The organism is Thiocystis violacea, assembly GCF_016583575.1.
Classification (GTDB): Bacteria; Pseudomonadota; Gammaproteobacteria; order Chromatiales; family Chromatiaceae; genus Thiocystis; species Thiocystis violacea.
Map to the genome: position 1 here is coordinate 1 of NZ_NRRG01000028.1, position 56,809 is coordinate 56,809.

Here is a 56,809-nt window from a genome sequence, read left to right on the forward strand (position 1 = left end):
CCCCAGATTGACCCGCGTCACCATTTCATGCCGCGCGCTGGCTGAAAGGCGCGATCCGGCCCAAGGCATCGCCCAGGCTCGCCCGTGCCTTTGCCATGTCGTAGTCGGCCTGGAGCCCGATCCAAAACCCATCACTCATTCCGAAGAACCGCGACAGGCGCAGCCCGGTATCCGCCGTAATGGACCTTCTGCCGGCCAGGATCTCGCCCACCCGTTGCTGGGGCACTCCAATCGACTTGGCGAGCCTGTAGGGCGTGATCGCTAGCGGCTCCAAAAACTCATGGGCCAGGATCTCGCCCGGTGGCACGGGCGACAGGTCGCCATCGGCGACGTCGGAGAAGTCACATTCGTGCAAGGATTCAACGGCAATATTCATGGCTGTTTGCCCCTCAGTGATAGTCAACGATCTCGACACCCCAGGCGTGCCCGTCGCGCCATTCAAAACAGACCCGCCATTGGTCATTGATGCGGATGCTGTGTTGGCCTTCCCGATTACCCGCCAGCAACTCCAGCCGATTCCCCGGCGGAACCTTCAGATCATCCAGGGACGCCGCGCGATTGAGCATCGCCAGCTTGCGTTGGGACTGTCGGCTTAGATCCGGCCCCCACGCCTTCACCCGCTTTCCAGCGAACAGGGCGGCGGTGGCTTTGTCGGTGAAGGTCTTGATCATGATAAGACACTAACGACGCGCGTTAGTTCCGTCAAGCGTTAGTATTGTCCCCATGATTCATGCGGCCCCCCGCTTTATCGGCAGCACGTTCGCCCCCTCGACCGCGAACAAAATCGGGGATGTGCCGGAACATGCTCGCGGAGTGCCTGGCGCTGGTGCCCTTGCCCTGACCTTCGAGCATGGCGCCGTACACCCCGTACAGCGCCCCCTGCGAGGCTGGGGAAGGTGCGCCCACTCTCCAGACGGGCCACGGTGGATTGCGATGTGCCCATGCGTTCGGTCAGCTCGGACTGGCTTGGGCCCACGCGGGCGCGCGCCGCGATCAGCTCGCGGGCGATGGGATACTCGGGTCGGCGCCGCCCGCCGCGATGAGGGCAAAGACCGGCGCGGTCGGCTCGGGCGCGGTCGGCGCCAGGACGAGGGCGAGGATCTGGTCGGGGACTGATGCCCCGACGGGTCAAGCGCGTGCGGCCGGGTCAGGACGCGATCAGCGATCCTCCAGTTCGTCGATCCGGTCCCGATAAGCGTCGGCGATGCAGCCGCGCTGGTCGCTGGATTTCCAGCAATCGTTGCGGCCCTTGACCCAACCCCGCTGCTCGGCCTTGAGTTCCTTCTGATCGCGCACTGGGATGTCATCCATCACCTGGGCATAGAGATGGGTCAGCTCGCGGTCGAGCCGGGCCAATTCCGCGTCCTTGCAGATCATCTGCTCAGCCTCGTGGGTGGCCTGGCCGCAGTCGAAACTCGGCCTGGCGGCAAACGCCGGCAGGCTGAGCGCGGCGCTGGCGAGGAGGATGGCGAAGGCGTGCACGCGCATACAAGGTCTCCTGTTGGGTGAGAAGGGATGGGCGCTGGCGATCAGTCGGCGTAGCCGGGGCCGATGAGCGTGTAACGCCCGTCATGGATGCCGCCACGGCGGTCGAAGTCGCAGGTGAAAGACAGGTCGCGCGAATCGCTGTCTTCGAAGGAGACACGACCGTTGCCGGTCAGGGTGCGGCCGCTCAGGTAGGGATGCTTCAGCCGCAGATCGCTGACATCGCCATAGTCGCGCTCAAGATGGAAACGCAGTTCGTGCGCGCATTCCTTTTTCAGGTAGTCCATGTCGTCGAGCGCGTAGCCCTCGCCCCGATCATAGGCGTCGCGCTTGTCCTGGTGCCCCTTGTCCTGGCTGACCGCGGCCGCGATGACGGCCAGTCCGATGATGCCGGCGCCGATCATGGCCGCCTTGCTGTCGGAGTCCGAATGTCCGCCCTCGGGGCTGACGTTCCAGCTCACCACCTCACGATTCTCGATGCGGCAGTTGAAACGATGGTCCTTGTTCTGACGGTCCTTGACCAGGCCGTTGACCTTGTAGGAGTGACGGCCGGTCTCCGTGGCGCTCGCCCCATGCGGGTTGTGATAGCGGGCGTCATTGAAGATCTGCGACTGACAGTCGCTGATCGCGGAGGATTGATCGTAGGCCAGTGCGCCACCGGGCGCCGCGAGGGCCAGGGTCAGCAGTGCGGCGACGGGGGTGTGGATGTGCTTGGTCTGATGCATGGTTGTCTCGCTCCTCTGTTGTTGAAGCCTGGATTTGGAAGGCGCTTGGTTGGGTCGATCGCGGTCGCTGATCGCATCGCTAGCAAAGGGACAGGTCTGATCGGGGTGGCGCATCAGGGGCGGGCGTCCTCGCGGGCGGAACCAGACGCCGTCTCGGTCAACCGGGACGCGCGCCGACCACGCGCCGCAATTCGATCCACCGCCTCGCGCCTGGTTTCGGCGAGGATCGCGCTCTAGTTCCGCTCCTTGAAGGTCTCGTTGAAAGCCTGCTGGATCATTTCCGGAACGCCGTAAGCCGGCCGCGTCCGTCTTCGAGGCACGGCGCCTGGCCGCGACCGGCCTGGCGACCGCGCCGAGCGGCGAATGGCGTCAGTCGGAGACCTGACAGATCCCATTGGCACCGTGCTTGCCGGTGTAGCTGAGGGTGACCGAGTCGTCCGGGTTGATGGCGATGGAGAGCGTAATCCCCGCGCCCGTGGCTTCGTAATACTCCTTATTGACCTTCTTGAGCTTCGCCTCCTTGCCGTTTAGATACACAGGCCCTCCCTTGTCGGCATGCACCTCAATGCCACCGGGACAGGTGCCATTGAAAAATGGGACGCCGCCGGACGTCTTGCCACCGCCGCGCACGGGTGCGGTCGACTCGTCTTCCACGCGCTCCAAACCGTCGAACCGGCCTTGCGGAGTCACGAAGCACTTCCAGGCCCCGGATTCGCTGCCGACGGTCATGAACACCACAGTGGCGGCCTCCGAGACTTTCATGTCGTAGATCGCTACCTCGGATTTCGGCTCGCCGGTCTCCTGCGCCATTTTCGTCACGCACAGCTTGGCGGCGGGAGAGGCTTTGTCGATCTGGGCCTGGGCAGAGAAGGGGGCGGCGAGCGGCAGGGCGGCGAGCAGGACGATGGCAAGAATCGGTTTCATGGGTGTTCTCCAAATGATGAGGGATGACGCTTGAGGCCCTTTCAGGCCCCGCTGAACTGCACGTTCTCGAACACCAGCGTCGGCGTCCGCAGCGCGAAATAGGGGAAGGGGTCGTTGCCCACTTCCACCAGGCTGGCGAAGAGCGTCTTAAGGTTGCCGGTGACGATCATGCCGACCACCGGCTCGGCGATCTCGCCGCCGCGGATGATGTGCCCGTTGAGTCCCTGGGAGAATTCACCAGTGGTCGGATCGGCGTTGCCGCCGGCCCAGGCGGTGACCAGGACGCCGTCGCCGACCGCGCGGATGATCTCCGCGAGCGCGCGCTCGCCGGGCTGGACGATCTGGTTCGAGGGGGCGCCGGTCGTGACCGGCAGCCCGGTCTTGGCCGCATAGTAGGTGTCGGCGTAGACGGTCTTGGGGACGCCGCGCTCGATCAGGATTAGGGGACGGGCGGCGATGCCTTCGCGATCATAGGGGTGGGACTCTAGGCCGCGCGGGCGCAGCGGATCGTCGATGATGGTGAGCTTGTCGCTGAAGGCTTGGGTCTCCATCAGCTTGGGCCAGAAGGATTGACCCTGCGAGATGTTGCCCGCCGTGGCCGGGGCGAGCAGGTCGCTGACCAGTCGCATCGCGGCCCGTGGCTCGACCACCAGGGTACCCTTCATGGTCGGTCCCTGGCGGCTGCCCAGGCGCGCCCGTGCCCGCGCCAGGGTCTGCTCGCCGATGCGTGCCGTGCTCGGCAGATCGTCCAGATGCAGACAGGCGGCCCCGTCTTCGCCCTCGGCGCGGCGTTCGCTGCCGCCCTTACGTTCACCTGGCCCGGTGTCCCGCAAGGAGACCTGCTGGAAGAAGCCGACGCTGGTCTTGCCATAGGCACCGCTGAAGCCGTTGGAGCTGGCGTCGGCGACGAGCTTCTGACCGTCCTCGACCGAGCTGATGGTCGAGATCAGCGTCGGCTCCCCACGGACGACCGCCTCCAACTCGCGGCACCAGGCGAGACGTTGCTCGCGGGTCAGCCCCGCGATCCGCGGATCGACCAGTTGCAACCCATCGGCCGAGGCGGTCGGAAAGAGTGCCGGCGGGGTGATGCGCCGCTGTGGGTCGGCCTGCAACTGGCGGGTGAGCGGCACCGCCTCGGCAATGAAGTCGCGCAGCCGCGCCTCGCGCAGGTCGGTGGTCGAATAGACGCCATAACGTCCGTCGACATAGAGCTTCAGTTCTAGCCCCCGTTTGGTGGAGTCCGAGACGGTCTCCGGTTTGCCGTCGCGAAAGGCATAGCTCAGGCCGCGGTCCTGGACGGCCGTCGCCCAGGCGTCATTGGCCCCTGCCGCGCGGGCCATCTCCACCGCCTGTTGGGCGAGCTTCAGCAGCGTGTCGGTCGCTGTCGTGTCGTGATTAGGCATTTTCACCTCCCACCGTCATGCGCGAGACCAGGGCCGAGGGCATGCCGATCGAGACCGGGACGCTTTGTCCGTTCTTGCCGCAGACCCAGCCGCCGGGGTCGAGCTTGAAGTCGTCCGCCACCATGGTGATGCGCTTGAGCACCTCCGGGCCGTTGCCGATGAGGTTCACGTCCTTGATCGGCGCGGTGATCTTGCCGTTCTCCACCAGCCAGCCGTTCTTGACATAGAAGGTGAAGTCGCCGGGGCCGATGGCGACCTGACCGCCGGTGAAGGTCTCGGCGATGATGCCGTGCTGGATGGAGGCGACAATCTCGTCGCGGCTGTGCGGGCCGTTCTCCATGAAGGTGGTCGTCATGCGCGCCATGATCGGAAAGCGGTAGGACTCGCGCCGCCCGGAGCCGACATGCTCTTGGAACCCATAGTGGCGGGCCGAGATGCTGTCGTGCAGATAGGACTTGAGAATCCCCTTGTCGACGAGGACAGCGCGACCGGTGGCGTTGCCTTCGTCGTCCATGTTCAGCGTGCCCAGCTCGTGCGGCAGGTTGCCCTGATCGACCACGGTGACGAAGGGCGCGGCCACCGGCTTGCCGATCATGTCCGAATAGATGCTGGTGCCGTTGCGGTTGAAGTCGGCCTCCATGCCGTGGCCGATCGCCTCGTGCAGCAGCACGCTGCTGGCCCCGGCGGCGAGCACCACCGGCATCTCGCCGGCCGGCGGGCGCCGGGCGTCGAACAGCACCAGGGTGCGCGCCACCACCTCGTCAACCTGTTCCTTGAGGCGGGCATCGGTGTAGAAGCCGATCCCGTCACGCGCGCCGAGCGAAACCTGATTGCTCTGGGTCTGGTCGCCGCGCTTGGCGGTCACCATCAGGCCGAGCAGCGCGCTTGGGCGGCGGTCGGTGAGCAGTCGGCCGTCGAGGGTCGCGATCAGCACCCGCTCGTCGGTGTCGGTCAACTGCACCGTCACCTTGTCGATCGCGGGATCGGCGGCGCGCAGCATCGCCTCGACCTTCTGGATCAGCGGCAGCTTCTCGTCCAGCCCGACCTCGGACCAGGGCCGCTTGACAGGATAGAGATCGCCCTGCCGCCTGGGATCGAAATGGGCCGGCAGGGTCGCGCGCCCACCGCTGGCGATGGTCGCGGCGGTACGGGCGGCCTGAAGCATGGACTCGGGCGTCAGATCCTCGGTGAAGGCGAAGCCGGTCTGATCCCCGACCACCACCCGCAGCCCCACGCCTTGGGCGATGTCGCTCGTTGCCTGGCTGGCCAGCCCGTCCTGCATCCGGATGAGGTTGGTGCGCTTGTGCTGGAAATAGAGTTCGGCGAAGTCCGCCCCGCTGGCGGTCAGCTCCGTCATGACGCGGCGGATCGCGGCCTCGTCGATGCCGAACCAGTCGAGGAAGGGATTGGCCGGCGCGGGGGCGGTCAGGTCCGTCGCTTGCGGCTGGGCGCGGAGAAAGGTCGGTAGGGTCAGACTCGCGAGACCGGCGGTGCCGGTGGCGAGGAAATGGCGTCGGTTCATGCGGAAGATCTCCCAGGCGCGATGCCTTGAGCAAGAGGGCCGGATGGCGTCAGAGCGCGCCTTCGCTACCGGTATACATGACGTCGCTGACCCGTCCGGACCGATTCGTGTGACAGCGCCAGGGGGCGGTGGCGGTGGCCACGGTCGCCTCCACGGTGCTTCCAGCCTCCGACTCGGCGACGTCGAAGACCGCGACATCCGACGTCGAGAGCCCCGTCTGCTTGGCGATCGCCGCGCGGCAGGCGCGTGCCGGAACACCCGTGAAATCGCCGCCGGTCACGGCGGCGGTCTCCATGGGTCTGGTCGAGTCGGCGTCGACGCAGCCGGCCAGGGAGGCCGCGGCCAGCAGCGCGAGCGGAAGGACCTTGTTCATCGTGCGTCTCCTTGGATCAACCGCGCTCGGTGCGGTCGGCAACCGGCGCGGTCGGCAACTTGGGATTGGATGGGACTCGCCAGCATCGACGATCGGAGGCGCTGGCACGGTGGGGGTTCTCGTTCGGTGACCGGGGTTGACGGCTGGTGGGCGAGAGCGATCAGGCGCTGCTCATGATGACGAAGTCCTTGCCGGAACGCCGGTCTGGGTGCAGCGGGTTGTCCGTGACGACCAGCACCAGGCCGGGATGCAGGCTACGCTCGACGGCCCCTTGGAAGGCGCTGTCGGCCGTGAGCCGGGTAATCAGGGCGTCCGGCGAGCCACGTCCCGCTCCGAGATCCGCCCCCGCCGTCTCCTGGTGGCTGATGGCGTGCCAGGACAGACCCTTGGCCCCGGCATGGCTCCCGTTCAGGACGAAGACGTGCGAGCCGAGCTTGCCACCCGAGCCGGCGAGCCGTCCCTCGGCGACGACCTCGCCGTTCTCGATCAGCTCCAGCTTGCGATCCGCCGAGGAGGCGATGACCGTGGACACTGGATACTCGGCTGCCGCGTCCCAGTCGGATGGATGGCGCTTGCCGGACAGACCCGCGACGGCCCGCTCGAATTCGTGCTCGGCGTAGCCAGCGAGGACCAGGCCCGGATGGGTCAGCTCCCAGGGGTCCGAATGGCTGCCGGCGATGATGACCGGGGTGCCGACGTGGGTGACGCTCCAGAGCTTCTCGGAGAAGCCCATCGGCAGACGCACGCAGCCGTGCGAGGCCGGATAGCCGGGCAGCTTGCCGGCGTGCAGCGCGATGCCGTCCCAGGTCAGCCGGTTCATGTTGGGCATGGGGGCGTTGTTGTAGGTGGAGGAGCGGTGGTCCTTGTCCTTCTCCAGCACGACGAAGACGCCGTTCGGCGTCTCGTGGCCCGGCTTGCCGGTCGAGCAGGTGGAGACGGCGATCCGCACCCCGTTGCGATAGACGTGCGTCATCTGCTCGGGCAGCGAGACGACGACGGCCACGGAGCCTTGCGGCGAGCGCTCCGGATGCCAGGTGAACTCGCCGGGCTTGAGGGCATGGATCTCCTTGACGACCTCGGCGCGCGAGCCTCGGTGCACTAGGATGAAGGGCGCCGCCCCTAGGGCGGCGAGTCGAAGGAGAGCGGTACGGCGATCGATCGGCGGCATCGTCGGGAAATCCTGTCAGTCGTTTCAAGGGCATGAGACCCGAGGGGGCGATGGCGAAGGCGCGCCGTGCTGGTCGTACCAGAAGGCGCGCCGCGTCGGGCTCTCGCGGACCACGCTTACTCGCAATCCAGCATGGTCACATCGACGATGGAGCGGTAGTGCCCGTTCTCGGTGCGGATCGTGACGCAATGCGAGCCCTTGACCCAGTTCGTATAGGAGCTGCCGCCACCCTTGCTGCCCGACGCGTATTCGTAACCACGGTTATCCATCTCCATCTCGCCGCTGCTCGCCTTGGCGCCCACCAGATCCTGGAGCGCGGCGGCCCCGGAGCCGCCGTGCCCCCCGTGCTGGCCAGGCTTCCTGTAGGTCTCTTCGGTATCGCCCCGCTCCTTGCCCGCCTCGTTGGCGGCGACTCCGATCGCCACGGCCGCCGCCGCGCCGATCGCGAGCTTCTCGGCGCTGCTCAGGCTCTCGGGCCTGGGGCCGTCGTACTCGGCCATGGTCACATGACGGTTCTTGACCTCGCAGCCCCAGGGGTACTTATCGCCGTCGACCTTGGCCTTGCCCTTGACGCTGAAGTGCTTCTCTCCGTCGAGTTGAGTCGCATGGGCCTCGCGCAGATCGGTCAGGTTGTATTCGCCGCTGATGCGGTTCTCGCAATCACGGATCGCATCCTCGCTACCGTAGGCGAACGCGGCGCCAGGCGCCGCGAGCGCTAGACTCAGCAGGATGGTCGAGGGACGGTGCAAGGGATGAGTCGGACGCATGGCGATGGCCTCGGTGTTGGATGGCAGGGTTGGGTTGAATTCAGTCAGGGCTGATAGGACGACTCGCGCAGATAGCGTCCGGCGACCCAGCCCTTGGGGCGGTTGTCGTCCGGTCGCGCGACCCGGCACCAGCGGTGGCCCTGGACGAGCTTACAGCCCAGGTTGCGCACCACATCGCCCTCGTCCAACTCGTCGACCACGCGGTCGTTGGGCGAGGCGCTGGCGTGCATGTTCAGGGTGTCCCTGCGGGCGAGGCCGGTCACCTCCCAGTAGTCCGGACCACCGGCGAGCCCATCGGCGAAATCAACGCCGGGACGGGGCTCACCGGTATCTACTGCCCCCTCGATGCGGATGTCGAGCCGATAGCTCGCGGATTCGTCGCGTCGGGCGGCGGCGCGCATCAGATAGACGCGAATACGGTAGTTGCCGTTACTCGGCAGATCGCCCTCGAACCGATCCCCGGAGGTACTGCCGATGAAGATCGCCTCCTCGCGGCCCGGAGGCAGGACGTTGAAATAGAGCTGTGGGTGTTCGGCGTGCAGGACCACCGTCATCCGCTGACCGCGCTTGGCACCGAGGACATAGTCGATGTCTTCGCGGCCCGTCAGATGCCCTTTGACGGTCGTTCCTTCGCTACCCGGCTTGAAATGCACAGGCTGCTCGCGAATCCCATCGTCCGCGTGGAGCGAGGATACAAAGGTGGAAAGAACCAGGAGCCAGAGGCCGAACGTCTTCATGCGACTCTCCATTTCATCATTCCTCGTCAGGCTCGATTGATTCGCCCGCGAGCGCGCACGGACACGAATATCGCGTTATTCTTTGATGATACTGACAAAACACGACTTGGAAATCAGGAATTCCCTGTCAGGAAATTCCTGACGGGGGTTCCTGATGTGTATGACGGATTCCATTCCGGACAGGGTTTGATGCCTGGCTCTTGGCGTCACCGTCGCGCGGCGCTTGTCGGTGCCTTCGCCCTGACGCCGATCCTGCTCGCCTGGACCCTTCCAGACCCTTTGCGCGCCGACACCCTCCTGGACCTTCCGTTCGCTGATCTCCTGCAAACGGAGGTCGTCGCCGCAGGCAAGCGCGAGGCCGAGATCCGGGACATCCCCGCCAGCATCAGCGTCGTGACCCGCGAGGAGATCGCCCGCTACGGCTATGCCACCCTGGAGGACGCGCTGCGCAACGTGCCGGGCTTCTTCATCCTCGACAACGCGGAAGACCGCTTCATCGGCAGCCGGGGGACGGTCGGCGGCGGCGTGCAGTTCCTGGTCAACGGCATCCCTCAACATCCCTCGCGCCAGAAGGGGCTATCGGTGCCCGAGATCGCGCGGCTGAACATCCCCATCGAATCCATCGACCGCCTCGAAGTGATCCGTGGCCCCATGTCCGTGATGTACGGCAACAACGCCTTCCAGGGCGTCGTCAACATCGTCACCAACGCGCTCGACACGGACGGCGCGCGGGTCTCGGCCAGCGTCGGCAGCCGCGACAGCGGACAGCTCTTCGCGCGTTTGGGAGGGCGCTCGCGGGATGGCTTCCTGGTCATGAACGCCGGCGGCTGGCGCACCGACGGACTGGACGGCGCCTACGCGGACATGATGAGTTCCGCTCAGCTCGCGACCCTGACGCCTGACATGCATCGCGACCTGGACGGCGACCTCTGGCAGCGGCGCGGGAGCCTGGATCTGTCCGCGGGCTGGCACGGCTGGAGCACCGATCTCAGGTACAGCCAACTGGACTACGGGATCTACGGCTTCACGCCGGCCTTCGACGAGGGCAGTGGGCTGCGTCTCGAAACCCTGCAAACCGCGCTCGGCTACAAGCACCGCTTCGGCGACACCCTGGGTCTGCGCTTCACCGGCATCCACGGCCAGGAGACCTACGACGCCTATCGGCTGGATTTCCTCTACGACGGCATCGATGGGAGCCAGCTCCAGCGCTCGCGCCGCTGGGAGCTGGAGCTGAACCTGCACTGGCAGCCGAACGAGCGGCTTGGCGCGCTCCTCGGTTATCGCTGGCGCTTGCTCGATCAGCTCGAAAACCGGCCAAGGGTGCGATCCTTCGTGGTCGCCGACCGTGAGATCGACTCCCCGCGGCAGCAGGATCTCTTCGGCGAGATCGACTATGACCTCGGACAGCGGCTCCGCCTGGTCGCTGGCGCGCGGCTGACCTGGCTGCCGGAGCGCTACCGTTTCAGGGTGTACGATCATCTGGACGACACCTGGACCCAGACCGACCTGCCGGTCGACGACCGCGCTCAACTGACCGGACGGGTCGCGGCACTCTGGAGTCTGTCCGCCAGTCAGGTCCTCAAGCTCGTCTGGGGCAACGCCGCCCAGGACGTCGACACCGTCCGCACCAGCGATCCCGAGCGGATCGAGACCCTTGAGCTGGTCTATGCGCTGACCGACCCGCGCTGGACGCTGAGCGCGAGCCTGTTCCGGAACCGGACCTCCAAGATCGCGCGCACCATTCAGACATTCGACCCGGAGACCGGCGACTATGTGGTCGGCTACGACAACTCCGGCCTGTGGCTGACGCGCGGGCTGGAGCTGAGCGCCGAGGCACGGCCGCTTCCGGAGCTGACGCTGAGCCTGAGCGCCACTTGGCAAGGGACCGAGGACCAGCGCTCCGAGCTGGAGCCAGGCTATTCGCCGCCGCTCCTGGCCAAGCTCAAGGCCGACTACCGTCGTGGCGACTTCACCTACGCCCTGTACGCCCACTATGTCGACAGCATGGAATCCGACTGGGACTTCGTCGCCGGCCCGGTCGAGGGTGTGGTCGAGCGTCTGGGCGAACCCGTGCCCGCCTATTGGAATCTGGGTCTCAACCTGCGCTGGGATCCGCCTGGTCCAGGGGTCTATACCGCGCTCAACGTCTCCAATCTGCTCGATGCCGAGATCCGTTATCCAGCCAGCGAGCTGACCGATTTTGCCCGCGGCCTCATCGGTCCCCGGCGGATCCTGACCGCGACCATCGGCTACGCCTTCTGAGTATCGATGTCGAGCCCGCGGTGGAGCCCTTCATGGCGACGTTGGCCGGGCGGGGCGCTGCTCTGGCTCCCGCTCGCCCTGTCGGCGCTGGTATGGTCGGCGCCGCCGTCGGTTGAATCGCTCAAGGTGGCCTATCTCTACAATGTCACCCGTTTCATCGACTGGCCCGATCCGCCGACCGATGCCCCCTTCACCATCGCGGTGATCGGCGATCCCATCATGGCCGAGGCCCTGCGGGTGTTGCCGCGCGAGGGGCGCCGGGCCGAGGATCGGCCGATCGCGATCCGTGTCATCGATCAGGCGGTGCTCGGCTCATCCGGGGTGCTCAATGATGTCCAGATCCTCTTCATCGGCGCCATCGCCCAGGACCAGTTCGAGCGAATCCTCGGGTCGGTCAGCGGTCGACCGATCCTGCTGGTCGGGGACAGCCCGGGATTGGCGCGGCGCGGCGTCGCCATCAATTTCTTCCTGAAGCCGGATATCCTCGGCGAGGGGCAGCGGCTGCGCTTCGAGATCAGTCCCGCCGCGCTGGCTGGTCGCGGGCTCCAGATCTCCTCGCAACTCTACGATGTCGCGCGGTTGGTGCCATGATCCCCCGACGCCTTCGCTCCATCCGCACCCGCCTCTTGGTCGCGCTGATGTCGATGACCCTCCTCACCCTCTCCATGGCCACGATCCTCTCGGCGGCCATGGACCTCAAGCTGTTCCGGGATCACCTGCTGCGCGACTTGCGGGTGCTGGCGGCGGTGGTGGGAGACAACTGCACATCGGCCCTGGTGTTCAATAGTCCCGAGACGGCGGAGCGCTATCTGGCGACGCTCGCGCGCGAGTATCAGATTCGGGAGGCCGTTCTGGAGAACGCGGCTGGACAGACATTCGTCGACTGGCGCCCCGAGCCGGAGACGACACGGGGGGCCGAGCCATGGACGGCGTCCGCCAGGGGTCGGCTCCCCGGATCGACCCTCTCCGAGGTCGAGATCGTGCAACCGCTTCTATTCGATGGCCGCCTCATCGGCCGACTGGTCCTGCATGTGCGGCTCGATGAGTTGCTCCGTCAGTTCTGGCTCTATGTCCTCTTTGGGGGACTCCTCGCCCTCTTGACGCTTGGCGTGACCTTCGTGGTGGCGGTGCGACTGCAAGGGCGCATCGCCCGCCCCATCCTGCGCCTGACGGCGCGGACACGGGAGATCTCCCGGCAACGCGAGATCGCGCCCAGCGCCGCCGCGCTGGACTCGACGGACGAGTTGGCCACCCTGGTGCATGACTTCGAGGCCATGCTCCAGCGGATCGAAGAGCGCGAGGAGGCGTTGCGGCAGCACGTCGAGGCCCTGGATGGCGCCAACGCCAAGCTGCGCGCCCTGGCGATGGACCTGGCGCGGCTGGAGGCGACGGAAAAGCGGCGTCTGGCCGGCGAGTTGCACGACAGTCCGATGCAGAAGCTGGCGCTGGCCCAGTTACAGATCGCCTCCGGCGCTCAGCGCGACGGGGCGGACGAGGAATCGCGGCAGCAGCTTGACGCCGGACTGGACCTGATGCGCGAGGCGATCGAGGAACTGCGTACGCTGCAGTTCGAGCTGAGTCCGCCGATCCTGCACCAGAAGGGGCTGGCCGCCGCGCTCGATTGGCTGGCCACGAGCACCCAGGCGCGTTGGGGCATCCGGCTGTGCGGCACGATCGACCCGAACGTCCCCGAGCCCGGATGGGAGGCGTCCGCGATCCTCTTTCAATGCGCGCGCGAACTGGTGTACAACCTCATCAAGCATTCCGGCGCGACGCAGGGCGCCATTCGCGCGCGGGTCGACAGCGGGGAGCTCGTCATCCTCATCGAGGACAATGGCCGTGGCGTCGGGCGCGATGTCCTCCCGGCTCCCGCTGGGGATCGCACGGGCTACGGGCTCTACAGCGTGCGCGAGCGGCTGGAGCTCCTCGGCGGCACGCTCGAATTGACGGACAGGCATCCGGGCACGCTGGCGGCGATGCGCCTGCCGCTGAGCGCGCTCTCGGGCATGACGGGCGCGGCGACCGAAACCGACCGCGCGGGATACCCAGCATGACGGTGACGCTGATTGTCTGCGACGACCATGCGCTGGTTCGGGAGGGCCTGGCCCTCTTGTTGAGCCAGCAGGCGGACTGGCAGGTGCTGGCCCAGGTCGGCCAGGGTGCCGAGGCGGTGCGTCTCGCGACCGAGCTGCGACCGGACGTCGTCGTCATGGACGTGGCGATGCCAGTGATGAGCGGCATCGATGCGGCCAGCGCCATCCGCGCGTTCTCACCGCGAACGCGGATCGTCGCCCTGTCCATGTACAGCGACGCGCATTATCTCCGACGCATGCGCGAAGCCGGGGCCTTGGCCTATGTACTCAAGAACGAGGCGAGCGCCGATCTGGTCGAAGCCATCCAGACCGTGCTGCGCGGCGGCACCTATGTCAGTCCCTCCTTGGCCTCGTTCCCGCCGGAACGGCACGGCCCAGTCAACCGCGACCCCAGTCTGCTCAGCGAGCGCGAGCTTGCGGTGCTGCGACTGATGGCGGAAGGGAAGCGCACCAAGGAGATTGGGACGGCGCTTGGGATCAGTGCCAAGACGGTCGAAACCTACCGTGCCCGCCTCATGCAAAAGCTCGAGATCGACAACCTGGCCGGACTCGTCCGATTCGCGCTTGAAGCCGGCTTATTGCCGCTTCACTGAACCTAGAAAGAGCCTCCAGCCGCCAGCGATCAGCCTCCAGCCTCCAGCCGTGGTATGGCCGAGGTTTTCGCTTCTTGCGGGTTTCACCCAATGGGCTGCACTGGCCAAGACGGAAGAGACGTGCGCCATCCGCCCGCTGAGCGACTCCGCTGTCCGCGGCTTCTTGCGTTGGGTGCCTCGCTATTTGGTGAAATAGGTCAGCGCCGCCCGGAGGTTCGCTGTGACGGTTTTGCTCAGCGAGGTCTTGCGCATCAAGTCCTCGGCCTCCGCGATGAGGGCGTCGACGGCTCCGGGCTCAGGCTTGAGGCGGTGCTGTCGCTCATGCCGCCAGGCGTCCCGTTTCGGCGGGTCGCTCTTGCCCGGATAGGCGGCCATGGCGAGATTGGGGAGATACTCGGCGGCATGGAAATAATCGAGCCGTTGGCGCTTGGTGTGCGCTTCGAGAAACGACCAGTGGCTCGGTACACCGTCGGCGATGCCCAGATGGAGCGCCTCGGGATACTGGGCTTTGACCCGCCCGATCTCCCGCTCCAGGCGCTCCTTGCAGGTCGCCTTGCCGTATTCCGGGGCTTCAGCGATGTAGAGGCTGTGCAGCCGCTCACCGTCGGGGGCATACAAGGAGACGTGGCCGACCATCGCTTCGCGCCAACCGCTCTCCCGCATCGGCAGCATGGCCCCGTCGAGGCTGATCGCCACCGTGGCCACGGCCGCGTCGAGCGTCGGCGTGGCACGCCCGATCCAGGCCGCTTCCAGCGGACAATAGATCCGACCGCCTTTGGAGGTTTGATAGACGTTGCGCTCGATCTCTCCATAGGGAGTCTGATACTTCTTGCGCGAGGCGCAGCGCTTGGTCCACTTCTCCTTGCCCATCACGATCGGGGTGCCGTCGGTGTCGAAGCGCTTCAAGGTCTCGGCGCTGGCGAGCATCCCCAAGTGATTGCATGCGTAAGGTGTCGGTCCGATCGGGGATAGGGTCGAGCCGAGCCAGCAGGGCAGGGGTACCCGCGAGTCCGATCCGGTACCCGCGACGGGCCAGCGTCCCGGCATCCAGCCGCACGAGTAGCGGCGCCGGGCGATTGGGATCGAGCCGGCGTCGGAGGTCGCCTTGGCCTCTGATTGTGAGACGTTATTATTCCGTGATATAACGAATAAGACGTTCAGGGTGACGATGCCGAAGTCGACGTGATGGACCTCCCGGCGATGCGGCCAGTCGTCGCCTCAAGGACTTCGATCGATTTTATGAGCGGCTGAACCGACGTCCCTATTCAGCCAACCACAACCGCTTACCCTGGAGTCTCCATCATGAAGGTCAGTACCCGTAACCAACTGCGCGGCGTCGTTTCGGCGATCACCCCCGGCGCGGTCAACGCCGAGGTGACGCTCGATATCAACGGTGCCCCATTGGTCGCCATCATCACCAATGAAAGCGTCCAGTCGCTGGGGCTGGCGGTCGGCATGGAAGCCTTCGCGCTCATCAAGGCGTCCTTCGTCATCCTGGCGACGGAGGACGGCGGGCTCAAGACCTCCGCGCGCAACCGTCTGTGCGGGGCGATCGAGCGCATCACCGAGGGTGCGGTCAACACCGAGGTCGTCCTGGCGCTCGACGGCGGGACGCGACTCACCGCCGTGATCACCTGCGAGAGTGCCACCGACCTGGGGTTCGTCGAGGGTGGTCGCGCCTGCGCGCTGATCAAGGCCCCACACGTCATTCTGGCCGTCAAGGACTGAGGACGCCCGTCCGGGGCTGGTCGTGCCCATCGTTGTTTCCCGGAAAATACAGCGCTTGACCATCCATCCCCCTTCTCATCCCTTTGGAGATCCACCATGCAGACCCCGCGTATCCTCCTGGCCCTGCTGGCGCTGGCTGTCGTGAGCGCCAGCGCGCGCGCCGAGACCGTTCAGGTCGCGGTCGCGGCCAATTTCACCGCCCCCATGAAGCTCATCGCCGAGGCATTCGCCAAGGACAGTGGCCATACAGCGAATGCCTCCTTTGGCTCCTCGGGCAAGTTCTACGCGCAGATCAAGAACGGCGCCCCCTTCGAGGTCTTGCTGTCCGCGGACGCGGAGACACCCGCCAAGCTGGAGGCCGAGGGTCTGACCCAGTCGGGAACAGGTTTCACCTACGCCATCGGCACCCTGGTGCTCTGGAGCGCGGATCCAGCCTTGATAGAGGATGGCGCCAAGGTGCTGGGGCGCAACAAGTTCCGTAAGCTCGCCATCGCCAATCCCAAGACCGCGCCCTATGGCGCCGCCGCCATGGCGGTTCTCAAGGGGCTCGCCGTCGATCAGATGATGATGCCCAAGCTGGTTCAGGGGGAGAACATCGCCCAGACCTATCAGTTCGTCAGCACCGGCAACGCGGAACTCGGCTTCGTCGCGCTGTCGCAGGTCACGAAGGATGGGAAGATTGGCGAAGGCTCGGCCTGGGTCGTGCCCGCCGGGATGCATGATCCGATCCGTCAGGATGCCGTGATCCTCAAGAACGGCGAGGGCAAAGCCGCTGCCGCGGCGTTCATGGAGTACCTGAAGGGTGATAAGGCGAAAGACATCATCCGCTCCTTCGGCTACCAAATCCCCTAGGGAGGCGCGCCATGGGCTTCTCCGACGCCGACCTCCAGGCCATCTGGCTAACCCTGCGCCTGGCCAGTCTGGTCACGGTGCTGCTGCTGCTGATTGGCACCCCCATCGCCTGGTGGCTGGCGCGCACCCACTCGCGCTGGAAGGGGCCGGTCGGCGCCGTGGTCGCCTTGCCGCTGGTGCTGCCGCCGACGGTGCTGGGCTTCTACCTGCTGCTCGCGATGGGTCCGAACGGACCCGTCGGCCAGTTCACCCAGTCGCTTGGCATCGGACTGCTGCCCTTCACCTTCTGGGGGCTGGTGGTCGCCTCGGTCTTCTATTCCATGCCCTTCGTGGTGCAGCCGATCCAGAACGCCATCGAGGCCCTGGGGGAGCGTCCGCTGGAGGTCGCCGCCACCCTGCGCGCCGGTCCCTGGGACCGCTTCTTCAGCGTGGTGCTGCCGCTGGCCAAACCGGGCTTTTTCACCGCCGCCATCCTGGGTTTCGCCCACACCGTCGGCGAGTTCGGCGTCGTGCTCATGATCGGCGGCAACATCCCCGGCGCAACCCGCGTGGTCTCGGTGCAGATCTATGACTATGTCGAGGCGATGGAATACGGCCAGGCGCACTGGCTAGCCGCGAGCATGGTGATCTTCTCCTTCCTGGTGCTGCTCGCGCTCTATACCCTCAACCCCAACCAACGCAAGTTCTGACCGCCGCCATGTCCATCGACCAGATCCAGGCCCGTTTCCATCTCGACTACCCGGAGTTCTCGCTCGACGTGGATCTGGCGCTGCCCGGCCGGGGCGTCACCGCGCTCTTCGGTCACTCCGGCTCCGGCAAGACCAGCCTGCTGCGTCTGGTCGCCGGGCTGATGCGCGTGCCGGACGGCTCTCTGAGCGTCAACGGCGAGGTCTGGCAGGACGGCCGAACCTTCCTGCCGACCCACAAGCGCCCGCTCGGCTATGTCTTTCAGGAGGCCAGCCTCTTCCCGCATCTGAGCGCGCGCGGCAATCTGGCCTACGGCATGAAGCGCGTCGGCCACGCCATGGACCGGCAGGCGCTGGACCAGGCGGTCAAGCTGCTCGGCATCGCCCACCTGCTCGACCGCCGCCCGCACCAGCTCTCGGGCGGGGAGCGGCAGCGCGTGGCGATCGCCCGCGCCCTGGCGCTGCATCCGCGGCTATTGCTGATGGACGAGCCGCTCGCCGCGCTCGATCTCAAGCGCAAGCAGGAGATCCTGCCCTATCTGGAACGGCTGCACGACGCGCTCGACATCCCGGTGCTCTATGTCAGCCACGCGCCCGACGAGGTGGCGCGCCTGGCCGATACGGTGGTCCTGCTGGAGCAGGGCCGGGTGCGTGCACAGGGCTCGGTGACCGAGCTGTTCAGCCGGCTGGATCTGTCGCTCGCCCAGGACCAGGAGGCCAGCGCCATCATCGAAGGGGTCGTCCTGAGTCATGACGACGACTACGCCCTGACGCGGATCGAGATCCCGGGCGGCACCCTGACCGTGCAGCGCTTGCAGCGCGGCCTCCATGAATTGGTGCGGGTACGGATTCATGCGCGCGATGTCAGTCTCGCGCTGGAGGAGCCTGGGGTGTCCAGCATCCTCAACATCCTGCCCGCGCGCATCCTGGAACTGCGCGAGATCGAGCAGGCGCAGGTGCTGGTCAAGCTCTGCACCGGCGCGGGGGAGAAGACACCGCTGCTCGCGCGCATCACCCGCCACTCGCGCGACCGCCTGCGGCTGCATGAGGGTCAGAGCGTTTACGCGCAGGTGAAGGCGGTTGCCTTGATGGATTGAGGGGGAGGGGACCGGCGCTCGCCGAGCGATGACGCCGGTCTGGTGCGGACCGGGATGGCTTTAGGCTGGAACGCCCAAGATGACCGCTGATGCCTTGAAGACGGCCGTGGCCGCGCTGCCTTGCTTGAGACCCAAATCGACCTCGGCGTTGTGGGTGATGCTGGCGTGGACCTCGGTCCCGCCGGTCAGCGCGATGGTGATCTCGGCGCTCACTGGGCCGGAGGTCACCGCCTTGACCGTCCCCGCGAGACAGTTGCGCGCGCTCAGGCGGATGCCCGAATCATCGGTCATGACCAGGACCGAGGACGCCTTGACCAGCGCGACGACCTCCTTGCCCGCCGCCAGACCCAGCGACTGCGCGCTCTCGTTGGTCACCATGGCGACCAGCTTTTCCCCGCCGGACAGCCGCAGATCCACTTCGCTGTTAACGGCCCCGGCCTTCACCGCCTCGACCTGACCACGAAAGATGTTGCGTGCGCTGATATTCATGTCGGACCTCATGACTTGCTTTGATTAACGTGGGAATCCGTCTCCATCGATCGGAGACGAGGCGCGCAATCTAGAGCAAAGCGGTTGGTATTGACCACCATAGCGCACGGGAGAGTGGCTCGTCTCCAAGCGATCTGGCTATAATCGACGTTATATTGTTTTTCATATAACGTCTCTCATGCCACCTGATCGTACCGAACCACCCAAGCTGCTCAGCCGTCTGTCGATCGACACCGCGCTGGGCAGCTTTCTCGGCGACACCCGGATTCGACTGCTGGAGGCCATCGCCCAGCATGGCTCCATCTCCCGCGCGGCCAAGGCGGTCCCCATGTCCTACAAGGCCGCCTGGGATGCCGTCGATGCCATGAACAACCTCGCCGAGACGCCGCTGGTGGAGAGTTCGGTGGGCGGGCGTCACGGCGGCGGGACGCACCTGACGGCCTACGGCACCCGGCTCATCGCCATGTTTCGCGCCGTCGAGCAGGAGTATCAGGGGGCGATGGAGCGTCTGTCGCGGGACGCGGATCTGAGCGACGCGGCCGATCTCCAGCACTGCCGCGTCCTGCTGCGCCGCATGGCCATGAAGACCAGCACCCGCAACCAGTTCATCGCCACCGTCTCCGGCCTGAGCCACAGCCAGGTGAGCACCGAGGTGCGGCTGCGGGTCGACGAGGGTCTGGAACTGACCGCCCTCATCACCCGCGAGAGCGCGGAGAATCTGGCCCTCGCGGTCGGCCGTGAGGTCCATGCCTTCATCAAGGCGTCCTCCGTGCTGCTCTCGACCGAGCCGGAGCTGCGCACCTCCGCGCGCAACCATCTGTGGGGCGCCATCAAGCGCATCCACGAGGGCGCGGTCAACGCGGACGTCACCCTGTCCATCCCCGGCGGGCGGACCGTCACCGCCCTGGTCACCCGCGACAGCGCCGCTAGCCTGGGACTGGAGGTCGGCGGGGCGGTCTGCGCCGTCTTCAAGGCATCCAGCGTCATCCTCGCCACCCTCGGCTGACTCCGAGTTGGCCGCGCTCCCCTGGTCTCACGGATCGGCGCGCGGAGGCAACTTTCCGCTTGTTACGTTATATACAAAAGATAATAGCGCCCTGTGATCTTCGCGCCAATCCCACCCCCATGGTCTGTCCGCCCTCCCTGATCTCGATCGGGATTGACTGAAGAAACAGGGAGTTAATCGCACGTCGGAAGGCGATTCATCGATGGCATCGAATCTGCTTTAGCCATCCAGGTCGCGGATCGGCGCCCCGGTCTGGGTTCGCGATGCGTTATGCGAAAAAAAGTATAGCGCGCGGCTGGACGATCCATCCGCTTCACTCAACCAAGGCTGTAGAGAGACACCGACCTTGCATCACCAGCAACGACTCGACCTGACAATCGCACTGACCCTCCTGGGCCTGTCCCTGGGCGCGCAAGCCGAATCCAACCCCCCGGTCTATGAGCTGGGAACCATCAACGTGACCGCCAGCGCGCCCGACCTGGGGGCGATGGGCACGGATCAGGTCGCCTCCGGCGTGACCGTCTCGGCCAATTCGCGCAACGAGAAGACCGTTTTCGTGAGCGGCTTCGATTCGCGTCAGGGACCGCTCTTCATCGACGTCAAGGGCCTCAGCTCGGTCGCCGATGGCCCCAACGCCTTGGGCGGGGCGATCAATCTCATCTCGCGCAAGCCGACCAGGGCGCTTGAGGGCGATGTCAGTCTCGGCGTCGGCGACGGCCAGGAGCGCACCGCCTCGGCCAATGCCGACGACGCGCTGGCCGACGGCTACCCGGCGGCCGGCCGCACCTGGATGCTGAACGCCCGTTATGAATTCTGAGTCCGGCCCCCGATCCATCTTCCACGAGCAACCGATGATGTCACTTTTGAAACAACCTCTCTTCGTGATCGCCCTGGTGGGTCTCTCCCTGGCCGCACTGAGCCGGGAGGACGCGCCGCCCCCGAAGGCGTGCCCGGTCGAGACCCAAGCCTCCGCGCCGGCCAAGGCGTCCGCACCGCCGAGTTCCCTCCAGGCCCTGCTAGCCCCAAAACGCTCCGCCGTCTCCGAGAGCCTTTCCATCACCGGCGCCGTCGTCCATCCCAAGACGCTCAGCGTCGCCGACCTGGAGCGCTTTCCCCCGCACCGCATCGCCGAGGTCGAGATGATCTGCGAGTTCGGCGCCAACCTGGGCAAGCGCGAGAACCTGCGCGGCGTGCTACTACGCGACCTCCTCCTCGACGCGCAGCTCAAGGGGCTCACGCCCAAGCACTTTCGCAAGATGGCGATCATCGCCCACGCGACCGACGGCTATCTCGCCGTCTTCTCCTGGGCCGAGCTGTTCAACTCCACCGTGGGCGCTCAGGTCATCGTCTATTTCAGCAAGGACGGCCGGCCGCTCGACGACACCGAGGGCCGCATCGCGCTCATCTCGACCACCGACAGCCGCACCGGCCCGCGCCATGTGCGCTGGCTGAACGCGGTCGAGGTCAGGTCGCTGGGCGACTGAGGAGACGCGAATGACTCTTACCTATTGGCTGCAACTGGCCGATCAGTCAGGCGGCGTCCTCTATCTGATGGTGGCGCTCCTGACGGTGACACTGACGGTCATCGCCGAGCGATCCTGGGTGCTGCGCAGTATCACCCGCCACGGCGAGACGCTGACCCACGCCCTGGTCCCGGTCGCGACCGGGGATCGCTCCGGGCTCGCATGGGTCCGAGAGACCCAGGCCCGGCATCTGCACGGCGTCCTGCTGGAGACCACACTGGCCCTGCCGCCATCGACCGAAGGGGTGCTGGGCCGCCGGCTCGACGAGGTGATCCTGCGCCATGTTCCGCTGCTCGACCGGCGGCTCTGGGTGCTGGATACCACCGTCACCCTGACCCCTTGCTCGGTCTGCTTGGGACCATCATCGGGATGTTCCATGCCTTTCACGTCCTGGCCGAACCGGGCGCATCGCCCCACGCGGTCACCGGCGGGGTGGCCGAGGCACTGGTGGCGACCGCCGCCGGGCTGCTGATCGCCGTCATCGGGCTGGTGTTTTTCAACGGACTCAATGAGCGGGTTCGGCTCGCGCTCCATCAGCTCGAAACGCTCAAGGTGATGCTGGTCAACCGCTTCGGACAGCCGGAAACGCCGTGCCCGGCCGCGCCGACCGACGACGCTGGAGCGCACTGATGCGCTATCTCCAGCCGCGCCGCAAGGCCCGCATCGAGATCGTGCCCATGATCGACATCATGTTCTTTCTGCTGGTGTTCTTCATCATGGTCACGCTCAACATGATCCCCGCCAGCGGCCTCGACAGCCGTCTGCCGGGCAGCTCCAGCGCCGAGCGGTTGGAGCCCCCGCAAATCGTCATCAGCCTGGACGCGGCGGGTCTGATCCGGGTCGATCAACGGGATCTGACCCTCGGGCAACTGGCGGAGCGGCTGCGCGCCCAGGGCCGCGAGACGCGCGTGGTCATCGCCGGGGCCGAAGCGGCGGCGCTCGGCGATCTGGTCGCCGTCATGGACGCCTGCCGTCACGCCGGCATCACCCGCATCGGCATTGCCACCCGGGAGCCCGGGGCGTGAACCGGGCCGAGGCATTGCTGCCGTCGCTGCCGCTGTGGCTGGCCGTCTCCCTGGCGCTCGCCGCCGAGGGCGCGCTGCTGGCGGGGCTGGCGGCTTGGCCAGCGCCGCGCGACCCCGAGTTTCCGAGCACCCCGATCGAGGTCAGTCTGGTCTCCGTCCCCGTGCTGGCCGACTCCGCCGCGGCCGGAGCGGCGGGCGGACTTTCTTCCGCGGCGACTCCGGAGCCAAGACCCGAGCCGGAGCCGATCGCCCCCGCGCCGCCCGTTGCGTCCCCCGAGCCCACGACAACGCCCGTCGCACTGGCCCCGCCGAAACCAAAGCCAGCGGCCAAGCCAAGGGTCAAACCGAAGCCGAAACCCAAGCAGGCGCTCAAACCCAAGCCCGCGCCCTCGCGTCCCGCATCGCCGCCGAAGCCATCACGGAGTCTCGCCAAGGCCGATCAAGGGTTCAGGAGCCACGTCAAACCGGCCAGCGGGGAAAAGGGCGAGGGTGGAAAGGGCACGGGCCAGACCAGCGACAAGAACCGAACCGCCGGCAAGGGCGCCTCAAGCAACGGCCCCAGCTCGCCGGCGGCCTATCTCAACAACCCCTCGCCCGGCTATCCGGACGCGGCGCGGCGCCTGCGACAGGAGGGCACCGTGCATCTGCGGGTGCTGGTGAACGCCAGCGGACGCGCCGGCGAGGTCGCCATCGCCAACTCCTCGGGCGTCGCCAGTCTCGACCAGGCCGCCCTCCGGGCGGTGCGACGCTGGCGTTTCAAGCCCGCGCGCCAGAACGGCCAGGCGATCACCGCCTGGGTGCGCGTCCCGATCCGATTCACGCTCAACCAATGACCCATGCCCCGCCTGGCCTTGCCAAGCGTTTTCTCGATCACCAAGCCATGAAGGAAGTTGTCTCATGCGGAACCCGCTTCACCCCGCTCTCCCGTCCCGCCGCACCCTGCTCGCAACGGCGCTGCTCCTCGCCGCTACCGCCGCCCAATCCGCCGAGCTGGTCGACATGACCGGCCGCCATGTCCAGATCCCCGACCAGGTGGACCGGGTCTTCGCCGCCACCCCGCCGATCGTCCCGCTGGTCTATGCGATCGACCCCGGCAAGCTCGTGACCCTGAGCTTCCCCTTCAAGCCGGAGGATGCGGCCTACGTGTCCCCGGCAGTGATGACGCTGCCGATCGTCGGGCGCTACACCGGGGAAGGCCCGCCGCCGAATCCGGAGCTTCTGGCCAAGGCCGCGCCCCAACTCAGCATCGCCTGGGACATGCCCTTCATCGACGCCAAGCGGGTGGAGGAGACCTTCCAGTCGCTCGGCACGCCCGGTCTCTTCGTCCACCTCGCGCGCCTCGCCGACTATCCCGCCGCGCTGGAACTGGCCGGCCGGGCCATCGGCGAGGAGGCGCGGGCGACCCAACTCGCCAACGCCATCCGCGACGCCATGACCCGTGTCGATCGGGCGGTGGGCGCGATTCCGGCGGCGGAGCGCAAGCGGGTCTATTTCGCCGAGGGACCGGAGGGTCTGCTCACCGAATGCGCCGATTCCTTCCATGCCGAGGTCATCACGCTGGCCGGTGGCGAGAACGTCATGGACTGCAAGACCCAGGCGATGTGCGGGCGCGAAAAGATGACCCTGGAGCAGCTCAAGACGCTCGATCCCGACGTCATCCTGGCCGACGACGCCAAGTTCCTCGCCCGCGTCAAGACCGATCCGGCCTGGGGCGCGCTGCGCGCGGTGCGCGAGGGACAGGTCCATCTGGCCCCCAGCACGCCCTTCAACTGGCTCGGCCGCCCGCCGTCCTTCATGCGCGCCCTGGCGATCCAGTGGTTCGCCAATCGGCTCTACCCGGAGCGCTTTCCCTGGGACGCCGACGCCGAGATCACCTCCTTCTATGCGCTCTTCCTGGGGGTGAAGCCCGAGGTGGTGGACGTGCGCGACATCCTGGGGCCCGGAGTGTCGCGTTAGCGCTCGTGATACCCGGCGGGTCGATCCCTCGCCGCCGGGACTCGCGCAATGGCGACAACCTGTTCAGCCCGGGTTCGTCCCGCTCCGGGCCGCCGCTACGCCACGCAGTGCGCCCACAGGGCGCGCGCGGGCTACGCACGGCCCTACGACGAATGACTTGACGGCGTGTCGGAGGCGCTTGCAGATCGCCTACGCGGCTTCGGGACACAGCCCCTTCGCCACTACGGCGATCCGCCCGCGCTCTACGCCTACCCGGGACTACCGGCCTCGCGCTTCGCGCTTCCATGGCCGGCAGCGAGGGCTGAGCACTTTTTGCCGCCCATCGTTATATGAATTCAGAGCAAACGATCATGAGCCATACCCACCGCACCGCCACCGGGCTGTGCCTCAATCTCTGTCTGCTGACCCCGGCGCTCGCCCTCGCGGCCGGGACGACCACCGAGCTGCCGACGGTAACCGTCACGACCGATGAACCGGCGCTTCCCGACCTCGGGGCCACCGCCACCGTCACGCACCTTGATGCCCGTGCCGTGCGCGCGGCGGTCGGGCCGGCGGCCTCATCGCCGTTCAAGGCCATCGCCGACACGCCCTCGGTCAATTTTCAGAGCGCCGATCCGCATGGACTGACCGAGGTCGGTTTCCACGAGACCCTCAAGATTCGCGGCGTCGGTCAAACCGGCCCGGCCTCCTCGCGCAACATCGACGATCTGCCCATCACCATCAATCCCGGCGGCAGCAAGGGGATCATCGACCTGGAGAACGTCGCTGGGATCAGCGTCTATCGCGGCGCGACCCCGGTCGGCCAATCGCTGGGCTTCAGCAACCTGCCGGGCAAGATCAATCTGACGACCTTGCGACCGCAAGCGACCACCGCCACACAGGCCCGGCTAGAGGGCGGTAGTGATGATTTCAGGCGGGTCTTTCTGCGTCAGGATACCGGCCAGCATGGGATCTTCTCCGGTTTCCTGTCCGGAAGCCTGAACGAAGGCGACAACTGGAAGGGCGAGGGCGAGTTCAAATGCCAGAATCTCTTTGGCGGGATGGCGCTGGACGGCGGCGAGGTCTGGCAGGCCGAACTCTATGCCGGTTACAACCAGGATGAGCGCCATACCTATCGCTTTTTCGATTACAAGACCGCGACCGACTTCGCCAACCATGACCGCGACTGGTCGAGCGATCCGAAGCGTGTCGACTACTACGACTACAACCGCCAGGACTTCCACGATCGCTACGTCTACGCCAATCTGCGCGCGCGCCTGGCCGAGGGTGTGCAACTCTCGATCAAGCCCTACTACCTGAGCGAATCCGGCGACTACTGGTTTAGCTCGATTAACGCCACGGACGCGACCAAGAGCCGGGTGGTCGACTGGATGATCGACCACGACAACCTCGGCGTGCTGACCCGCGTGGACTGGCAACTGACCCCCACGCAGAGCCTCCAGCCGGGGTTCTGGATCCAGAGCCAGGAGCCGCCCGGCCCGCCGTCCACCCAGAAAAAATACAAGGTCACGGCCTCGGGGCTGGTCTTCGACGGCTGGCAGATGCTCTCCGACAACGATCCGCACCGGCTGCTGTCGCCCTATCTGACCTACCTGGGCACCTTCGATGCGCTCAACGTCGAGGCCGGGCTGCGTTTCGTCGATCTGCGCCTGGGCGCGCTCACCGCCTACAACGCCAGCGGCAAGGCCGCCGCGCTGACGGACGCCGACGCCGCGCGCGCGGCCGGCGGGGTCGACGCCATGGCTTCGGCCGACGCCAAGACCTTCAACGAGTGGCTGCCCTATCTGGGGCTGACCTGGACCTTCGATCCCACCACCAGCGTCTTCGCGCGCCTGGGCCGCAGCTACGGGCTGGATGTCAATCTCTTCCCCTACTACTACGTGCAGAAGGCGTCGTTCGTGAAGAAGGGCGTGAGCTTCCAGTCGCTGTGGGACCGGCTAGAGCTGGAAACGGCCGACAACATCGATCTTGGAGTCCGCCACGCGCGGGACAACTGGGATGTCGGCCTCACGACCTTTTACGCCCAGCACGACAACAAGCAATCGACGATCTACGACCCAGCCATCGGCGTCCGCTATCCCTGGAACGTGGCCGACGCCGATCGATACGGCATCGAGCTGGAGGGCTCTTGGCGCATCACCCCGGCCTGGAGCCTGACCGGCAACTACACCTGGAACCGCTTCCGCTATCTGGACGACCTCGCGCTGTCCTCGACCGCCACCATCGCCACCGAGGGTAAGCAGGTGGTGGATGCCCCCGAGCACATGCTCAAGCTCGGCGCGCGCTATGAGCGGGAGGCATGGGGCGTCGGTCTCGACGCGCGCTATATCGGCGAGCGCTACGGCGACGTGCTCAACGAGGAGCGTGTCGACGCGGTGACCCTGGTCGATGCCACCGCGCGCTACCGCCTGACGTCCGCGCTCAGCCTGACGCTGAATGTGCTGAATCTGTTTGACCAGGAATACATCGGCCCGATCAGCGCGGCGGACGACGCCATCGCCGCCTATACCGCCGCCCTCAACGGGGTGACCGGCAATGGCTCGACTTACCAGTACGGTGCACCGCGCACGCTCTATGTCGGGCTGTCGGCCCAGTTCTGAGTCGTCGACTCAAGGAGATCAAGCCTCATGCGATTCGCCCCGTTCTGGCCGTTCTGTCTGGCCCTTCTCTGTGGCCATCCGACCTTTGCCGCCACAGCCACGGATGCGCCTCCGAGCGCGACGGCGGAGATCCGCGTCGCCGTCGTTGGCGGCCTGGCGCGCTGCGGCGTCTGGCCGGAGCTGGCCCGGCGCGCCGAGACGGCGACCGGGCTGCGCGTGACGACCATCGCCGTCGCCCCCAAGGGGGACATCCTGCCCCGATTCAACAGCGGCGAGGCCGATCTCCTGCTGATCCACGGCGGCGACGAGACCTTCGCGCTGCTGGCCCAGGGGATGGCGGCACCGCTGCGCGCCTGGGCGCAAAACGAGCACGTCATCGCCGGTCCGCCGGACGATCCGGCCGGGGTGCGCGCGGCCCGGGACGGGGCCGAGGCACTGCGTCGGATCGCCGCCGTGGACGCGCCGCTGATGGGGTTTCGCGATCCCGGCAGCTTCGGCATCGTCCAGCGGTTGTGGCGGGCCAGTGGCGTCAGCCCAGGTTCCCGACAGCAACTCCCGGACGACTCCGCTCCACCCCAACGCATCCTGGAAACCGCCGCCAGACAGCACGCCTATGTGGTGGTCGGTCACATCCCGCTGGTCTTCGGACGCATGCCGAATCCGGCCGGCTATCAGGTCCTGCTCTCCGGCGATCCGGCCATGCGTCGGGTCTATGTCGCCGTCGAGCCCGGCCCCCGTCATCCGGCCGATCCAGCCCGCCGGGCCGTGGCGCGCACGCTGGCCGACTATCTGCTGAGTCCCGCCGGCCAGACCGATCTGGCCGCCGCCAATCGGGCGATCGCGACCGAACAGCGGCCAGGCCCCTGGATCTTGCCCCTGTCGCCGCCGGCCACGCCCAACCCGGCGTCCGGCTGACGCGCGCGCGCCACGAGCCGCCGTCATCCATCCTCAAATGCATCCAGAGACATCGAAACCTCATGCAACGCCACACACCCCTGCTCATGCTGTTGTGTCCGGCCCTCGCGATTGGGCAGAGCGACCTCGCCGCGTCGGACGCCGAGCTGCCCACCGTCGAGGTCAGGGCCTCGCCGGTCCCCTCGGTCGCGCCCCTGGCCGGACAGGATTACTCGGCCTCGCGCGTGACGCCCGAGGGCCTGGCTACCTTCGGCGGTCCGGCCCAGACCAATCCCTACCGGGCGCTTGACCTCATGCCCTCGGTCAATCTGTCCGGGACCGACGCCTATGGCCTGAGCGTCGACCAGAATTTCATGCGCATCCGTGGCGTCTCGGCCTACAGCTACAGCAACCTGGCGGTGACGGTGAACGGCACGCCCTCGTCGGTGAGCGCCGGACGGGGCGGCGTGGGCAATCTCTTCGACCTGGAGAATCTGGACGGACTCACCCTCTGGCGCGGTCCGCAGCCGGCCAATGTCGGATTCGGCATGGGCAATCTCGCCGGCAGCCTGGATCTGAGGATCAAGGCACCGACCGAAGAGCCCGGTGCGCGGGTCCGCGCCGCGATCGGTGGCGATGACTTCCACAAGCTCTTCGCCCGACTCGACAGCGGCACCTTCAACGGCGGGTCGCGCCTCTTTCTCTCCGGCTCGACCGCCGAAGCCGACAAATGGCGCGGGCCGGGCGACCAGTCGCGCGACACCGTCAATGCCGGTTTCAACCAGACGCTGGGTGAGCATGGCAACCTGGAGGTCTATGCCGCGCACAATCGCTTCCACCGCGACGAGTATCGGCCCCTGACCTATGCCCAGAGTCAGGATCTGGGCACCTACCGGGACTTCGACTTCAACGCCGAGCTGACCGGGGTCGCGACCAATGACGTCAATTATTACGCCTACAACACCCAGCACTTCGATGAAAACAATGTCCTCGCCCGCCTGGCCTGGGATCTGAGCGAGGACATCCAGTTACGCTTCAACCCCTACTGGCTCTCCAGCGAGGGTCAGCGTTCCACCGGTAAATCCAACACGGTCACCGTCGTCGACATCGATCAGGAGCAATACGGGGCCACCGCCGAGCTGGTCGCCAAGCTCGCGACCAGTCAGACGCTGACCCTGGGGTACTGGAGTCAGCGCATCTCCACCATGCCGCCACCGCTCAGCCAGAAGACCTATACGCTCGACAAAGGGGGCCGGCTGGTCTTTTCGAAATGGAGCATCCTCGCCGACATGGGCGACCGCGCCTACGAGAGTCCTTATCTGCAACTGGCGGGGGAAGCGGGCCGCTGGCATTACAGCCTGGGATTGCGCTATCTGAGTTTCCGCATCCCCGGCATCACCAGCTATGACGGGACGGGTCTCCCCGATGTCAGCCACGACGCCGCGCTGGCGCTGGATCCGGCCGTCAATGCCAAGCTCAGTACCCAGTCGGTGACGCTCGACGAATGGCTCCCGACCTTCACCTCGCGCTGGAGCCTGACCCCGTCGCTCGACATCAAGACCGCCTATGGACGGACCGTCGGCAACCCCTGGATGGGGCCGCTCTACAGCGTCTACATGAGCAATCAGAAGGCGTTCCAGAAGGCCGGCATTCCGCTGCAAAGCCTGTGGGACGCGCTGCGGCTGGAGACCTCGGACGCCGTCGAAGCCGGCCTGGAATGGCGTCAAGGGTCGCTGAATCTGTCCCCGACGCTCTTCTACAGCCGGCTGCGCGACAAACAGGTCACGGCCTACGACCCGCTGGTGGGGGTGTCCTATCTCCAGAGCGGCGTCGAGGCCACCGCCTATGGCGCGGAGCTGTCGGCGAACTGGGGTCTGGACCGCCACTGGACCCTGCTCGGCAGCCTGTCCTGGAATGTCAATCAGCTCGACGACGACATCCGCACCGCCAGCCAGTCGGTGCTCGCCACCGCTGGCAATCAGGTTCCGGACGCGCCCGAATGGATGGTGAAACTGGGGGCCGAGTACCGCGCCGGCCACTGGAGTGTGACGCCCCTGGTCCGCTATGTCGGGAGCCGCTTCGGCGATGCGCTCAATGAGGAAAAGGTTGACGCCTATACCACGGTCGACCTCACTGCGACCTATCGAATGGGCACGGTCGCCGGCATCCAGTCACTGGAGGTCGGGCTGTCGCTACTCAACCTCTTCGACGCCGATTACATCGGGACCATCGACGTCGGCCAGGACGACACGCGTCCCGGCAGCATCGATTACTACCCTGGCACGCCGCGCACCCTGGCGCTATCGGTGTCGGCCAATTTCTAGCTCCAGGAGTTCGTCCATGCGCTTCATCACCCTCATCCTCACACTCTTTCTGTCCCTCTCGGTGTCCGCCGAGCCGCTGCTGATCGCCGCCGGGGCGGGGTACAAGAAACCTCTGATGGAGATTTACGACGCCTTCGGCCAATCCTCCGGAACCAAGATCGAGGCGATCTTCGGCAACATGCAACAGGTGCTGGCCCAGACGCGCGACAGCGGCCGGGTCGATCTGGTGGTCGGCGAGCAGGCGTTTCTCGCCAAGACCGGGTTGTTCGGGCGCGAGGTCCGTCTCGGCACCGGCCGGCTGGTGCTGGCCTATGGCACGCGGCGTCTGAGCGGGTACCAGGCGTTGACCGATCCCGCCGTCGCGCGCATCGCGCTGCCCGATCCCAAGAAGGCGATCTACGGTCAGGCGGCGATCCAGTTCCTGGAGCGCAGCGGACTGATACCAGCGGTCAAGGACAGGCTGATGACCCTGGCGACGGTCCCGCAGGTCTCCGCCTATCTGGCGGCCGGGACGGTGGACGCGGGCTTCATCAACATCACCGATGCGCTGGGGCTCAAGGACAAGCTCGCCGGCTACGACGCGATCCCCGTCGACCTCTATGATCCGCCGGTCATCGTCCTGGCCTTTCCGAAAGACCGGCCCGAATCGGCGTCGGCTCAGGCGTTCGCGGCCTTCCTGGGCACCGCCGAGTCCAGGGCGATCCTGACCCGGTACGGTCTCTGATGAACCTGCTCGACTGCGCGCCGAGCGCCCTGCTGCTGAGTCTCCAGGTGGCCGGCGTGGTGCTGGTCCTCTTCCTGGTGGCCGGCATCGCCCTGGGCTACGCGCTCAGTCAGCCGATCCCGCTGCGCGGGCTGCTGGATGCACTGGTCTCGCTGCCGCTGGTGTTTCCGCCGATCGCCATCGGCTTCTTTCTGCTGATGCTGTTCGGGCGGCAGGGCGCGCTCGGCGGCCCGCTGCACGCGCGGCTGGGCTGGGATCTGGTGTTCTCCTTCCCGGCGCTGGTGCTGGCAGCCTTCATCGCCGGGCTGCCGCTGGTGGTCAAGCCGATCCAGTCGGCCATCGAGGGGCAGGCGCGCGCGCTGATCGAGGTCTCCTACACGCTCGGCAAGGGCCGTTGGGAGACACTGTTTCTGGTCGTGATCCCGGTGATCCGGCGCCACATCGCCGCCGGGCTCACCCTGGGCGTTGGGCGCTCCTTCGGCGAGGTCGGCATCACCCTGATGCTCGGCGGCAATATCCTGGGCTCGACCGAGACCCTGTCGCTGGCCATCTACAACCGGGTGCTGGACGGCGATTTCGATTGCGCCGCGCGGCTCTCGGTGCTGCTTGGGGCACTGTCGCTGGGGCTTTTCATGCTGCTGCGGCGGTTGGGACGGCTCTGATGACCTATCGCGAAACCAGCCTCGAAGCCAGCCTCAACTTCAGCCGCCCCGGTTTTCGTCTGCGCCTGGACCTCCGCGTTCCGCCGACCGGCGTCACCGCCCTGATCGGCCCGTCCGGCTGCGGGAAGAGCACCCTGCTGCGGCTCCTAGCCGGGCTGGAGGCCCCCGCGGCTGGCCACATCCGGCATGGTGATCGGGTCTTGTTCGACCGCGCCCGCCGGATCGATCTGGCCCCACGGCATCGGCGCGTCGGGCTGCTGTTTCAGGAGTACGCGCTCTTTCCGCATCTGAGCGTGGCCGGCAACATCGCCTACGGGTTGCCGCGCGGGTCCGGGCGCGCGGACGCGGTCGCGCGCTGGTTGGCCCGGCTTCAGCTCGACGGACTGGCCGAGCGCCGCCCGGACACGCTCTCGGGCGGGCAGCGTCAGCGCGTCGCCCTGGCCCGTGCCCTGGCGTCCGAGCCGGGCGTGCTGCTGCTCGACGAGCCCTTTTCGGCGGTCGACTTCAGTCTGCGCCAAGCGCTGCGGCTGCTGTTCCAGGAAGTGGTCGCGGATCGCCAGGTGCCGACCATCCTGGTGACGCACGATCTGGAAGACGTCCGTCAGGTCGCCGACCGGGTTGGCGTGCTTATCGATGGGGAGTTGCGTCAACTCGGACCCACGACAGAGGTCTTCGCCCGGCCGGCGGATGCCGAGGTGGCGCGGGTGCTCGGCTGGCACAACCTGCTGCCGGTGGCGTCCTGGGATGGCCGGACCGCGCGGGGTGACTGGGGGACGCTGCGGCTCGGGCCGGGTGAGCCGGCCGCGCCCGCGGACTTCATCGCCATTCAGCCGGACGGTCCGCGTCTCGACTCAGAGCATGGGCTGCCGGTCGAGATCCAGCGGGTGATCGACATGGGCGGCTATCACGCCCTGTCTTGCCGGTTGTCCGATCATTCGCCATTGCGGATCCATCTGCCCAAATCCGCTCCCTGTCCCGCGCCGGGGACTCGGACCCGGCTCGATGTTCAGGCCGATACGGTCATTCCCTTGCCGGCCAGATCGACCGTTCCACCCTTTGCGCTTCCGATCGACACCGTCACCCTGGCCAGGATGTACCCATGATCCACCCGACACCGCCGATTCTCGCCGACCACGAGCCTGATGCGCCGGTGCGGTTTGCCTTTACCCATCCCGCCGGATCTAACGGCATGGAGGTCTTTCGATGCCATCCTCAGACTGTCTCTATGGCCGCCGTCCCAGGCCATCCGGGCTGAAGTCATCCCATGATTGTCTCCCGGACTGGCTGTCCGGGTTGCCTCCCGAGTGGCGCGATCATGTCGTTGTCCCCAGCGTCTTCCGTCTCTTCCGGGAATACGAGATTCCGGCACGGCGCCTGGTCGGCTACGACAGCCATCGCCAGCCCTGCTACTGCGTCTACGATTACCGCTTGATCGATCCGCGTTCGGACGACGATGAGGAGTTCTATCCGGCCCTGGCCTATGGGGAGTCGGTCACGGCCTGGCGACTCAAGGACGCGCGCTGGTTGGTTCATCGCTGCGTCGAGGCTCTCGGCGAGGAAGGGGATCGTGACAGCGGTTTCAGTTTCGAAACGCGGATGCCCCGCTGACCCAGTGCAATCGAGACAGTTTCCGTCCGCTGGGCTGGAAACATGGATCCGGCGCTTGGCCTGCGTGCTGGAGTGCTGGAGTGCTGGAGTGCTGGGCGTGGTCATGGCCAGTCCGCTAGACATGGCCGTCCTGGCCCTGTGAAATGACGCCCCCTCATAGGCCCGAATGCGCTCGGGTCCAAGCCTCGTTTCGGATATCGACCATCGATCGTGGAGACCGCCATGCAACGCAGACAACTTGGCCGCTCGGACATCCAGGTGAGTGCCCTGTGCCTCGGCACCATGACCTTCGGCCAGCAGAACACGGAGTCCGAGGCCCATGCCCAACTCGATCGCGCCCTGGCCGCCGGGATCGATTTCATCGATACGGCGGAGATGTATCCGGTTCCGCCCTTCGCCGAGACCCAGGGTCTTACCGAGACCTATATCGGCAACTGGCTCAAGTCCCGAGGCGGTCGCGCCGGGCTCGTGCTGGCGACCAAGGTGGCGGGTCCGGGGGATTGGCTGGCGCACATCCGGGGCGGCCGGAATCGGCTCGACCGCCCGAACATCGAGGCGGCGCTCGATGCCAGTCTGAAACGTCTTCGGACCGATTGGATCGATCTCTATCAACTGCACTGGCCCGATCGACATACCAATTTCTTCGGCAAGCTCGGCTTCGATCCGGCCGACGACGCGGACAGCGTTCCCTTGCTGGAAACCCTTGGGGTTCTGGCCGATCTGGTCCAGGCCGGGAAGATTCGCCACATCGGCGTTTCCAACGAGACGCCCTGGGGCCTGATGCGATTCCTCGCGCTCGCCGAGCAACAGGGGCTGCCGCGCATGGTCAGCATCCAGAATCCCTACAGTCTGCTCAATCGCAGCTTCGAGATCGGGCTGGCCGAGATCGCGATCCGCGAGCGGTGCGGTTTGCTGGCCTATTCGCCGCTGGCCTTCGGCGTGCTTTCGGGAAAATACCTGAACGGGCAGCGGCCGCCGAACGCGCGCTTCACCCTTTTCGAGCGCTTCAACCGCTACTCCAACCCGGAGTCCGAGCGCGCCACCTCGGAATATGTCGCCCTGGCCGAGCGTCACGGACTGGATCCCACCCAGATGGCCCTGGCCTGGGTGACCAGCCGGCCGTTCGTGACCTCCACCATTATCGGCGCCACCACGCTGGATCAGTTGGAAAGCAACCTCGGCAGCATCGACCTGACCCTGGACGACGCGGTGATCGCCGGGATCGAGTCGATCCATACCCGACAGCCGAATCCGGCGCCCTAGCGAAGGCCGTCGCGACTGGCGGCATTGACCGGATCGATGGGTCTTGCCGCCTCAGGGCCTTGAAGGTCACGCATTCGTGAACGTCCAGCGACGGATCAACCGTGCCTGGCAAGGCGCGCACTAATCACCACGAGCGCGCCCCGCACCCCATTCCGATGGCGTGGTGCTACTGGCTGTTCTTCTGAAGCGAGGTCGGCGCCGAGGCGCTCGCCATCCCGTGGAGCCTGATCGTCACCGGCCGCCTGCTCGGCATCGAGCCCCGCGTCTGCTCACGACCGTGGGCAACAACGCCTCGTGGTGATAGGTGACGAATTTGTTACGCCCCCCGGTTCCCAGCCTCTAGAACCGTTATGTCGTCAAGCCCTAACCTTGCGTCCATGGAGCAATCACCTTTCGGGAGGTCTCATGTATTACATCCTGCTCGCCCTGGTTATCGCTTTGTTCATCTATCTGATGATCGCCATGCTGCGGCCCGAGAGGTTCTAGCCATGGGCTTCGTCGGCGCACTGATTCTTCTGGCCCTGTTTGGCCTCTGTTTCCTGTTCATTGAATGGGAGGATCGACTGTGAATGAAGTCCTGCTCATCTACGCGGTCGCTTTGTTGCTGGCCTGGCCGTTGGGACGCTATCTGGCGGCGATCTATTCAGCGACACCCACCGCGCTTGACCGGGTGTTCGGACCGGTCGAGTGGCTGATTTACCGCGCCATCGGCGTCCATCCACTGGCCCCCATGACCTGGAAAGAGTACGGCAAGGCGCTGCTCAAGCTGCACCTGATTATCGGACTGGTCGCGCTCATGATCCTCATGCAGCAGGGCTGGCTGCCACTGAACCCGGACGGCATCGAGGGCATGAGATGGGATCTGGCGCTGCATACCACGGCGTCGTTCATCACCAATACCAACCAGCAGCACTACTCGGGTCAGGCGCAGATCTCCTATTTCGCGCATCTGTTCGCCATCGTCAGCCTGCAGGTGATCACACCGGCGGCCGGCATGGCGGCGCTGGTCGCCATCCTGCGCACGGCGTTCGCGCGGCGCGATGAAACCGCCTTGACCGCGGAAGGCGCTGTATCGGTCGGAAACTTCCATGCCGACCTGGTCCGCGCCATTGTCCGGGTGATGCTGCCGGTGGCCTTCATCACCGCGCTGCTGCTCGCCTGGCAGGGGGTACCCAACACTCTTGAGGGCGCACGGATCGCTACCCCGCTCGACGCCAGCGCGGGGCTCGCCGAGCAGCGCATTCCGGTCGGTCCGGTGGCGCCCATGGTCGCCATCAAACAGGTGGGAACCAACGGGGGTGGCTGGTATGGCCCCAACAGCGCCGTCCCGCTGGAGAACCCGACGCCGGTGTCCAACTTCGTCGAGACCATCGCCATCGTGCTGATCCCGATGGCCCTGGTGTTCATGGCCGGCTATCTGACCGGCCGGCGTCGCTTGGGCGTCCTGGTGATGGGCGTGATGCTGTCCCTATCGGTGCTCTTGACGGGCATCAATATCTGGTCGGAGAACCAACCCAACGCCGCCTTTGCCGACCTCGCCGCCGAGGGTCCGAATCTGGAAGGTAAGGAGGTGCGCTTCGGCGCCACGGCCACGGCGCTCTGGGGCAGCTTCACCACCCAGACCTCCAACGGCTCGGTGAACGGCATGCATGACTCGTTCAACCCTGTCGGCGGTGCCTCCATGCTGATGGATATGTTCATCAACGCCACGTTTGGGGGCGTTGGCGTAGGGCTCATCAACTTCCTGCTATTCCTGTTGCTCGCGGTGTTTCTCGGCAGCCTCATGGTGGGTCGCTCACCGGAGTTATACGGCCGGGCGCTGGAGGCCAGGGAGATCAAGCTGGTCTGCATCGCGCTGTTACTTCAGCCGCTGCTGATCCTCGGGCTGACCGCCCTCGCGGTGGCGATTCCGGGCCTGGCGGGGAACTCAAACCCCGGCTTCCATGGCCTGAGCCAGGTGCTCTATGAATACACCTCCGCGTTCGCCAACAACGGTTCCGGCTTCGAGGGGCTGGGTGACAATACGGTCTGGTGGAACCTCAGTTGTGCCGTGGCGCTGATCCTGGGGCGCTTCATCCCGATCCTGGCGCCGCTGGCGGTGGCCGCCCATCTGGCGGGCAAGCGGGTCGCGCCCACCACCTCGGGCAGCCTGGCGGTGGAAACACCCACCTTCGCCGTGCTGACCCTGGGGATCATCGTCATGTTTGCCCTGCTCAGCTTCTTCCCGGTCCTGGCCCTCGGCCCCTTTGCCGAATACCTGTCACTGGCCGGCTGATTGATGGGAGAAATCATCATGAAACAGGCACGCAGCCGATTGAGATTAGTGAATGCCCATACCCTGGCCCGATTGGCGGGCGAGTCGGTGCGGCGGCTCCACCCGCGCTGGCTGGCGCGCAACCCGGTGATGTTCGTGGTCGGCGTCGGAACGCTGGTGACGCTGTGGCTGACCGGTGCCGATCTCCTGGCCGGTCGCCCCTGGGGCTTCGACCTCGCCATCACCCTCATTCTGTTGTTCACCCTGCTCTTTGCCAACGCCGCCGAGGCACTGGCCGAGGCGCGGGGGCGGGCGCAGGCCGAGAGCCTGCGCTCGACCCGCGAGGGCCTGGTTGCCAGGCGCATCCAGGGGGCCGGTGAAGAGCAGGTGCCCGCCACCGCCCTGCGTCGCGGCGACCGGATACGGGTGCTGGCGGGCGAACTGATTCCCGCCGACGGCGAGATCGTCGAGGGGGCGGCCAGCATCAACGAGTCGGCGGTCACCGGCGAATCGGCGCCGGTGCTGCGCGAGGCCGGCACCGACAACAGCGGCGTCAGCGCCGGCACCAAGCTGCTGACCGACAGCATCCTGGTCGAGGTGACGGCGGAGGTCGGGCAGTCCATGCTGGATCGGATGATTGCCCTGGTGGAGAGCGCCAAGCGACAGAAGACGCCCAACGAGATCGCGCTCACCGTGCTGCTGTCCGCGCTCACCCTGGTGTTCCTGATCGTGGTGGCGACGCTGGTGCCGTTCGCCGCCTTTGTCGGCGGCGAGACCTCGGTGCCGGTGCTGGTGGCACTGCTGGTCTGTCTTATTCCCACCACGATCGGCGGGCTGCTGCCGGCCATCGGCATCGCTGGCATGGATCGCGCCATGCGCGCCAATCTGGTCGCCAAGTCAGGCCGGGCCGTGGAGGTGGCCGGCAACATCGACACCCTGTTGCTGGACAAGACCGGGACCATCACCCACGGCGACCGCCAGGCCACCGACTTCCTGCCGTTGATCAACCTGGCTCCGGAGCGGCTGCGGACCGCCGCCCTGCTCGCGTCGCTGGCCGATCCCACGCCGGAGGGCAAGTCCATCGTGGCGCTGGCGAGAAGCCGAGGCGCGGTCGTCGAGGCCGACCCCGAGGCGCGTTTCCTGCCGTTTTCAGCCAGAACCCGTCTCTCGGGCATCGACCAGCCGGACGGTCGGCGCCTCCGCAAGGGCGCGCCGGATGCCATTCGCCGCTTCGTCACCGAGAACGGCGGATCCTATCCCGACGAGACGACCGCGCTCGTGGAACGTGTGGCGCGAGGCGGCGCGACGCCGCTGGTGGTGGCGGAGGACGATCGGGTGCTCGGCGTCGTGCCCTTGTCCGACATCATCAAGAGCGGCATCAAGGAACGTTTCCAGCGCCTGCACGCCATGGGCATCCGCACGGTGCTGATCACCGGCGACAATCCGCTGACCGCCGCGGCCATCGCCGCCGAGGCCGGCGTGGCGGACTACATCGCCGAGGCCACGCCAGAAGACAAGCTGGAGTACATCCGGCGCGAACAGGCCCAGGGACGCCTGGTAGCGATGATGGGTGACGGCACCAATGACGCGCCCGCCCTGGCGCAGGCGGATCTTGGGCTGGCGATGAACTCCGGCACCCAGGCCGCCAAGGAGGCCGGCAACATGGTCGATCTGGATTCCGATCCGACCAAGCTGCTGGAGGTGGTTGAGATCGGCAAGCAGTTGCTGGTCACACGCGGCGCGCTGACGACCTTCTCGCTGGCTAATGACGTGGCCAAATACTTCGCCATCCTGCCGGCCATCTTCGTGGCCAGCGTGCCCGCCATGCGGACCTTCGACATCATGCACCTCCACAGCCCGGCCACGGCGGTGCTGGCGGCGGTAATCTTCAATGCCCTGGTGATTCCGGCGCTGGTTCCCTTCGCCCTGCGCGGGGTGCGCCTCCGCCCGGCCAGCGCGGACGTGCTGCTGCGCCGCAACCTCTTGATCTATGGGCTTGGCGGCTTGCTGCTGCCCTTCCCGGCGATCAAGCTCATCGATCTTGGTCTTGGCCTGTTCCTGTAGGAGGCTGCGATGAACAAACGCGAATCCCTTGCCCCCGCGCGGCCTGTGACCCCGGCCGGAAGCTGGATCCAGGCGCTGCGCGGCGCCCTGGTGCTGATGGTGCTCTGCGGCGTCCTCTACCCGCTCGTCACCGTGGCGATCGGCGCCCTCCTGTTTCCCGATCAGTCAACCGGCAGCCTCATCGAACGCGACGGCCGGGTGATCGGCTCGGCGCTGGTGGGTCAGCCGTTCAGTGCGCCGGGCTACTTCCAGGGCCGCCCCTCGGCCGCCGGTTACGATCCATTCGCCCTCTCGGGCTCCAACCAGGCGCCCAGCCATCCGGATCTGCGCGAACGGGCTGCGGCCAGTTCCAAGGCGATCGCCGCCGCCAACGGCGTTGCACCAGCGGCGATCCCGGTCGATCTCATCGCCGCCTCCGGGTCGGGCATCGACCCCCACATCAGCCCGGAAGCGGCCGAGATCCAGATCGACCGGGTCAGCTCGGCGCGCGGGCTGCCCCGCGACGCCGTCGCCGTGCTGGTGGCGACGCACCTGGAAGGGCCGGTGCTTGGCGTCCTGGGACAGCCGCGCCTCAATGTGCTCCGGTTGAATCTGGCGCTCGACGCGCTTGGCGCACAGGTCACCGCCAGGTAACGAGGCCCGGAGGAATTCAGGTTGGCATACCGATGAATGCGACAGCGGATAATCGGCCAGACCCCCAAGCCCTGCTCGCCGAGATCAAACGCGAGCGACAAGTGGCGCTCAAGATCTTCCTGGGCGCCTCCCCCGGCGTCGGCAAGACCTACAAGATGCTGGAGGCGGCGCGCGAGGCGCGGCGCGAGGGCGCCGATATCGTCATCGGGATCATCGAGAGCCACGGCCGACAGGAAACCGAGGCGCTGTGCGAGGGGTTGGAGTCCATTCCGCTGATGCCGCTTGAGTATCGCGGCGCCCGGTTCCGGGAGCTGGACCTGGATGCCATCCTCAAATGGGCGCCGGCGGTGGTGCTGGTGGACGAACTGGCCCATCGCAACATTCCGGGTACCCGCCACCCGCGCCGTTATCAGGATATCGAGGAATTGCTGAAACAGGGCATCGAGGTCTGGACCACGGTCAATATCCAGCACCTGGAGAGCCTGAACGATGTCGTCGCGCGCATCACCGGCGTGCGCATGCGAGAAACGGTGCCGGACGCCGTGTTCAGCGCGGCGCGCGACGTGGTGTTGGTGGATCTGACACCCCGCGAGCTGATCGAGCGGCTCAGGCAGGGCAAGGTCTACGTGCCCGAACAGGCGCGCGCGGCCCTGGATGGCTTTTTCAGTCCGACGAATCTGGCGGCGCTGCGTGAACTGGCGTTGCAGGCGGTGACGGAACGCATCGACCAGGATGTGCACGAGGCCATGCGTAGCCAGGGGATCGCGGGCCCCTGGCCGGTGCGGGCGCGCATCGTCGTTTCCATCGATGGGATCGGTAACAGTGAGGAACTGGTGCGTCTCGGCCGACGGCTCGCCGAACGCCGCCGCGCCCCCTGGAGCGCGGTGTTCGTCGATCGTGGCGATACCGGCCCCGAACAACTGGTCGGCGTTGAGCGTGCCTTCGCGCTGGCCGAGCGCCTGGGGGGCGAGACCCTGACCCTGCGCGGTCATGATCCCGTGGAGGAATTACTGGCCTTCGCGCGCGACCAGAATGCCACCACGCTGGTGGTCGGTCGCAGCCGGCACCGGCCCCTGGCGGGATTGTTCGGCCGCACCCTGAGCCAACGCCTGCTGCGTCGGAGCGAGGATTTCGAAATCACCTTCGTCGCTTCACGGGTCGCCCGCGTGCGCCGACGTCAGCGCTGGTTCCGGCGGATGGAGCCGGTTCGTTACTATGGCCTGGCGCTGACGGTGGTGGTGGCGGCCACCGGCGTCGCCGCCGCCATCGAACCCTTGATCCCCCTGGCCAGCCTGTCGCTGGTCTTCCTGATCGCGGTCTTGCTGGTCGCGGTGCGCACGGCCATGCGCCCGGCACTGATCACCGCGGTCGTGAGCGCCATCGTCTACAACTTCTTCTTCACGGAGCCACGGTTCACCTTGGCCATGCATCGGACGCACGAGCTGGTGACCGTCGGCGTGTTCCTGATCACGGGATTGATCGGCGGCCACCTGGCGGGTCGCCTGCGCCACCAGGTTCTCGCGCTGCGCCGCACCAACGAACAGACGCAAACCCTGTTGGCCCTGAGCCGGCGTCTCTCGACCGCGGTCGACCTTCCCACGGTGCATCGTGAGGCCACCACGGCGATCGCCGGGTATCTGCACGTCCCGGTCGTCCTGCTGGCGCCGGGCGATGGCGGCAAGCTCGAACAGGTGGCCGCCTCGCAGGACGCCCTGGACCTGAATGACAAGGCCTGGCCGGCCGCGCAATGGGCCTGCGATCATCGGCAGCCCAGCGGCTTTCAAACCGAAACGCTCTCGGCGATCGATTGGCGATTTCTGCCACTGGCGATCGAGCAGGAGTGCTTCGGCGTGATCGGCGTCCACCGACCAGACCAGGAGTTCCAGAGCGAACAACTGGCCGCCATCGACGCGCTGATCACGCAGGTCACCCTGACCCTGGCCCGGACCCGTCTCGCGACCAACCTGGAGCAGGTCAAGGTCGCGGAAGAAACCGAGCGCCTGCGTTCGGCCCTGCTGTCATCGGTATCGCACGATCTGCGAACCCCGCTGGCCTCGATGATCGGCGCGGCGAGCAGCCTGCGCTCGCTCGACGACGCGCTCTCCGCGGACGACCGCCGCGAACTCCTGGACTCGGTGATCAGTGAAGGCGAGCGACTCAACCGCTACATCCAGAACCTGCTCGATATGACGCGGCTCGGGTACGGCACCTTGAAACTGGAACGCGACTGGATCGGCATCGATGACATCCTCAATTCGGCGCTGCGGCGAACGCATGAGTTGCTGCACGACTGTCGACTGGTCAGGAGCATCGAGCCGGGTCTGCCGTTGCTCTACGTACATCCGGCCTTGGTCGAGCAGGCGCTGGTCAATGTCATCGAAAACGCGGCGAAATTCTCCCCCAATGGCGCCGAGGTGCGGGTGGCGGCGGCGCGTGACGGCGGCGAACTGCTGATCACCGTCTCCGATGAAGGGCCGGGGATCCCGCCCGAGCAGCGCGAGAAGGTGTTCAATCTGTTTTTCACTGGTGGCGAGGGTGATCGCGGCAAGCATGGCAGCGGGTTGGGGCTCGCCATCTGCAGCGGCATGATCGGCGCGCATGGCGGGCGCATCGAAGCCCTGCCGGGTCCAGGCGGTCGGGGCACCAGCATCGCGATCCACCTGCCGCTGATCGAGCCTCCCGACGGCGACCAGGAGGAGCCCGCGTGACTGAAGGCACCGCCTCCGCCCGCATCCTCATCATCGACGACGAGGAACAGATCCGGCGATTTCTTCGCATCAGTCTCAGGAGCCAGGGTTATCAGGTCATCGAGGCGGAGACGGCCGGGAAGGGGATCGAACTCGCGGCGACCCAGACGCCGGACCTGATCGTGCTCGATCTGGGCCTTCCCGATGCCGATGGAAAATCCGTGCTGCATGAACTGCGTCATTGGTCGAGCGTGCCGGTCATGATTCTCTCGGTCCGGTCATCGGAGAGTGAAAAGGTCGCCGTGCTGGACGCGGGTGCGAACGACTATGTGACCAAGCCGTTCGGCATTCAGGAATTCCTGGCGCGCGTTCGCAATCTCTTGCGTCTGCCCCGGTCGGCGGAGAAGCCGGATGCCGGGGTTTACGACGACGGCCATCTCCACATCGACCTCGTCAAACGACGGATATCCCTGAAGGGCGAACCCCTTCACCTCACACGTAAGGAGTTTTCCATTCTCAAGATACTGGTCTCGAACCCCGGTCAGGTCATGACGCAGACCCAACTCCTGCGCGAGCTATGGGGACCGACGCATACCGATGACACACACTATCTACGCAACTTCATCGGCCGAATCCGACAAAAACTCCAGGACGACTCCGGTGAGCCGCGGTATGTGCAAACGGAACCGGGTGTCGGCTATCGGTTTATCGACCGCCGGTAGGTGTCGACCTCGTTGATGAGGTCCAGTGTCGCGATAGCGACGCCGAGGATGCGGTACGCCCGAGCGGTCGAGAAGGGAAGGGGGAAGTGGGGATCAGGAATCCCGAGCAATTCGGAAGCCCAGCATGTTCAGCTCGGTCTCGGGCGCGAAGCGGGCGCGGACATGGACGCGCATCAAGGCCGAGGGCTTGTTGAAGGCGCCGCCGCGCGCGACCCGGCTTGGGCAGTCGCCATCGAGCCGGGCGCCACCATCGGTGGGCGCGCCCTGATAGCTCGCCTCGTAGCAGTCGGCGACCCACTCCATCGCGTTGCCGGCGGTATCGTAGAGGCCGAAGGGGTTGGATGGGAAGCTCATCACCGGAGCCGTCGAACGGTTGTCCCACTGACTCCCGCAATCGAGGCAGGCGGCCCGATTGCGCTCCGGGTTGGATCCCCACCAGAAGGGACTCTCCGTGCCGGCCCTGGCGGCGAATTCCCACTCGGCCTCGGTGGGCAGGCGATAGCGCTGGTTGGTCTGCCGCGAGAGCCAGGCGGCATAGTCCGTCGCCTGGTTCCAGGTGACGCCGACGACCGGGCGCGTGCCGCGTCCCCAGCCCCGATCGTCCGGGGGTTCGAGACCGGTCGCGCGGGCAAAGCGGTCGTATTCCAGGAAGGTGACTTCGTGCGCGCCGATCATGAAGGGTCTCGGCTCGACTCGATGGGCCGGGCCGAAGTCCTCGCCCGAGAGGCTGTTGTAGCCCATCTGGAAGGCTCCGCCATCGAGCACGACCATCGCCGGCCCCGGCACTCCGTCGCGGAGCCGGTCCTGATGAATGCGCGGGGCTCGGGTGAGGCGGTTGGCCGAGATCGCGGCGGGCGGTGCGTCCATTCCGGGCGGTCCCGTCGCGCCTGGTTCGGATGGATCGAGCACGATCGCATCCGGGGCCGGCGATTCGGCCCGAGGCTGGATGCTGGGCAAGGGCAACTCGATCCGTTCCCAGATCAGGTAGAGGAAGGTGACCGCCGCCAGCGACAGGAGCACGAAGAGAAGGCCGGCGCCCACGAGCAGCCAGACACTGGTTTTTCTCGGTTTCTCGTTGACGATGACGGGCGCGGGCTGGGGGACCGGTCTCGCCGCGACGGCGCGCTTGGCCTCGGCTAATTCCTGGCGCAGACGCTCGGCCTCGGCCTGGGCCTCACGGAGCGATTTATCCTTGCGATCCACCTCCTTTTTCAGGCTGTCGAAGGCGATGTTGTGATCCTCCAACTCGTCCTCGAGCCGCCGGCATTCCTCGGTGATGTGATCGAGCGCCTGTTCCTTGGCCTCCAGGGTCTGTTGCAGCATCATCATTTCCTGCTGCAGGGCGAGACGCTCGGTGGCGGTCGCGATCGAGCTGTCGGGCGCGAATTCGCGCTCGGCCAGTCGGGTGCTGAGTCGTGTCAGCTCCTCCTCCGCCTCCTTGCGCATCTGCTCCAGGGTCTTGCGCAAGGACTCGGACTCGTCATCGAAATGGACTTGCGAGTCGGTTTGTTCGGCCATGCTTGGGCATCACTGATTGTCATCGCGCGGCACGCCGTGCGCCGGTGGGGGTTATGGCCATCGCGCTCCATCGCCTGCGGTGGAGCCGCGTTCAGCGCGACCATCCAGGAGGGCGGGCCTCGACCGGCCGTGTCGACAGGACGGGTTTGTTGACGACCTCTGTCGGAAGGGTAGGCGATTGTCCGACTTTGACTCAATGGATTCCAGAAATGAATGCATTGGGCGGTTTTGAGTGAATTGGGTATTGAAATAAAGTGGGTGCTCTCGGGCCGCCGGGCGAGTCGCGTTCGAACGTCCTCGCGACCGGCCCCTTGGGGCGCGAGAGCCCCGTCCTGGCATGGGAGCCTTCCATCCGGCATCCGGGCTGTCGCCGGGGTTTCGGTTCAAGCCGACTATTGAGGGTCACGATTTCCGGCTACCCTGTCGTCACCGATGTATCAAGGAGTTCTCGCTCGATGTCACCGCTGTTCAAGGAACACCCCCTACGTCACCAGGCCGTCGCCGAGTTGCACGCGCGCACCTATGAGCCACTCCAGGCGCCGGAGCGGATCTCGCACATCGCCGCGGTCTGCGGTGAGCGGGGCAGCGGTCGTAATGCGCGACACCTCTTTGGGCTGCTGGAGCATTACGGGGTTCCCAGGCCGAATCAGTTGGATCAGTACTACATGGTCAGGCTGGGCGATATCCGCCTGCTCTGGGAGCGTCACACCGAGTTCGTCAGCTACACCTTCAGCAAGCACGGGGCCTTCGTGCATCCCTTTGCCTATCCGGTCCTGAGCGAACTGCCGGAGGACTGGTTGCGCGAGATGCCCGGCGAGGTCATTTCCGCCGTGTCGCTGGCGCTCGAACCCAGGGACATGCCGGAGCGCTCGATGGAGGAACTGAGCGAGCTGTTCGCCGGCAATCTGGTGATTGGCTCGGAGGTGGTCGGCGGCGCGGCACGCGCCTGGTCGGACCTGCGTATCCACGGCGACGGCTTCTCCCGCGTCCTGCTGCGCGATCAGGGCTTGTCGCCCAATCAGGCCGGCCGTGTCGCCAAGCGGATTCTGGAGGTCAACTCCTATCGCGCCATGGCCCTCCTCGGGCTCCCGCCCGCGCGCGAGGCCAACGCCAGCATGAGCGACGCCGAAACTCGCCTGGTCGCCGTCGCGGCCCGCATGGTGAGCCAGGAGGATGCCGGTACCCAGGTCTCCGAGAGCGATCTCCTGGCCGAGCTGACCGCGCTCGCCTCCGGGATCGAGGCGGTGGCGGCGCGTACCAGTTATCGCTTCGAGGCCTCCAGGGCCTATTACAGTGTCGTGGTGCAGCGCCTGGAGCAATTGCGCCAGCGGCGTATCGAGGGACTGCAAACCCTCACCGAGTTCCTCGACGCGCGTCTCGCCCCGGCCATCGCGACCTGCAACTCGACCTCCAAGCGCCAGCAGGATCTCGCCGAGCGCGCCGCCCGTCTCACCAGCCTGCTGCGCGCCAGGGTGGAGGTCGAGCTTCAGAAGCAGAACGGCGGACTCCTAGACTCCATGAACCGGCGCGCCAAGCTGCAACTGCGCCTGCAGGAAACCGTCGAGGGGCTTTCGGTCATCGCCATCGGTTACTACGGGGTCGGACTGGTGGCTTACCTGCTGAAGGGGCTCGAAGCCCATGGCGCGCCGATCGATGCCACCTTCGCGACCGGCTTGGCGGCCCCGCTGGTGGTCCTGATCGCCTGGTTCGGGCTGCGGCGCATGAAGGCCCGCCTGCTCAAGTCCGAGGGAGTCAAGGGGTAAGGTAGGGACGCAGCGTCATCCGCCCGCCCGCCAGGACCATCTCCATGTGTCTCAGATAGGCCATGCCGAGCAGAACCTGATCGCCCACCATGTGCGGCAGCACCGTCGCACTGACCTGCTCGGCGACCAGCCCGCCGATATCCACGCGGTCGAGCCGGGCCGACCAGCTCTGGACATTGCCGTTGCCGGTCTTGCTGATTCCGCCCGGATTCAGTTGCAACCCGAGCCGTTGCGCCACCCGGTAGGGCATGGCGATGTCCGCCGCGCCCGTGTCCACGAGGAATTCCACCTTCTCGCCGTTGATGCGGCCGGTGGTCACGTACTGGCTGAGTTGGTTCTCTTTCAGGACGACCTGCGGAACCCCCGCGGTTCCCGGATAGGCGACCGGGCGCGGGTTGGGATTGCCCCTGGTGCCGGTTTGACTCAGCGTCAGCACGATGGCCACGCCGAGGAGCGTGAACAGCAGGATGCCGCGATTCTGGCTCAACCATCTCGTCTTCAAGTTTCGGTTCCTCCCGATCCTTCCTGGCGATGCGCGAAGGCCGTGCGACTGGCGAGGTGCCCGAAGCTTAACGCGAAACCCTGGAAGTGACGATCTCGCGCCGAGGTCCGGCCGGCGTCAGCCGCCGATCCGCTGTTGGCGCAGGGTGAGCGTATCCCCGCGCTGGATGAGTTCCAGATGCTTGAGATAGCTCATGCCGAGCAGAACGTCCTCGCCCGGCATGTTCGGCAGTACGCTCGCTCGCACCCCATGCGCCACCAGCCCGCCGAGATCCACCCGCTCCAGGCGGGTGCTCCAGGTGCGCACCTCGCCGTTGGCGGTCAGGCTGGTCCCGCCAGGCCCCAGACGCAGACCGAGCCGTCGCGCGAGCGATAGCGGCAAGGCCACGTTGGTCGCGCCGGTATCGACGAGAAACCGCACCGGCTCGCCGTTGATCGCGCCGGTCGCGACATAGTGGCCGGCGCGATTGCGCCGCAGCACCAACTCCTGGACGTTGCCCGCCGCTTGGGTCGCGATCGGATTTGGGTTGGGATTGTGCTGGCGCTCAAGCCAATCGTCGAAAAACATCACCAGCAGCGCGAGCCCAGCGATCCAGGCGCCGAACAGCATGGCCCGGCCGATGCGCGACGGCAGGTCGCTGGTGTTGGGTGGCGGTTCAGTCATGGATCGAGTCGTGCGTCAGCAAGCCTCTCGACCCGCCGCGAGGAGGCCGAAAAACCCCTCTCCCACCCGAGGGACAGGGGGAGGGGGGCTAGAACCGTCGTCTCAGCGCGGTAAGGCGGTCGCCGCCTGGCGAGCCATCCGCTGGAACCCCATCCGATAGTGGGAGGCCGCGCTCTGTCCGTTGGCGAGCACATCGTAGACCTTCCAGCCGGCGTCCGATTTGGACATGCGGAACTGCAGGGTCGTCGGAGGGCCGCCGGCGCTCAGAATGGCGACATTGATGCTGATCGCGCCACGCGGGCCGGGTCGGGGGCCGAGGAACCGGATCTGCTGACCCTGATAGCCGGCCAGATGCTGGGCTAGGGTACCGAGGAAGTCCGATTCCAACTGGGCCGCGAGTGCCTTCTTCTCCTCCGCCGTCATGCCGGAAAAGGCCGGGCCGGCGACCCACTGGGCCATGTAGTCGAAGTCGAAGTAGGGCGCGATCTCGCGGTCGAGGAAGGCCGCGACCTGGAGATTGTTGGGAACCTCCTCTTGGGTGAGATAGGCCAGGAGTTTATCCATGCCTTCCTTGAGCACGGCGCTGGCCTGGACCGCCGGGTTCTGGCTGGACCGATCCGCGGCCTCGGCGTCCGCCTGGTCGGAGGGTGGCGCGGACCAGGCCGGTTCCCTGGAGTAGGGACTGGCCGGCATCGAGGGCGCCGGACCCCAGGGGCTTGCCGGCAGGCCCTCGCCGGTGGAGGCTCCAGATCCTGGATATCCCGGACCGACCCCAGGACCATAACCCTGGGGCTGCGCCGAGACGGTCGCGGACATTCCAACCAACATGGCGACTGGCAACCAAGCACGAGACTTCATTGAATTCCTCCTGGGTTATTTTTGGACGATCTATTTTTGGACGATCAAGCCGGAAGACCGGAGACGGGAGGGTGCCAATGCTCGGGTGGAAAAGCAAGGCGCCGGCCCTGTCCCACGGGCGTATGCGTTGACATGAACCCTCGAACGACCAACTCGACGGCCTGCTTCCTGATCGCCACGCTGGCGACGACGGCGCCGGCCGCTGACTGGACCTCGGGACTGGCCGATGCCCTGACCCGCGACAGCGAGCTGACGCTGCACTGGCGCTCCCACTACCTGAATCGGGTCAGGCTCGGCCCGGTCGAGAATCTGGCCTGGGCGGGCGGCGGCTGGCTTGGATACCGTTCGGGCTGGATCGCGGACCGGCTGCGTCTGGGGCTGACGGGCTATAGCTCGCAGCGGCTCTATGGCCCACTGGACAAGGATGGCACCTCCCTGCTGGCCACGGGGCAGCAACCCTACAACGTGCTCGGCGAGGCGTTCGGTGCGCTGAAGCTAGGCGACCAGACCTTCACCGCCGGGCGCTTCCTGGTCAATCAATTCGAGGTCAATCCACAGGACACCCGCATGACGCCGCGCACCTTCGAGGGCGCGGCGCTGACGGGCACGCTGGGCGGGACGGAGTATTTCGCCGGCTACATCGACTCCATGAAGCACCGCAACTGGGATGAATTCGTTCAGGTCGCCACGGTCGCCGGTGCGCCGGCGACCGTCACCGAACCCATGCTGCTGCTGACCGCGCGCGGCACACCGACCGAAGCGCTGACCTGGGGCGCGGCGACCTACTACCTCCCCGACCTGCTCTCCTCGACCTACGCCGACGTCGCCTGGACGACGCCCCTTGGCCCCGACACGCGCGGGCGTCTGGGCGCCCAGTTCCTGCGCCAGACCAGCGTCGGCGACGATCGGCTGACCGGATCGGCCTTCAGCACCTGGACCCTCGGGGTCAAGGCGGACCTGATCCAGGGTCCGTTCACGCTTTCGGGCATCCTCATGGAAACCGACCGGGGCGCGGCCTACCGCACACCCTTCGGCTCCTGGCGCGGCTACACCAGCCGCATCATCAACAATTTCAACCGAGCCGGGGAGCGGGTGTGGGGGCTGGATGCCGCCATCGACTTTGCCCCTTTCGGCGCGCCGGGGCTGTCCATGAACACGTCCCTGAGCGTCGGCGACGATGCCATCAATGCCACGACGGGGGCGGCGCTGTCGCGGAACAGCGAGTACGATGTGACCTTCGATTACCGTTTCACCGACCCGGACTGGCCGTCCTGGGCGCGGCCGCTGTGGCTACGCGCGCGGGCCGCACGCCTCGGGCAGACCCTCGGAGACAGGACCGATGTCACCACGGAATATCACCTGATCCTGAATTACACCCACACATTCAAATAGGCCCAGCCTTCGGTCACCGCATGCAGCGCATCCATCGCCTATCGCTCATCGCCCTCCTGGCAACGCTGGCCCTATTGGCGGTCGCAGCTTGGCAGTGGTACGACGCGGCCGATGGCGAGCGGCGCGAGCGGGAGGTCAGGGTCGGCCTCTACGAAAACGCTCCCAAGGTCTATACCGACGAGAACGGCCGACCGGCCGGCCTCTTCATCAAGCTGCTGGAGACGATGGCGCACAACGAGGGCTGGCGGCTGCAATACGTCCCCTGCGAGTGGGCCAAGTGCCTCGAACAACTGGAGCAAGGCCAGCTCGACCTGATGCCGGACGTGGCCTTTTCCAGCGAGCGGGCACGGCGTTTCGATTTCCACCGCGTCTCGGTCGCCAACAGTTGGTCGCAGGTCTATAGCGATCCGCATCTGACGGTGCTCTCGGTGGCCGACCTCGCCGGCAAGCGCGTCGCCATCCTGCAAGGCGGCATTCAGCAGAAATTCTTCGATCAGTTGATGACGGGCGACCATTACGCCTACCAGCCGGTGCCAGTCGCCTCGCTGGATCAGGGCTACGCGGCGGTGGCTGCGGGCGAGGCCGACGCGGTCGTGACCAACAGCTTCTTCGCCGCCCGGAACGGCATCCGCTATCGCTTGCAGGAAACGCCGATCGTCTTTCTGCCCTCGACCCTCTATTTCGCCACCGCCAAGGGGCGTAATGCCGATCTGCTGGGGCGCATCGACGCCAATCTGACCCGCTGGCGGCGCGATGCGGAGTCGCCCTATTTCGACGCGCTGCACCGCACCATGGCCCTGCCGCCCGAGATGCTGATGCCGCGCTGGGTGCAGTGGTCGCTGGCCGGATTGGGGCTTGGACTCTTGCTGTTGCTCTCGCTCAGTCTGCTGTTGCGCTGGCTGGTGGATCAGCGCACCCGCGCCCTGGTCGCGACCACGCAGGAACTGCGCGATGAGCGCGTCAATCTCGAACGCTTGATCGACGCGCGTACCGCCGAGCTGAAAGCCTTGTTCGATACCGCCTCCGTCGGCATCGTGCTGATGAAGGAACGGGTGATCGTGCGCTGCAATCAACGCCTGGACGAGATGCTCGGCTACGCCCGTGGCGAGCAGATCGGCCAACCGACGCGGATTTGGAACCCGGACGACGACGCCTGGGCCGCCATGGGGCGCAAGGGCTATCTCGCGGTGTGGCGCGGCGAGACCGATCGCCGCGACTATCGGCTCACGCGCAAGGATGGCAGCCAGTTCTGGGCGCGGCTGTCCGCGCGCGCCATTGATGTCGCCGATCGCGACAAGGGTGTGGTGGCTGTCTTCGAGGACATCACCGCCGAGCGCGCCGCGATGGAGGAGATTTGCAACGCCAAGGCGCTGGCCGAGGAGGCAACGCGCATGAAGTCGGACTTCCTGGCCAACATGAGCCATGAGATTCGCACCCCGATGAATGCCATTCTCGGCATGCTCTATCTGGCCCTCAGGAATGATCTTCCGGCCGGTCTGCGCAACCAGTTGACCAAGGCCCAGGGGTCCGCGCACACGCTCCTGGGTCTGATCAACGACATCCTGGATTTCTCCAAGATCGAGGCCGGGAAGCTCGACATCGAGCAGGTCGACTTCGGGCTCGACGCCGTCCTGGAGCAACTGACCGATGTCATCGGGACGCAGGCCGAGCACAAGGGCATCGAGTTCCTGATCCGCTACGACATCGCCATCCCGCCGACCCTGGTGGGCGATCCGCTGCGGCTCGGTCAGGTGCTGCTCAATCTGTGCGGCAACGCCGTGAAATTCACCGACCAGGGCGAAGTCGAGCTGGCGCTGCGCTGTCTCGCGAGCAGCGAGACCGAGCTGACCCTTCAGGTCTGCGTGCGCGATTCCGGGATCGGCATGACGCCCGAGGTGCAGACGCGGCTGTTCGAGAAATTTATCCAGGCCGATCAGTCGACCACGCGCCGTTTCGGCGGCACCGGGCTGGGGCTGGCGATCTGCCGGAATCTGGTCGAGCTGATGGGCGGGCGCATCTGGATCGAGGACTCCCAGCCCGGCAAGGGCTCGACCCTCTGCTTCACGGTGCGGCTCGGGATCGCCCAAGCGGCCCAGGCGCATCGCCAAGCGCTGGTCGAACAGGCCGGTCCCCTGCTCAAGGGCATCCGCACGCTGGTGGTGGATGACAATGAGGTCTCGCGCGCGATCCTGGCCGAAATGCTGCGCTTCTTTCAGCTCGACGTGGGCACCGCGCCGAGCGGGCCGGCCGCGCTGGCCGCGCTCGAAGCCGCCGCCGAGCATCCCTACGACCTGGTGCTGATGGACTGGCGCATGCCCGGCATGAACGGCGACGAGGCGACCCAGCGCATCCATCGCGATCCGGCCATCCCGCGCCAGCCCAAGGTGGTGATGGTGACCGCCTATGGCCGCGAGGACGTGATCCGGCTGGCCGAGCAGGCGGGCGTGGATGGCTTCCTGATCAAGCCGGTCTCGCCCTCGACCCTGCTCGACACCACGCTCACCGTCCTGGGGCGCGGCCGCGTTCTCGGCGCGACGGATCGCGGCCATGCGCGCACGCCCGAGCTGGCGACCAGCGGCCAACTGGCGGGCGCGCGCCTGCTCTTGGTCGAGGACAACGACATCAACCGCGAATTCGCCGTCGAACTGCTGCGCAGCGAAGGCATCGAGGTGGACGAGGCGGTGAATGGCCAGGAGGCCGTCGAGCAGGTGCAGCGGCGCACTTACGACGCCGTCTTGATGGACATCCAGATGCCGGTGATGGACGGGCTCGACGCCACCCGCCAGATCCGCGCCCTGGCGCAAACGCCCGGAGGCGAGTCTTTCGCCACCCTGCCGATCATCGCCATGACCGCGCTGGCGATGGCGCAGGACAGCGAGCGCAGCCAGGCGGCGGGGATGAACGACCACGTCACCAAGCCGATCGCGCCCGATCACCTGATGGCGGTGCTGGCGAAATGGATCGAGCGCCCGGTGCAACGGACGGGCGGGCCGGCGTTGCCCGCGCCCGCGCCCTTGCCCGAGGCGTTCCCGCCCGACCTGCTCGCCCTGACCAGCCTCGACACCCGCGAGGGGGTGCGCCGCATCGGCGGCAAGCCGGACGCCTATCGCAAGCAGCTACGCCGCTTCCGCGAGCATTATGCCGACGCGGTCGACGAACTGGAGCGCCGCGCCGCGCGCTCGGGACCAGCCGCGGCGGAGGACTATTGTCACGCCCTCAAGGGCGTGGTCGGCAACATCGGTGCCCAGGCGCTCTACGCCCAGGTGGCCGAGATCGACACACGGCTCAAACAGGGCGAGCCGCTGGACGCCAGCGCGCTGGGGGCGATGCGTGCCCTGTTGGGGCAGGTGATGGACGAGATCGACGGACTGGCCGCCAGCGCGCCGCCAGTCATCGCGCCGACCGCCGCTCCGCTCGCCCCTGAGCGGTTGCGCGACCTGGTGGAGCGGTTGGCCCAAGCCCTGACCTATGATCTGGGAGCCGCCGAGCCCTTGCTCGCGGAGCTGCGCGCGGGGGTGGGCGGCACCGCCCTGGAGGCCGAGATCGCCGCCATCGCCGCCCAGGTCGATGTGTTCGCGGTCGATGAGGCGCTGGCCCGACTGAACGCACTGCAAGCCCGCATGAAGGACGCCACATGAGCCAACCGATCCAAACCTCCAGCGCCACCGCTCGCCCGCGTATCCTCATCGTCGACGACGTGCATGAGAATCTGCACGCGCTGATGAACATCCTGCGCGACGACTATGCGATCACCGCCGCGACCAGTGGCGACAAGGCCATCGAGCTGGCCCGGCGCGAGCCCCAGCCGGATCTCATCCTGCTCGACATCAAGATGCCGGGCATGGACGGCTACTCCGTGCTCGCCCATCTCAAGGCCGATCCGGGAACGTCCGACATCCCGGTCATTTTCGTCACCGCGCTGGCCGAGTCCGCCGACGAGGCGCGCGGCCTCAAACTCGGGGTGGCCGACTACATCACCAAGCCCGTCAACCCGGACCTGCTCCGTTTGCGGGTGCGCACCCAGCTCGAACTCAGGCATTACCGGAGATACCCCATGCGGTTCGATCCCACCGCGCGATCCGATCCGGATCATCGCCCCACGCTCCTCATGGTCGACGATGTCCCGGACAATATTCACGAGCTGCTGGAATCGCTCAAGGACGATTACCGCCTCCTGGTCGCCTGCAACGGTCCCAAGGCCATCAAGCTGGTCGAGGGTCCGGCCCCGCCCGATCTGGTACTGCTCGATATCCTGATGCCGGAGATGGACGGCTACGAAACCTGTCGCCGCATCAAAGCCCTGCCGACGGGCAACCGGATTCCGGTCATCTTCCTGACCGTGGCCGACGCAACCCTGGAGAAGGTCAAGGGTTTCGAGGTCGGAGCGGCCGACTACATAACCAAGCCGTTCGACATCGACGAGGTACGCGCCCGCGTGCGCACCCATCTGGAACTCGCCCGCTTGCGCCAGGGGCTCGAAACGCAGGTGGCGCAGCGCACGGCCCTGTTGGAGCAGAGCGAGGAGAAGTACCGCATCCTCGCTGACTACTCGCCCAACTGGGAATACTGGATGGCGCCCGACGGCGGCTATCTCTACATGTCGCCCGCCAGTCTGGAGGTCTCGGGCCACGCGCCGGCGGAGTTCTTCGCCGATAGCGCGCTCATGGAAAGCCTCATCCATCCGGAGGATCGGGAAGCCTGGCTCGCGCGGGAGGCGGACATGACCGCGAGCACCGATCGCGGATCACTGGTCTTCCGCATCCAGGCCCGCGACGGCGCCGAGCACTGGATCGAGAATCTCTGCAAGCCGGTCTTCGATGAGGCGGGAAAATACCTGGGACGGCGCGGCTCCAACCGCGACATCACGGCGCGTCGTCACGCCGAGCAGAAGGTCGATTTCCTCACCCATCGCGATCCCCTGACCGGCCTGCCCAACCGCTCGCTGTTCCGGGAACTGCTGACGCACGCGATCGCGCAGGCCGAGGTCAGCCATGGCCAGTTCGCGCTCCTGTTTCTCGACCTCGACAACTTCAAGACCATCAACGAAAGCCTCGGCCACAGTCTCGGAGACCAGCTGCTGATCGGGGTCGGCAAGCGACTCCAGAGCCTGCTGCCCGAGGGCCATGCCATGGCGCGCATCGGCGGCGACGAATTCAACCTCCTCCTGGAGCGCGACCCGAACCTGCCCGGCATCGACCTGATCGCCCAGCATCTGATCGACGCCTTGGGAGAGCCCTTCCAGATCGACGGTCAAAGTGTCTATATCGGCGCCAGCATCGGCATCGCCCTCTATCCCGCCGACGGGCTGGATGGCGAAACCCTGCAAAGCAACGCCGACGCCGCGCTCTACCAGGCCAAGCAGCAGGGACGCGGCATCCTGCGCTTCTTCTCCCCGGAGATGACCCAGCGGGCCAAGGACCGCCTGACGCTCGAGGCCGACCTGCGTCGCGCGATCGAGGGCGATGAGCTGTTGCTGCACTATCAACCCCAGATCGACCTGGCCAGCGGCGCGGTCGTCGGCCTGGAGGCGCTGGTGCGCTGGCGGCATCCGCAACGCGGCATGATTCCGCCCGGCGCCTTCATCCCGCTGGCCGAGGAGAGCGGCCTGGTGGTGCGCCTGGGCGATTGGGTGCTGCGCCGTGCCTGCCGCCAGATCAAGACCTGGCTGGAGGCGGGGCTGGCGCCGCGCCAGACGGCGGTGAACGTCTCCGCCGTCCAGTTGAGTCGCGGCCAACTGGTGGAGTCGGTCAAGGACGCCCTGCGCGAGACCGGCATCCCGCCCGATCGGCTGGAGCTGGAGATCACCGAGAGCTTCGTCATGCTCGATCGCGACCAGTCGTTCAAGGCCCTGGCGGAGCTGCGGGCGCTGGGCGTGCGTCTGTCGATCGACGACTTCGGCACCGGCTATTCCTCGCTCGCCTATTTGCAGCGGATCGAGGTGCATAAACTCAAGATCGACCTCTCCTTCGTGCGCGACGTCACCACCAACAGCGGCAACGCCTCGATCGTCAAGGCCATCATCGCGCTCGGTCACAGCCTCGGTCTCGAAATCATCGCCGAGGGCGTCGAAGAACAAGACCAGGCGGACTATCTGCGCGCGCACCGATGCGACGTGATGCAGGGCTATCTGGTCAGCCGGCCACTGCCGGTGGAGGAGATCACGCGCTTTCTCAAGGATGACCGCCCGTCCTGAATTTGGCCCCTGGAAGCACCGGCCGAGAGGTTGTGAAACTACAACCCGGCCTGGGTTCGACCCGTGGATGGGCAAAGCGAAGCGTGCCCATCCTGTACGCTCCTAGGCCCTGTTTTGAGCGACGAACCGTCTATCATGGCGGATCCCATATCGGAGGATTCCGCATGTCCGACCTGAGCATCCGACGCTGTAGCGGCGCGGCCATCGCACCCCATCTCGACGACCTGGCGCGTCTGCGCCTCCAGGTCTTTCGCGATTGGCCCTATCTCTACGACGGCGACATGGACTACGAGAAGCAATATCTGGACACCTACAGCCGCTCGCCGGAGAGCCTCTTCGTGCTCGTCCTGGACGGCGACCGGGTGGTCGGCGCCTCGACCGGGGTGCCCATGGCCGATGAAACGCCGGACTTCAAGCGTCCCTTCCTGTCCCAGGGGCATGATCCCGAACGGATCTTCTATCTTGGCGAATCCGTTCTGCTACCCGAGTACCGGGGGCGCGGTCTGGGCGCGCGGTTCTTCGTCGAGCGGGAAGGTTTCGCGCGCGAGCTTGGCCGCTTTGCCCAGACTGCCTTCTGCGCCGTGGATCGCCCGCCCGATCATCCGCGCCGTCCGCCCGGCCATGTCCCGCTGGACGCCTTCTGGACCCGGCGCGGCTACGTCCGGCACCCCGAACTGCGGACCCGCTATACCTGGAAGGATCTGGACGAGGCCGAGCCAAGCCCCAAGCCCATGATCTTCTGGCTCAAGCGGCTGGACGGACAGGCGGACCGAGCGGAACCAATAGGGGTGGGGTCGGACCGGTAGGATGGGCCGAGCGAGAGCGATGCCCATCTTGCAAGCCACGGCGAATTCAGGAGTGTGCCGGATGACACATTGGCACGGTTCGATGGGCAAAGCGAAACGTGCCCATCCTGTGCGCTCCGAGGCCCAGAAGGTGCCCAATCGAGAGGATCGGCGCGTGGAGCGCAACCCCTCGGCCATACAACGGCTGGAGGCTGATCGCTGGCGGCTGACGGCTCTTTCTAGGTTGAAAGGAGGCAACTGGGACCGGCGCTCGGTCGCTCAAGCC

General features: G+C 66.4%; 54 protein-coding genes. 36 read left to right on the forward strand and 18 right to left on the reverse strand.

Features of this window, described 5'->3' with window-relative positions:
• Positions 1–25: 25 nt before the first annotated feature.
• The 12 genes from CKO27_RS13780 to CKO27_RS13830 form a co-directional block, all read right to left on the reverse strand.
• On the reverse strand, positions 26–376 hold the full coding sequence (locus CKO27_RS13780) for a HigA family addiction module antitoxin (protein ID WP_200375483.1): 351 nt from the start codon (positions 374–376) through the stop codon (positions 26–28).
• A gap of 13 nt (positions 377–389) precedes the next feature.
• Complete coding sequence (locus tag CKO27_RS13785; RefSeq protein WP_200375484.1) at positions 390–671, reverse strand: type II toxin-antitoxin system RelE/ParE family toxin; 282 nt, start codon at positions 669–671, stop codon at positions 390–392.
• A gap of 74 nt (positions 672–745) precedes the next feature.
• The gene (locus CKO27_RS25195) at positions 746–1,132 is read right to left on the reverse strand and encodes a helix-turn-helix domain-containing protein (RefSeq protein ID WP_338116035.1); all 387 of its coding nucleotides are present in this window, start codon (positions 1,130–1,132) and stop codon (positions 746–748) included.
• A 26-nt stretch (positions 1,133–1,158) separates the two neighbouring features.
• The gene (locus CKO27_RS13790; protein WP_200375485.1) at positions 1,159–1,488 is read right to left on the reverse strand and encodes a lysozyme inhibitor LprI family protein; all 330 of its coding nucleotides are present in this window, start codon (positions 1,486–1,488) and stop codon (positions 1,159–1,161) included.
• Between the two features lie 41 nt (positions 1,489–1,529).
• Positions 1,530–2,210 (reverse strand): hypothetical protein, encoded by a 681-nt coding sequence (locus tag CKO27_RS13795; RefSeq protein ID WP_200375486.1) that lies wholly within the window; start codon positions 2,208–2,210, stop codon positions 1,530–1,532.
• A 369-nt stretch (positions 2,211–2,579) separates the two neighbouring features.
• Entirely contained in the window at positions 2,580–3,134 is a 555-nt protein-coding gene (locus CKO27_RS13800; protein ID WP_200375487.1) for a hypothetical protein, read from the reverse strand.
• A gap of 41 nt (positions 3,135–3,175) precedes the next feature.
• The gene (locus CKO27_RS13805; RefSeq protein WP_200375488.1) at positions 3,176–4,537 is read right to left on the reverse strand and encodes a TldD/PmbA family protein; all 1,362 of its coding nucleotides are present in this window, start codon (positions 4,535–4,537) and stop codon (positions 3,176–3,178) included.
• Positions 4,530–6,059, reverse strand: a complete 1,530-nt coding sequence (locus CKO27_RS13810; RefSeq protein WP_200375489.1) for a TldD/PmbA family protein — start codon at positions 6,057–6,059, stop codon at positions 4,530–4,532. Before CKO27_RS13810 ends, CKO27_RS13805 begins: the two co-directional genes overlap by 8 nt.
• A gap of 49 nt (positions 6,060–6,108) precedes the next feature.
• On the reverse strand, positions 6,109–6,432 hold the full coding sequence (locus CKO27_RS13815) for a hypothetical protein (protein WP_200375490.1): 324 nt from the start codon (positions 6,430–6,432) through the stop codon (positions 6,109–6,111).
• Between the two features lie 160 nt (positions 6,433–6,592).
• Positions 6,593–7,600: a L,D-transpeptidase gene (locus CKO27_RS13820; RefSeq protein ID WP_200375491.1), complete on the reverse strand. Its 1,008-nt coding sequence runs from the start codon at positions 7,598–7,600 to the stop codon at positions 6,593–6,595.
• Positions 7,601–7,716: 116 nt separating this feature from the next.
• A complete protein-coding gene (locus tag CKO27_RS13825; protein WP_200375492.1) occupies positions 7,717–8,367 on the reverse strand; it encodes a hypothetical protein in 651 nt (216 codons plus the stop codon).
• A 44-nt stretch (positions 8,368–8,411) separates the two neighbouring features.
• The gene (locus CKO27_RS13830) at positions 8,412–9,104 is read right to left on the reverse strand and encodes an SH3 domain-containing protein (protein ID WP_200375493.1); all 693 of its coding nucleotides are present in this window, start codon (positions 9,102–9,104) and stop codon (positions 8,412–8,414) included.
• 189 nt (positions 9,105–9,293) lie between these two features.
• On the opposite strand from CKO27_RS13830, the gene CKO27_RS13835 reads away from it, so the two are divergent.
• Genes CKO27_RS13835 through CKO27_RS13850 form a run of 4 tightly spaced genes read left to right on the forward strand, consistent with a single transcriptional unit; the run spans position 9,294 to position 14,052 of the window.
• Entirely contained in the window at positions 9,294–11,366 is a 2,073-nt protein-coding gene (locus tag CKO27_RS13835; protein ID WP_200375494.1) for a TonB-dependent receptor plug domain-containing protein, read from the forward strand.
• A 6-nt stretch (positions 11,367–11,372) separates the two neighbouring features.
• Positions 11,373–11,957 (forward strand): YfiR family protein, encoded by a 585-nt coding sequence (locus CKO27_RS13840; protein ID WP_200375495.1) that lies wholly within the window; start codon positions 11,373–11,375, stop codon positions 11,955–11,957.
• The gene (locus CKO27_RS13845; RefSeq protein WP_200375496.1) at positions 11,954–13,420 is read left to right on the forward strand and encodes a CHASE sensor domain-containing protein; all 1,467 of its coding nucleotides are present in this window, start codon (positions 11,954–11,956) and stop codon (positions 13,418–13,420) included. The genes CKO27_RS13840 and CKO27_RS13845 overlap by 4 nt, the downstream gene beginning before the upstream one ends.
• Complete coding sequence (locus tag CKO27_RS13850; RefSeq protein WP_200375497.1) at positions 13,417–14,052, forward strand: response regulator; 636 nt, start codon at positions 13,417–13,419, stop codon at positions 14,050–14,052. Before CKO27_RS13845 ends, CKO27_RS13850 begins: the two co-directional genes overlap by 4 nt.
• Before the next feature lie 180 nt (positions 14,053–14,232).
• On the opposite strand, the gene CKO27_RS13855 is transcribed toward CKO27_RS13850, so the two are convergent.
• Positions 14,233–15,099, reverse strand: coding sequence for a hypothetical protein (locus CKO27_RS13855; RefSeq protein ID WP_200375498.1), 867 nt, complete (start codon positions 15,097–15,099; stop codon positions 14,233–14,235).
• A gap of 255 nt (positions 15,100–15,354) precedes the next feature.
• Between CKO27_RS13855 and CKO27_RS13860 the strand changes: the two genes are divergently transcribed.
• The 4 genes from CKO27_RS13860 (at position 15,355) to modC (ending at position 18,415) form a co-directional block, all read left to right on the forward strand.
• Positions 15,355–15,780 (forward strand): TOBE domain-containing protein, encoded by a 426-nt coding sequence (locus tag CKO27_RS13860; protein WP_200375499.1) that lies wholly within the window; start codon positions 15,355–15,357, stop codon positions 15,778–15,780.
• A gap of 96 nt (positions 15,781–15,876) precedes the next feature.
• Positions 15,877–16,632 (forward strand): molybdate ABC transporter substrate-binding protein, encoded by a 756-nt coding sequence (gene modA / locus CKO27_RS13865; RefSeq protein ID WP_200375500.1) that lies wholly within the window; start codon positions 15,877–15,879, stop codon positions 16,630–16,632.
• Between the two features lie 11 nt (positions 16,633–16,643).
• Complete coding sequence (gene modB / locus CKO27_RS13870) at positions 16,644–17,321, forward strand: molybdate ABC transporter permease subunit (RefSeq protein WP_200375501.1); 678 nt, start codon at positions 16,644–16,646, stop codon at positions 17,319–17,321.
• A gap of 8 nt (positions 17,322–17,329) precedes the next feature.
• Positions 17,330–18,415 (forward strand): molybdenum ABC transporter ATP-binding protein, encoded by a 1,086-nt coding sequence (modC, locus tag CKO27_RS13875; protein WP_200375502.1) that lies wholly within the window; start codon positions 17,330–17,332, stop codon positions 18,413–18,415.
• A 60-nt stretch (positions 18,416–18,475) separates the two neighbouring features.
• Here the strand turns inward: modC and CKO27_RS13880 are convergent, their stop codons facing one another.
• Entirely contained in the window at positions 18,476–18,904 is a 429-nt protein-coding gene (locus tag CKO27_RS13880) for a TOBE domain-containing protein (protein ID WP_200375503.1), read from the reverse strand.
• Between the two features lie 178 nt (positions 18,905–19,082).
• Here CKO27_RS13880 and CKO27_RS13885 point away from each other — a divergent pair, with 178 nt between their 5' ends.
• From CKO27_RS13885 to CKO27_RS25200, 23 genes are all read left to right on the forward strand, one after another.
• Entirely contained in the window at positions 19,083–19,910 is an 828-nt protein-coding gene (locus CKO27_RS13885; RefSeq protein WP_200375504.1) for a TOBE domain-containing protein, read from the forward strand.
• A 346-nt stretch (positions 19,911–20,256) separates the two neighbouring features.
• Positions 20,257–20,727, forward strand: coding sequence for a hypothetical protein (locus CKO27_RS13890; RefSeq protein ID WP_200375505.1), 471 nt, complete (start codon positions 20,257–20,259; stop codon positions 20,725–20,727).
• Positions 20,728–20,761: 34 nt separating this feature from the next.
• Positions 20,762–21,394: a molybdopterin-dependent oxidoreductase gene (locus CKO27_RS13895; RefSeq protein ID WP_200375506.1), complete on the forward strand. Its 633-nt coding sequence runs from the start codon at positions 20,762–20,764 to the stop codon at positions 21,392–21,394.
• 10 nt (positions 21,395–21,404) lie between these two features.
• Complete coding sequence (locus CKO27_RS13900) at positions 21,405–21,905, forward strand: MotA/TolQ/ExbB proton channel family protein (RefSeq protein ID WP_242470911.1); 501 nt, start codon at positions 21,405–21,407, stop codon at positions 21,903–21,905.
• Positions 21,803–22,063, forward strand: coding sequence for a MotA/TolQ/ExbB proton channel family protein (locus CKO27_RS24565; RefSeq protein WP_242470912.1), 261 nt, complete (start codon positions 21,803–21,805; stop codon positions 22,061–22,063). The genes CKO27_RS13900 and CKO27_RS24565 overlap by 103 nt, the downstream gene beginning before the upstream one ends.
• A complete protein-coding gene (locus CKO27_RS13905; protein ID WP_200375507.1) occupies positions 22,063–22,458 on the forward strand; it encodes an ExbD/TolR family protein in 396 nt (131 codons plus the stop codon). Before CKO27_RS24565 ends, CKO27_RS13905 begins: the two co-directional genes overlap by 1 nt.
• Positions 22,455–23,291, forward strand: a complete 837-nt coding sequence (locus tag CKO27_RS13910; RefSeq protein WP_200375508.1) for a TonB family protein — start codon at positions 22,455–22,457, stop codon at positions 23,289–23,291. The genes CKO27_RS13905 and CKO27_RS13910 overlap by 4 nt, the downstream gene beginning before the upstream one ends.
• A gap of 64 nt (positions 23,292–23,355) precedes the next feature.
• Positions 23,356–24,414, forward strand: a complete 1,059-nt coding sequence (locus CKO27_RS13915) for an ABC transporter substrate-binding protein (RefSeq protein WP_200375509.1) — start codon at positions 23,356–23,358, stop codon at positions 24,412–24,414.
• A gap of 350 nt (positions 24,415–24,764) precedes the next feature.
• The gene (locus CKO27_RS13920; RefSeq protein ID WP_200375510.1) at positions 24,765–27,014 is read left to right on the forward strand and encodes a TonB-dependent receptor; all 2,250 of its coding nucleotides are present in this window, start codon (positions 24,765–24,767) and stop codon (positions 27,012–27,014) included.
• Positions 27,015–27,041: 27 nt separating this feature from the next.
• Positions 27,042–27,929, forward strand: coding sequence for a substrate-binding domain-containing protein (locus tag CKO27_RS13925; protein ID WP_200375511.1), 888 nt, complete (start codon positions 27,042–27,044; stop codon positions 27,927–27,929).
• A 62-nt stretch (positions 27,930–27,991) separates the two neighbouring features.
• The gene (locus CKO27_RS13930; protein ID WP_200375512.1) at positions 27,992–30,232 is read left to right on the forward strand and encodes a TonB-dependent receptor; all 2,241 of its coding nucleotides are present in this window, start codon (positions 27,992–27,994) and stop codon (positions 30,230–30,232) included.
• Positions 30,233–30,248: 16 nt separating this feature from the next.
• Positions 30,249–30,956, forward strand: a complete 708-nt coding sequence (gene modA, locus CKO27_RS13935) for a molybdate ABC transporter substrate-binding protein (protein ID WP_200375513.1) — start codon at positions 30,249–30,251, stop codon at positions 30,954–30,956.
• Positions 30,956–31,618 carry a molybdate ABC transporter permease subunit gene (locus CKO27_RS13940; RefSeq protein WP_420825832.1) on the forward strand — a complete coding sequence of 221 codons (663 nt, stop codon included), beginning with the start codon at positions 30,956–30,958 and terminating at the stop codon, positions 31,616–31,618. Before modA (CKO27_RS13935) ends, CKO27_RS13940 begins: the two co-directional genes overlap by 1 nt.
• Entirely contained in the window at positions 31,618–32,721 is a 1,104-nt protein-coding gene (locus CKO27_RS13945; RefSeq protein WP_200375514.1) for a sulfate/molybdate ABC transporter ATP-binding protein, read from the forward strand. The genes CKO27_RS13940 and CKO27_RS13945 overlap by 1 nt, the downstream gene beginning before the upstream one ends.
• 100 nt (positions 32,722–32,821) lie before the next feature.
• The gene (locus tag CKO27_RS13950) at positions 32,822–33,226 is read left to right on the forward strand and encodes a hypothetical protein (protein WP_200375515.1); all 405 of its coding nucleotides are present in this window, start codon (positions 32,822–32,824) and stop codon (positions 33,224–33,226) included.
• 4 nt (positions 33,227–33,230) lie between these two features.
• On the forward strand, positions 33,231–33,368 hold the full coding sequence (locus tag CKO27_RS13955) for a hypothetical protein (protein ID WP_200375516.1): 138 nt from the start codon (positions 33,231–33,233) through the stop codon (positions 33,366–33,368).
• 80 nt (positions 33,369–33,448) lie between these two features.
• Positions 33,449–34,489, forward strand: a complete 1,041-nt coding sequence (locus CKO27_RS13960) for an NADP(H)-dependent aldo-keto reductase (protein ID WP_200375517.1) — start codon at positions 33,449–33,451, stop codon at positions 34,487–34,489.
• Between the two features lie 405 nt (positions 34,490–34,894).
• Positions 34,895–34,975: a K(+)-transporting ATPase subunit F gene (gene kdpF / locus CKO27_RS25300; RefSeq protein ID WP_420825833.1), complete on the forward strand. Its 81-nt coding sequence runs from the start codon at positions 34,895–34,897 to the stop codon at positions 34,973–34,975.
• 79 nt (positions 34,976–35,054) lie between these two features.
• The gene (kdpA, locus tag CKO27_RS13970; protein WP_200375519.1) at positions 35,055–36,764 is read left to right on the forward strand and encodes a potassium-transporting ATPase subunit KdpA; all 1,710 of its coding nucleotides are present in this window, start codon (positions 35,055–35,057) and stop codon (positions 36,762–36,764) included.
• An 18-nt stretch (positions 36,765–36,782) separates the two neighbouring features.
• Positions 36,783–38,807 (forward strand): potassium-transporting ATPase subunit KdpB, encoded by a 2,025-nt coding sequence (kdpB, locus tag CKO27_RS13975; RefSeq protein WP_242470913.1) that lies wholly within the window; start codon positions 36,783–36,785, stop codon positions 38,805–38,807.
• Between the two features lie 9 nt (positions 38,808–38,816).
• Complete coding sequence (gene kdpC / locus CKO27_RS13980; RefSeq protein ID WP_200375520.1) at positions 38,817–39,440, forward strand: potassium-transporting ATPase subunit KdpC; 624 nt, start codon at positions 38,817–38,819, stop codon at positions 39,438–39,440.
• A gap of 32 nt (positions 39,441–39,472) precedes the next feature.
• Entirely contained in the window at positions 39,473–42,148 is a 2,676-nt protein-coding gene (locus tag CKO27_RS13985; RefSeq protein WP_200375521.1) for a sensor histidine kinase, read from the forward strand.
• The gene (locus tag CKO27_RS25200) at positions 42,145–42,849 is read left to right on the forward strand and encodes a response regulator (protein ID WP_200375522.1); all 705 of its coding nucleotides are present in this window, start codon (positions 42,145–42,147) and stop codon (positions 42,847–42,849) included. The genes CKO27_RS13985 and CKO27_RS25200 overlap by 4 nt, the downstream gene beginning before the upstream one ends.
• Positions 42,850–42,942: 93 nt before the next feature.
• Here CKO27_RS25200 and CKO27_RS13995 read toward each other — a convergent pair whose 3' ends face one another.
• Positions 42,943–44,367, reverse strand: a complete 1,425-nt coding sequence (locus tag CKO27_RS13995) for a formylglycine-generating enzyme family protein (RefSeq protein WP_200375523.1) — start codon at positions 44,365–44,367, stop codon at positions 42,943–42,945.
• A 455-nt stretch (positions 44,368–44,822) separates the two neighbouring features.
• Between CKO27_RS13995 and CKO27_RS14000 the strand changes: the two genes are divergently transcribed.
• Positions 44,823–46,130 carry a DUF3422 family protein gene (locus CKO27_RS14000; protein WP_200375524.1) on the forward strand — a complete coding sequence of 436 codons (1,308 nt, stop codon included), beginning with the start codon at positions 44,823–44,825 and terminating at the stop codon, positions 46,128–46,130.
• On the opposite strand, the gene CKO27_RS14005 is transcribed toward CKO27_RS14000, so the two are convergent.
• The 3 genes from CKO27_RS14005 to CKO27_RS14015 form a co-directional block, all read right to left on the reverse strand.
• Positions 46,120–46,617 carry a retropepsin-like aspartic protease family protein gene (locus CKO27_RS14005; RefSeq protein ID WP_242470914.1) on the reverse strand — a complete coding sequence of 166 codons (498 nt, stop codon included), beginning with the start codon at positions 46,615–46,617 and terminating at the stop codon, positions 46,120–46,122. The two genes, CKO27_RS14000 and CKO27_RS14005, sit on opposite strands and share 11 nt — an antisense overlap.
• Positions 46,618–46,749: 132 nt before the next feature.
• Positions 46,750–47,295, reverse strand: coding sequence for a retropepsin-like aspartic protease family protein (locus CKO27_RS14010; protein ID WP_200375526.1), 546 nt, complete (start codon positions 47,293–47,295; stop codon positions 46,750–46,752).
• A gap of 102 nt (positions 47,296–47,397) precedes the next feature.
• The gene (locus CKO27_RS14015) at positions 47,398–48,153 is read right to left on the reverse strand and encodes an MlaC/ttg2D family ABC transporter substrate-binding protein (protein ID WP_200375527.1); all 756 of its coding nucleotides are present in this window, start codon (positions 48,151–48,153) and stop codon (positions 47,398–47,400) included.
• 132 nt (positions 48,154–48,285) lie between these two features.
• Between CKO27_RS14015 and CKO27_RS14020 the strand changes: the two genes are divergently transcribed.
• The 4 genes from CKO27_RS14020 to CKO27_RS14035 all read left to right on the forward strand — a co-directional run bounded on the left by CKO27_RS14020 (position 48,286) and on the right by CKO27_RS14035 (position 56,544).
• Complete coding sequence (locus CKO27_RS14020) at positions 48,286–49,545, forward strand: OprD family outer membrane porin (protein WP_200375528.1); 1,260 nt, start codon at positions 48,286–48,288, stop codon at positions 49,543–49,545.
• A gap of 20 nt (positions 49,546–49,565) precedes the next feature.
• Positions 49,566–53,183 (forward strand): response regulator, encoded by a 3,618-nt coding sequence (locus tag CKO27_RS14025; protein ID WP_200375529.1) that lies wholly within the window; start codon positions 49,566–49,568, stop codon positions 53,181–53,183.
• Entirely contained in the window at positions 53,180–55,738 is a 2,559-nt protein-coding gene (locus CKO27_RS14030) for an EAL domain-containing protein (RefSeq protein WP_200375530.1), read from the forward strand. The genes CKO27_RS14025 and CKO27_RS14030 overlap by 4 nt, the downstream gene beginning before the upstream one ends.
• Before the next feature lie 164 nt (positions 55,739–55,902).
• Positions 55,903–56,544, forward strand: a complete 642-nt coding sequence (locus CKO27_RS14035) for a GNAT family N-acetyltransferase (RefSeq protein WP_200375531.1) — start codon at positions 55,903–55,905, stop codon at positions 56,542–56,544.
• The last annotated feature ends 265 nt before the right edge of the window (positions 56,545–56,809 follow it).

Excerpts from the sequence above, each read along its gene's own strand:
- CKO27_RS13780 (WP_200375483.1), bottom strand. The coding sequence starts at position 376 with ATGAATATTGCCGTTGAATCCTTGCACGAATGTGACTTCTCCGACGTC.
- CKO27_RS13785 (WP_200375484.1), bottom strand. The coding sequence starts at position 671 with ATGATCAAGACCTTCACCGACAAAGCCACCGCCGCCCTGTTCGCTGGA.
- CKO27_RS13790 (WP_200375485.1), bottom strand. The coding sequence starts at position 1,488 with ATGCGCGTGCACGCCTTCGCCATCCTCCTCGCCAGCGCCGCGCTCAGC.
- CKO27_RS13795 (WP_200375486.1), bottom strand. The coding sequence starts at position 2,210 with ATGCATCAGACCAAGCACATCCACACCCCCGTCGCCGCACTGCTGACC.
- CKO27_RS13800 (WP_200375487.1), bottom strand. The coding sequence starts at position 3,134 with ATGAAACCGATTCTTGCCATCGTCCTGCTCGCCGCCCTGCCGCTCGCC.
- CKO27_RS13805 (WP_200375488.1), bottom strand. The coding sequence starts at position 4,537 with ATGCCTAATCACGACACGACAGCGACCGACACGCTGCTGAAGCTCGCC.
- CKO27_RS13810 (WP_200375489.1), bottom strand. The coding sequence starts at position 6,059 with ATGAACCGACGCCATTTCCTCGCCACCGGCACCGCCGGTCTCGCGAGT.
- CKO27_RS13815 (WP_200375490.1), bottom strand. The coding sequence starts at position 6,432 with ATGAACAAGGTCCTTCCGCTCGCGCTGCTGGCCGCGGCCTCCCTGGCC.
- CKO27_RS13820 (WP_200375491.1), bottom strand. The coding sequence starts at position 7,600 with ATGCCGCCGATCGATCGCCGTACCGCTCTCCTTCGACTCGCCGCCCTA.
- CKO27_RS13825 (WP_200375492.1), bottom strand. The coding sequence starts at position 8,367 with ATGCGTCCGACTCATCCCTTGCACCGTCCCTCGACCATCCTGCTGAGT.
- CKO27_RS13830 (WP_200375493.1), bottom strand. The coding sequence starts at position 9,104 with ATGAAGACGTTCGGCCTCTGGCTCCTGGTTCTTTCCACCTTTGTATCC.
- CKO27_RS13835 (WP_200375494.1), top strand. The coding sequence starts at position 9,294 with ATGCCTGGCTCTTGGCGTCACCGTCGCGCGGCGCTTGTCGGTGCCTTC.
- CKO27_RS13840 (WP_200375495.1), top strand. The coding sequence starts at position 11,373 with ATGTCGAGCCCGCGGTGGAGCCCTTCATGGCGACGTTGGCCGGGCGGG.
- CKO27_RS13845 (WP_200375496.1), top strand. The coding sequence starts at position 11,954 with ATGATCCCCCGACGCCTTCGCTCCATCCGCACCCGCCTCTTGGTCGCG.
- CKO27_RS13850 (WP_200375497.1), top strand. The coding sequence starts at position 13,417 with ATGACGGTGACGCTGATTGTCTGCGACGACCATGCGCTGGTTCGGGAG.
- CKO27_RS13855 (WP_200375498.1), bottom strand. The coding sequence starts at position 15,099 with ATGCCGGGACGCTGGCCCGTCGCGGGTACCGGATCGGACTCGCGGGTA.
- CKO27_RS13860 (WP_200375499.1), top strand. The coding sequence starts at position 15,355 with ATGAAGGTCAGTACCCGTAACCAACTGCGCGGCGTCGTTTCGGCGATC.
- modA (WP_200375500.1), top strand. The coding sequence starts at position 15,877 with ATGCAGACCCCGCGTATCCTCCTGGCCCTGCTGGCGCTGGCTGTCGTG.
- modB (WP_200375501.1), top strand. The coding sequence starts at position 16,644 with ATGGGCTTCTCCGACGCCGACCTCCAGGCCATCTGGCTAACCCTGCGC.
- modC (WP_200375502.1), top strand. The coding sequence starts at position 17,330 with ATGTCCATCGACCAGATCCAGGCCCGTTTCCATCTCGACTACCCGGAG.
- CKO27_RS13880 (WP_200375503.1), bottom strand. The coding sequence starts at position 18,904 with ATGAATATCAGCGCACGCAACATCTTTCGTGGTCAGGTCGAGGCGGTG.
- CKO27_RS13885 (WP_200375504.1), top strand. The coding sequence starts at position 19,083 with ATGCCACCTGATCGTACCGAACCACCCAAGCTGCTCAGCCGTCTGTCG.
- CKO27_RS13895 (WP_200375506.1), top strand. The coding sequence starts at position 20,762 with ATGATGTCACTTTTGAAACAACCTCTCTTCGTGATCGCCCTGGTGGGT.
- CKO27_RS13900 (WP_242470911.1), top strand. The coding sequence starts at position 21,405 with ATGACTCTTACCTATTGGCTGCAACTGGCCGATCAGTCAGGCGGCGTC.
- CKO27_RS24565 (WP_242470912.1), top strand. The coding sequence starts at position 21,803 with ATGTTCCATGCCTTTCACGTCCTGGCCGAACCGGGCGCATCGCCCCAC.
- CKO27_RS13905 (WP_200375507.1), top strand. The coding sequence starts at position 22,063 with ATGCGCTATCTCCAGCCGCGCCGCAAGGCCCGCATCGAGATCGTGCCC.
- CKO27_RS13915 (WP_200375509.1), top strand. The coding sequence starts at position 23,356 with ATGCGGAACCCGCTTCACCCCGCTCTCCCGTCCCGCCGCACCCTGCTC.
- CKO27_RS13920 (WP_200375510.1), top strand. The coding sequence starts at position 24,765 with ATGAGCCATACCCACCGCACCGCCACCGGGCTGTGCCTCAATCTCTGT.
- CKO27_RS13925 (WP_200375511.1), top strand. The coding sequence starts at position 27,042 with ATGCGATTCGCCCCGTTCTGGCCGTTCTGTCTGGCCCTTCTCTGTGGC.
- CKO27_RS13930 (WP_200375512.1), top strand. The coding sequence starts at position 27,992 with ATGCAACGCCACACACCCCTGCTCATGCTGTTGTGTCCGGCCCTCGCG.
- modA (WP_200375513.1), top strand. The coding sequence starts at position 30,249 with ATGCGCTTCATCACCCTCATCCTCACACTCTTTCTGTCCCTCTCGGTG.
- CKO27_RS13940 (WP_420825832.1), top strand. The coding sequence starts at position 30,956 with ATGAACCTGCTCGACTGCGCGCCGAGCGCCCTGCTGCTGAGTCTCCAG.
- CKO27_RS13945 (WP_200375514.1), top strand. The coding sequence starts at position 31,618 with ATGACCTATCGCGAAACCAGCCTCGAAGCCAGCCTCAACTTCAGCCGC.
- CKO27_RS13950 (WP_200375515.1), top strand. The coding sequence starts at position 32,822 with ATGCCATCCTCAGACTGTCTCTATGGCCGCCGTCCCAGGCCATCCGGG.
- CKO27_RS13960 (WP_200375517.1), top strand. The coding sequence starts at position 33,449 with ATGCAACGCAGACAACTTGGCCGCTCGGACATCCAGGTGAGTGCCCTG.
- kdpF (WP_420825833.1), top strand. The coding sequence starts at position 34,895 with ATGTATTACATCCTGCTCGCCCTGGTTATCGCTTTGTTCATCTATCTG.
- kdpB (WP_242470913.1), top strand. The coding sequence starts at position 36,783 with ATGAAACAGGCACGCAGCCGATTGAGATTAGTGAATGCCCATACCCTG.
- kdpC (WP_200375520.1), top strand. The coding sequence starts at position 38,817 with ATGAACAAACGCGAATCCCTTGCCCCCGCGCGGCCTGTGACCCCGGCC.
- CKO27_RS13985 (WP_200375521.1), top strand. The coding sequence starts at position 39,473 with ATGAATGCGACAGCGGATAATCGGCCAGACCCCCAAGCCCTGCTCGCC.
- CKO27_RS13995 (WP_200375523.1), bottom strand. The coding sequence starts at position 44,367 with ATGGCCGAACAAACCGACTCGCAAGTCCATTTCGATGACGAGTCCGAG.
- CKO27_RS14000 (WP_200375524.1), top strand. The coding sequence starts at position 44,823 with ATGTCACCGCTGTTCAAGGAACACCCCCTACGTCACCAGGCCGTCGCC.
- CKO27_RS14010 (WP_200375526.1), bottom strand. The coding sequence starts at position 47,295 with ATGACTGAACCGCCACCCAACACCAGCGACCTGCCGTCGCGCATCGGC.
- CKO27_RS14015 (WP_200375527.1), bottom strand. The coding sequence starts at position 48,153 with ATGAAGTCTCGTGCTTGGTTGCCAGTCGCCATGTTGGTTGGAATGTCC.
- CKO27_RS14020 (WP_200375528.1), top strand. The coding sequence starts at position 48,286 with ATGAACCCTCGAACGACCAACTCGACGGCCTGCTTCCTGATCGCCACG.
- CKO27_RS14025 (WP_200375529.1), top strand. The coding sequence starts at position 49,566 with ATGCAGCGCATCCATCGCCTATCGCTCATCGCCCTCCTGGCAACGCTG.
- CKO27_RS14030 (WP_200375530.1), top strand. The coding sequence starts at position 53,180 with ATGAGCCAACCGATCCAAACCTCCAGCGCCACCGCTCGCCCGCGTATC.
- CKO27_RS14035 (WP_200375531.1), top strand. The coding sequence starts at position 55,903 with ATGTCCGACCTGAGCATCCGACGCTGTAGCGGCGCGGCCATCGCACCC.